The sequence below is a fragment of the Vibrio sp. RC586 genome, assembly GCF_000176715.1.
GTDB lineage: Bacteria > Pseudomonadota > Gammaproteobacteria > Enterobacterales > Vibrionaceae > Vibrio.
This window is the reverse complement of record NZ_ADBD01000013.1, coordinates 806,325-863,995: the sequence shown is the minus strand read 5'-3', so window position 1 is coordinate 863,995 and position 57,671 is coordinate 806,325. Positions and strand designations below refer to the sequence as shown.

The following is a 57,671-nucleotide window of genomic DNA, read 5'->3' as shown; positions in this document are numbered from 1 at the left end:
GATCGGCTTTTCGCTGAGCTGATAGAAGAATCGGATAGGTTGATTGCCTGCATATTGCTCGTGCAATGCTTGTAAACGTTGTCGAAAGTCGTTAGCCGCTTTTTGACCAATCTCTGGATTAGTCGAATACTGACTGAGTGCTTCGATATTATTGGCAATTTCATCCAACGTTTTGGTTTGCGAATCGTAAATCGTGAAGCCGAGTTGGCGCAGTTTGGCCAATTCACGTGGTGGATTGCCTGCAGGCCAAGCGATGATCAAATCGGGTTTGAGCGTTAGGATTTTCTCGATGTTGATGGTTTGGTGATTGGCGACGTGCTCCAGTTTTAGCGCTTGTGGCGGATAGTCACTGTACTCGCTCACCGCAACTAACTTATCGCCCAAACCGGCGGCATAAGCAATTTCTGTCGCGTGAGGGGCAAGGCTGATGATGCGCTCGGCGGGAAAAGGCGCAGCCAATAAGCTTGGGGTAATGAACAAAAAAGTGCATGCGATGAGCCGGATAACAAGCATTTATACTCCGCGATAAATCAGTAGTAACAGTAAACTTTCTAGCGCTATCCAAACGAAGATACGCCATGCGATGAGTTTTTGGACTTGCGCAATATGAATCGCCGCAGGGGCGATGCGCCCGCCAATTTTGGCACGTACGCTTTTTTGCTCACCATAAATCGCAGGGCCGCCCAATGAGAGTTGTAATTTATTGCCAACGGCACACAGTAGCCAAGCGGGGCCTGGTAGTGGCCAACTACGACTTTGTTCTAGTACGGCTTTAAAAACGTTACCCGCTTGTTTGCCAGTGATGATGATTAAGCTAAATAAGCGTAGGGGGAGCCAATCGAGCACTGCGAGAACACGCACGGCAGGCAAACCGAAAGGTTGGTATGTCGCCCGAGATGGTGACCAAGCACGAGCCAATTCAGCGATTAAGAGATACATCAAAGCACCGCCGCCCCCGAACAAGCCATACCAAAACAGCACCCCAACCACATTGCGGCCAAATCCCATAACGAGAGTTTCAACGCCTGCTTTTCCAAGCCCAAGCGCTGAAAGCGTTGTGGTTTGACGGTTTACAAAAGGCTGCAGCAGAGAGCGTGCTTGCGGTTTGTCCTCTTTTGCTAGCGCTTGGGTGAGCTGAGTACCTAGCGTTTCTTGGCGTCGCCAATCCAAGGCGAGCAGCAGCAGTGCTAAATCAAACAGCTGTGGCTGCCAGACTAAGGGTTTGAGCGCCCAAAGCACCGCGATAGTTGGCAAAACCATTAATCCCCACGCGAGAGAGCCCGAAATGAGGTTTTGGGTGTCACTGGCTGGTGTATTGACCTTACTGGCTAGCAGTTCGGCAAACTTGTGCCACAAAGTGACAGGGTGTACTGCATGAGGAATCGGCAGCAGCAAATGAAATAAGAGGGCGCCCCACATCACGAGGAGCGCGCCATTGGCATAAAAGTGGGAAAACCCAGTTTCCATTAATCAGCTCGCTTACTTGAGCAGTTCAACCATTTTCAACACCATAGCAGAAGAGCTTTGTGCTGCCAGCGGCAGGAACTCTTCAAACGACAGTGGCGATTCTTTATCGGCAACGTCAGAAATCGCGCGAACCACCACAAATGGAACCTTGAATTGATGACAAGTTTGCGCAATCGCGGAGGCTTCCATTTCTACCGCAACAACGGTTGGGAAATATTGACGGATAAAGCTTTGACGCTCAGCCGTACACACAAACGCATCACCGGTACAGATAAGGCCACGAACGGCGTGAGTATCCGGCAATTGAGCCAATGCTTGTTCTGCCACCGTCATTAATTTTTCGTCTGCTTTGAAGGCGGCTGGTTGGCCAGCCATTTGGCCAATTTCATAACCGAACGCAGTCACATCCGCATCGTGATGGCGAACTTCAGTTGAGATCACCACATCACCGACATTAAGGCTGGCATCAAAACCGCCGGCAGAGCCTGTGTTGATCACTACATCTGGTGCGTACTGGCTGATCAGCAAAGTTGTACCCAGTGCAGCAGCCACTTTACCGATCCCAGATTGCAGTAAAACCACGTCGACACCTTGGATTCGACCGCTGTAAAAAGTACAACCGGCTTGGCTAACTTCTTGCACGTCTTCGATGAGATCTTTCAGGATGGCGACTTCTTGTTGCATTGCGCCGATGATGCCGATTTTCATAGGGGCTCTCTTTCATCTATCAATAGGAAAACAGGCCGCAGTGTAGCACGAGCACCCTTGGAGGATCGAGGTTAGGGTTGCTCAAGTAAACCTGACAGCGTGAGCTTTTCGCGCAACTCTTCGGCACGGCGGCGATTAACCCCAAAGTCACTATAGCCAATACGTGATTCTGAGCGCACCCATAAGTGATCCTGTTGAATGCTTAGTTCCAGATCATCAACAAAACGGAACACACTCGAAGTGCATTCGATACGCAAATATTGCCCATTTTTTTCCGCAGTGCTTGCTCCAGAGAGGGAGAGGGCTACGCGTTCTACTTGGTCAATAGTGACGCCTGGGCGCAAAATAAATGGCGCAAGATTGAATTTATCGCGTTCATCTTGAGTTGAAACACAGTTGGGTTTATTGGTACAAGGGATTGCGGTGCGATCTTGCATAGGAGCGACTCCCTGACTGCAGGCGGTAAGCGAAAAAGCAGCTATAACAGCATAAAATGACGGATGCATGGTGATTAGTTCACTCTCATCTTAGTTATGCACTTCTTATCAGCAGTGCTCAATTGGAAGGATGTTTATCAATATATTTTGTGCTTATTATAGGTAGCAAATATAAAAAAGGATCCATAACACTATGAATCCTTTGTTGTTTGCGTCAATGTTCTCGTAAAAATGTGAGCTAGAGTCCAAGATAGTCGAGAATTCCCTCGGCTGCTTTGCGTCCTTCATCTATCGCAGTCACCACGAGATCGGAGCCGCGTACCGCATCACCACCGGCGAAAATTTTCGGGTTGGTGGTTTGATATTGATAAGTTTGCTGTGCAGGTGCTTTGATTCGCCCCCACTGATCAAGTTCAACATCAAATGGTTCTAACCAAACCATTTTGTGTGGCTGGAAGCCAAACGCCATGATCACCGCATCGGCTGGCAATACGTGCTCGCTGCCTGTTACGGGTTCTGGTTTACGACGACCTGCTGCATCGGGTTCACCCAAGGCGGTTTTGACCACTTTGACTCCGGTTACTTGCCCATGCGCATTGACTTCAATCGCAAGGGGTTGCAGGTTGAACATGAACTCTACACCTTCTTCTTTGGCGTTTTTTACTTCACGGCGTGAACCGGGCATGTTCTCTTCATCGCGGCGATACGCACAAATCACTCGCGATGCGCCTTGGCGAATCGAAGTACGTACGCAGTCCATCGCCGTATCACCACCGCCGAGTACCACCACGTTTTTTCCTGCCATATCAATGAACGGCGTATCGCTTGTAAGCTCCATGACTTTATAGGTATTGGAGATCAAAAACGGCAGAGCATCGTAAACGCCGGAAGCGTCTTCGTTGGCTAATCCTGCACGCATAGATTGGTAGGTGCCGACACCAAGAAATACCGAATCATACTCATCCAGCAGTTGTTGCAGTGTGATGTCTTGGCCAACCTCGACATTAAGACGAAATTCGATGCCCATTTCACTGAAAATGCGGCGACGATTTTCCATCACACCTTTTTCCAGCTTAAACGAGGGAATACCAAAAGTGAGTAATCCGCCGATTTCAGGGTAACGATCAAACACCACAGGTTTTACCCCATTGCGCACCAGAATATCCGCTGCGGCAAGCCCTGCAGGGCCGGCGCCGATGATCGCCACTTTTTTATCCGTCCACACCACGTTGGACATGTCAGGTTTCCAACCCATTTCGAATGCGGTATCGGTAATGTATTTTTCGATGTTACCGATCGTTACTGCGCCGAAATCGGCATTCAGAGTACATGATCCTTCGCACAGACGATCTTGTGGGCACACGCGGCCACACACTTCGGGTAGGCTGTTAGTTTGATGCGACAACTCGGCCGCTTCAATAATGCGTCCTTCATTGGCCAGTTTCAGCCACTGCGGAATGTAGTTGTGTACTGGACACTTCCATTCACAGTAAGGGTTACCGCAATCGAGGCAGCGATCGGCCTGCGCGGTGGCTTGTTGCTTAGTAAAAGGCTCATAAATTTCGACAAATTCAATCTTGCGGATTTGCAGTGGTTTTTTCGCCGGATCCACACGACTGACATCGATAAATTGGTAAACGTTTTGGCTCATCAATCAGGCTCCTTCCAATTATTGTGCTTGCACGCGCAGTTCAGCTGCGCTGCGGCTCTGATGGCCGAGCAGGGTACGTAGGTCCGCTGCTTGTGGTTTTATCAGATAGAACTTCGGAATCCATTCATCAAAGTTCGCCAAAATCTGCTCAGCGTGCGCTGAACCAGTTTCTTCAAGATGCTCTGCAATCAGTCCACGTAGATGTTCTTGGTGGATATACAGATCGGTCAAGGCCACCGCTTCAACCGATTCATCGTTAACACGGCCTTGGAAATCGCTATTTTCATCGAGTACGTAAGCAAAACCGCCGGTCATTCCCGCGCCAAAGTTCACGCCCGTTGCGCCCAAAATGGCGACGATACCGCCCGTCATGTATTCGCACGCGTTATCACCCGCACCTTCAATCACGGCAATCGTACCTGAGTTACGCACGGCAAAACGTTCACCTGCTTTGCCTGCTGCAAACAGTTTGCCACCGGTTGCGCCATACAAGCAGGTGTTACCGATAATGGTCGCTTCGTTACACACAAAAGCGGTGCCTTGGTGAGGGCGAATAACAATTTTGCCTCCCGCCATGCCTTTGCCGACATAGTCGTTGGCATCACCTGTTAGATACAGCTCAAGGCCGCCAGCATTCCATACACCGAAAGATTGACCAGCCGTGCCGTTGAGTACGAGCTTGATCGGAGAGGTGGCCACACCCACGTTACCGTAGCGTTTGGCAATTTCTCCAGACAGGCGCGCGCCAATTGAACGATCGGTGTTGATCACGTTGTAATAGAGTTCCTGCGATTGCTGTTTTTCCACCGCAGCCAAAGCATCTTCCACGATCTTCAGGTTAAGCGCCCCTTTATCAAACGGCGTGTTCGGTTCGGTGCAGTACAGTGGCAGATTTTGCGGCGACACTGGCGCTTCGAGCAGGTCGGAGAGATCCAATTTGCTCTGTTTCGCGGTCATGCCTCCTACCACTTCCAGTAGATCGGTACGGCCGATGAGATCAGTGAGTTTCTCGACGCCTAATTCTGCCAGATAACCGCGAACTTCTTCTGCTAAGCCTTTGAAATAGTTCATCACCATTTCTGGTAGACCTTTGAAGTAGTCTTTACGCAGCGTTTCATCCTGCGTTGCCACACCGGTTGCACAGTTGTTGAGGTGGCAAATACGCAGGAATTTACACCCCATCGCGACCATTGGCGCAGTACCAAAACCAAAGCTTTCCGCCCCTAAAATCGCCCCTTTGATCACGTCGAGTCCGGTTTTCAAACCACCATCGACTTGCAGACGGATCTTGTGGCGCAGGCCGTTGGCGACCAGTGCTTGCTGAGTTTCCGCCAAGCCAAGTTCCCACGGACTTCCCGCATATTTTACGGAAGTCAGCGGGCTAGCTGCGGTGCCGCCGTCATAGCCTGAGATGGTGATAAGGTCGGCATAAGCTTTCGCAACACCGGTCGCAATTGTGCCAACTCCCGGCTCAGAAACTAGCTTGACCGAGACTAAGGCTTTGGGGTTGATCTGTTTGAGATCGAAAATCAGCTGCGCCAAATCTTCAATCGAGTAAATATCGTGATGCGGCGGCGGTGAAATCAAGGTCACTCCGGGAACGGAATAACGCAGTTTCGCGATCTCAGCGGTGACTTTGTGCCCCGGAAGCTGGCCACCTTCACCGGGTTTTGCCCCTTGAGCGACTTTAATTTGCAGCACATCGGCATTGGTTAAATAGTGCGGTGTGACCCCAAAGCGGCCAGAAGCGACTTGCTTGATACGCGAGTTACGTTCGGTGCCAAAGCGGCGTGGGTCTTCACCTCCTTCACCTGAGTTGGAATAGCCGCCCAAGCGGTTCATCGCGGTGGCCAACGCTTCGTGTGCTTCTGGGCTTAACGCGCCAATCGACATCGCAGCGGAGTCAAAGCGTTTGTAGAGATCGCTGGCGGGCTCAATATGCTCCAGTGGCAGCGGTTTCTCCGAGGTTTTCAAACGCAGCAAATCACGCAGCATAGCCACAGGGCGCTGGTTGACTTGTTTAGCAAAGTCGCGGTAATCCACCGTTTCGCCAGATTTCACCGCTTTTTGTAGTGTGCCAACCACATCTGGGTTGTAGGCGTGGTATTCGCCACCGTGGACGTATTTGAGTAAACCGCCGTGTTCGAGAGGCTTACGTTTTGCCCATGCTTTACGCGACAGATTAAACAGATCTTGCTCAAAATCGTCGAAGTTTGCGCCTTGAATGCGGGTGGTAACCCCTTTAAAGCAGAGCTCAACCACATCGCGGTGCAGACCTACGGCTTCAAACAGTTGTGAGCAGCGATAAGAGGCAACGGTCGAAATGCCCATTTTGGACATGATTTTATACAGACCTTTGTTGATGCCGTATTGGTAATTCTGCATCACTTCACGATAGCTCTTTTGTAGTGCGCCATCGTCAATCATTTTGCCCAGCGTTTCGTAGGCTAGGTAAGGATAAACGGCAGTGGCACCAAAGCCGATCAGCACCGCAAAGTGGTGTGGGTCGCGCGCGGCACCCGTTTCAATAATGATGTTGGCATCGCAGCGCAAATTGGCTTCAACCAAACGGGCTTGCACCGCACCTACTGCCATCGCGGCTGGGATCGGCAAGCGATCCGCCGTTAACGCGCGGTCGGAAAGTACGATCAATACCGTACCTTCGCGCACCACTTGTTCAGCTTTATCACACAAATCGAGCACGGCTTGCTTCAGATCTTTCTCTTGCGGATCGAAGTTGATGTCGAGAATCGTGTTGCGATAGTGCTGATCACTCAAAGTCAGCAGTTGCTGCATGTCTGAATAGAGCAATACGGGCGAACCAAATGTCACACGATGCGCATGGCCATCAGTTTCACAAAACACGTTCATCTCTTGGCCAATACTGGTGGCCAGCGACATCACATGTTTTTCACGCAATGGGTCGATCGGTGGGTTGGTCACCTGAGCAAACTTTTGGCGGAAGTAATCGCTGATCAGGCGCTCTTTTGAGGAAAGCACCGCCATCGGCGTGTCATCGCCCATTGAGCCGACCGCTTCTTGCGCCATATCGCCAAGCACACGCAGCACTTGATCGATCTCTTCGTTGCTCATCGCAAACTGCTTTTGGTAAGTTTTGAGCAGATCTTGGTCGAAGCTGCGCTCACCAACTTGATCGTCAGGCAATTCTGAGAATGGTGTCAGTTTGTGAACGTTGTTTTCCATCCATTCACGATACGGATGGCGACTTTTCAGATCGTTATCGATCTCGCTCGATTGCCAAATTTTGCCTTTGCGAGTATCGATCACCAGCAGTTCACCGGGGCCAACACGGCCTTTTTCGGAAACCTCATCCGGAGCGTAATCCCAAATTCCGACTTCGGAAGCAAGAGTGATGAGCTTATCTTTGGTGATCACATAACGCGCAGGGCGCAGGCCGTTACGGTCAAGGTTACACGCGGCGTAGCGACCATCGGAAAGTACGATCCCAGCCGGACCATCCCATGGCTCCATGTGTTTGGAGTTGAAATCGTAGAATGCACGCAGATCCGGATCCATATCCGGATGGTTTTGCCATGCGGGCGGAACCAGCATGCGCATCGCGCGGAAGATGTCCATCCCGCCGGCTAAAAACAGATCCAGCATGTTATCTAAGCTTGAGGAGTCAGAACCGGTTTCATTCACAAAAGGCGCGGCGGTTTGCAGATCCGGCAACAGCGGTGAAGCAAATTTATAAGCCCGTGCGCGTGCCCACTGGCGGTTACCATCAATGGTGTTGATTTCCCCATTGTGTGCCAGATAGCGGAACGGCTGAGCCAGTGGCCAGCGTGGCTGAGTATTGGTAGAAAAACGTTGGTGGAACAAGCAAATTGCCGATTCCATACGTAGGTCTGCTAAGTCCAGATAAAAGCGCGGTAAATCCGCTGGCATGCATAGGCCTTTGTAGACCAACACTTGCGTGGAGAGTGAACAGATGTAGAAATCACGATCATCAGTGATCTGCTTTTCAATCCGGCGGCGCGCGATATAAAGGCGGCGCTCAACATCGCGTTCACGCCAACCTGCAGGCGCGGAGATAAAGACTTGTTGAATATCTGGCAAAGAATCGAGGGCTATCGGGCCAAGCACTTTAGGGTTGGTCGGCACTTTGCGCCAGCCCGCAACACTTAAGGTCTCTTTGGCGAGTTCTTGATTAACAATCTGCTGCGCCTGTTGTGCTTTTTGCGGATCTCGGCTGAGAAACAGCATCCCGATCGCGTACTGTTTGCTGAGCTTCCAATGTTGCTCTTCTGCGATCAGGCGCAAATAAGAGTCTGGTTTTTGCAGCAGCAGACCACAACCATCACCGGTTTTACCATCGGCGGCGATACCGCCACGGTGAGTCATGCGATCAAGTGCTGAAATCGCGGTACGAACGAGTTTGTGGCTGGCTTGCCCTTCCATGTGCGCGATCAAGCCGAATCCACAGTTGTCTTTTTCAAGACTTGGATCGTATAGAGCCATTGCAATTCTCCCTTTGCTTCTCTGTCATCCTGACAGTAAATGACTATCTCCCTTCCACTTGAAGTAACAACTCCAAGTGATTGGGTATAAGTATTCGTCTAAATTGTTATTATTTGAATATTTATTTAATTTTTCGGATTAAAAAATTAACAAATTTACAGGTTTTTATTTTCAATGAGTTCACAACCTATAGCTTATTGTGAAAAAGGTCAAGTTATTGGTTGAAAATAGGGTTTGAGGGGGATTTACCGAGGATTACTTCAGGTAATTTCTTTTTATTCAATAGGATAGCTTTTTATCAGTTGCAGATAACTTAGGTTTCTATCTCGATAAATGAGAATAGGTATAAAAAAGGCCAGCAGGGAATGCTGGCCGAAGTAAAACAATATGGAAGGAAACGGTTCACATTAAGGCGCGAGTCAGGATGTTTGTCTCACGCCTTGGGACTCATCTAAGCAGAAAGCATTAGTGAGTCCGCTTTGGCTTCAAGGTGAGAGTTGCCCATTAAGAAGGTGTCAACGGCTCGTGCACATTCACGTCCTTCGTTGATGCAACGTACGACCAGTGATTGGCCTGTGCGCATATCGCCAGCGGCGAATACGCCTTTTTGGTTAGTAGCAAAGTCTTGAGTCGCCACATTGCCGCGTTCATCCAGCTTAATGCCGAGCTGAGCAAGCACACCGTGTGGTTCTGGATGCAAGAAGCCCATCGCCAGAAACGCCATATCACAAGGAATGACGCGCTCACTGCCTGCGATCTCGTCAAAGCTTGGACGCTCACCGGGCGCCGCATCTTTCCAAACGATGTCAGCAATGCGTAGACCGGTTACTTCGCCTTGTTCATTGCCAATGAACTCCTTGGTGAGGATATTCCAGTGACGCTCACAGCCTTCTTCGTGAGAAGTAGAAGTGCGCAGAATCATCGGATATTGCGGCCAAGGCATGTTAACTGGGCGCATTTTGGTTGGGATCGGCATGATCTCAACTTGAGTAATGCTCGCTGCGCCGTGGCGGTTAGAAGTACCCACACAGTCAGAGCCAGTATCGCCACCACCAATCACCACCACGTGTTTGCCTTTGGCGTGGATCTCTTCGCCTTTCAGATCCATGTCATTGGCACGGCGGTTGTTTTGCGCGAGGAACTGCATCGCGAAGTAAACGCCTTTCAGATCACGTCCCGGAATCCCCAGATCGCGTGGTACGGTTGATCCGCCCGTCAGCAACACGGCATCAAACTCCTGACGCAGTTGCTGAGCGTTGATGTCTACACCGATATGCGCATTGACCACGAACTTAACGCCCGCTTGCTCCATCACATTGATTTTGCGATCAATCACATCCATGCCGAGTTTGAAATCCGGAATACCAAAGCGCAGCAAACCGCCGACTTTTTCATCACGTTCAAACACAGTCACGCTATGACCTGCCGCATTCAGCTGCTCAGCCGCGGCAAGCCCCGCAGGTCCGGAGCCAATGATCGCGACCGTTTTGCCTGTGCGTGAACGTGGCGTTTTCGGCTTGGCATAACCTTCTTGGTAAGCGCGTTCAACAATGGTTTTTTCAATGTTGCAGATGGTGATCGGATCTTGGTTGATACCTAACACACACGCGCTTTCACAAGGAGCTGGGCAGACACGACCCGTAAACTCAGGGAAGTTATTGGTCGAGCTCAGAATATTCCAAGCCTCTTCCCAGCTGTCGCGATACACCGCATCGTTAAACTCGGGAATGATGTTGCCAATCGGGCAGCCGTTATGACAAAACGGCACGCCACAATCCATACAACGTGAAGCCTGCTGATTGATCTTCTTACCAAACTCTTGGTTAAGAACGAACTCTTTGTTGTTTTTGATCCGCTCTGCCGGGTCGATTTTTTTCGGCAGTTCACGACCAAATTCTAAAAATCCGGTTGCTTTACCCATTTATACCGCCTCCGCTGCTAATGTGGCTTGTTGCTCCTGCTCTTTGCGCTTTTGCAGTACAGCTTTGTAATCACGCGGCATCACCTTGGCCATCGTGGCTAGGCTTGCGTCAAAGTTGGCAAGGAAAGCTTTGGCCACTTCACTTCCTGTGAATTGAACATGCTTGGTTAACATTTCTTTGAGTAGGGCTTTGTCTTCCGTTTCGATTGGATCTAAATCGACTAACTCAGCATTAAGCTTAGATTTGAAGTCGCCAGATTTATCCCAAACGTAAGCCACACCGCCACTCATTCCCGCGGCGAAGTTACGACCGGTTGAGCCGAGGATCACCGCGACACCGCCCGTCATGTATTCACAGCCGTGATCGCCGATACCTTCAACCACCACTTTGGCACCTGAGTTACGTACACAGAAACGTTCACCGGCTAGGCCGCGAATGTAAGATTCGCCAGAGGTTGCGCCGTAGAAACAGACGTTACCGACCACAATGTTCTCTTCCGGAACGATGGTGGCGTTACGGTTCGGGTAGAGCACCAGCGTGCCACCAGAAAGACCTTTACCCCAGTAGTCGTTGGCATCGCCTTCCACTTCAAAGTAAACGCCTTTAGTGAGGAAAGCTCCGAAAGATTGTCCCGCACTGCCGTTGAATTTCACCTGCATTGGCTGTGGTAAGCCTTGGTCTTTGTAAACCTTACAGATTTCGTTCGATAGCATAGTACCGGTACTGCGATCGGTGTTGATGATCGGCAGTTCGGCTTTGACGGCTTCACCACGCTCAAGGGCTGGTGTTGCTAATTGGATCAAGGTGCGATCCAGTACGCTTTCAAGCTGATGGTTCTGCTGAGTCTGGCAGTAAATACCATCGACACTGCGCGGCTGCTCAATAAAGAGGATGGGCGACAGATCGAGATTCTTATATTTCCAGTGACCCACATCATCACGCACTTTGAGTTTGTGCGCTTGGCCAACCATGTCATTGATGGTCCGGAAACCCAGTTCAGCCATGATTTCACGCAGTCCTTGTGCCATGTATTGGAAGAAGGTCACAACGTCATCCACACGGCCAGCAAAACGCTCACGCAGGGTTTTGTTTTGTGTGGCGATACCGACAGGGCAAGTGTTTTTATGACACTTACGCATCATGATACAGCCTTCAACCACCAGTGCTGCGGTTGCGACGCCCCATTCTTCTGCACCCAGCAGTACCGCAATGGCGATATCGCGTGGGGTTTTCATCTGTCCATCAGCTTGCACCACGATGCGGTTACGCAGACCGTTTTTGAGCAGAGTTTGGTGAGTTTCAGCCAGACCCAATTCCCAAGGCAAACCTGTATGGCGGATAGAAGAGATCGGCGATGCACCGGTACCACCATCGTGACCTGCAATCAGAACTACGTCAGCTTTGGCTTTGGCTACACCAGAAGCGATGGTACCGACACCGGCTTCAGAAACCAGTTTGACGTTGACGCGGCCTTTACGGTTGGCATTTTTCAGATCGAAAATCAGCTGGGCTAAGTCTTCGATTGAGTAAATGTCGTGGTGCGGTGGTGGTGAAATCAGGCCAACTCCTGGTGTGGAGTGACGAGTTGCCCCGATCCATTCATCGACTTTATCGCCAGGTAGCTGACCGCCTTCGCCCGGTTTCGCCCCTTGCGCCATCTTGATTTGGATTTCATCCGCGTTGGTCAGATAGTAAGAGGTCACGCCGAAACGGCCAGAAGCCACTTGCTTGATCGCTGAGCGTTCTGAATCGCCATTCGCATTCAGTTCAAAACGCATTGGGTCTTCACCACCTTCACCTGAGTTGGATTTCGCGCCTAAGCGGTTCATCGCAATCGCCAGTGTGGAGTGCGCTTCATATGAGATAGAACCGAACGACATCGCACCCGTTGCAAAGCGCTTCACAATGCTTTCGATCGGTTCCACTTCCTCAATCGGAATCGAACCCGCAGGATTTTTCACAAAATCGAGCTGGCTGCGCAGAGTCACCGCTTTATCGCCTTGGCTATCAACCGCTGCCGCATATTTCTTAAATTGCGGGTAGTTTTTATGGCGAGTGGACTCCTGCAGCAGGTGAATGGTTTCTGGGTTAAACAGATGTTGTTCACCGCGCTGTTTCCATTGATACACGCCGCCGACATCCAACACTTGCAGTGGGATTTCGCGCGCTGGGTAGCCAATGCGATGACGAACCAGAACTTCTTTGGCGATATCGTCGAGGGTTAAACCTTGAATACGAGTGATGGTGCCGGTGAAGTATTTATCGACCACCGCTTTGCTGATCCCGAGCGCTTCAAAAATCTGTGCACCATGATAAGACTGCAGCGTCGAAATCCCCATTTTTGAGAAGATCTTCAGCAAGCCGCCATTAACGCCTTTACGGTAATTCTCGAAGTATTTCTCAACCGAAATATCAGCATCGAGTTTCTTCTGACGTTTGAGGTCAACGATGGTTTCCACCACAAGATACGGGTTAACAGCGTTCGCGCCGTAGCCGAGTAGGGTAGCAAAGTGGTGTGTTTCACGCGCATCACCGGTTTCGACCACAATGCCGCATTTAGAACGCAGACCTTTGCGGATCAGGTGATGGTGTACTGCACCCACGGCCAGCATCGCTGGGATGGCGGCATGGTTGGAGTTCACCGCACGGTCGGTCAGCAAAATGATCGAGTAGCCATCAATCACCGCATCTTCCGCGTATTGGCAAATACGTTTCAGAGCACGCTCTAGCTTGCCTGGTTCGTCGCTGGCACGAAATACGATGTCCAACGTTTTGGCTTGTAGGTGCTCGTTATCAATCGCGCGAAGTTTTTCCAACTCAGCGTTAGAAATCACTGGTGATTCTAGCTCGACCTTACGGCAGTGAGCCGGTGTTTCCGCCAGCAAGTTTTGATCGCGGCCGATATAGGTGTTGAGCGACATCACCATGCGTTCACGGATCGGGTCGATTGGTGGGTTAGTCACCTGAGCAAACAACTGCTTAAAGTAGTTTGAAAGATGCTGAGATTGGTGTGACAGCACGGCTACAGGCCAGTCTGCACCCATCGAACCGAGCGGCTCATAACCCGTTTGTGCTAGGGTCAGAATGATGTCATTGACCTCTTCGCTACTCACCCCAAACGCTTGTTGGCGATGAAGTAGACGCTCTGGCGAAGGTTGGCTGTGTACGTTGTCGGCATCCGGCAGCTTTTTCAAGCTGAGTAGGTTTTCTTCTACCCATTTTTCATAAGGCTGCGCTGAAGCGATGCCGTCTTTGACTTCTTCATCAGAGATAATACGGCCTTGCTCTAGGTCAGCAACAAAGATACGTCCCGGTTGCAGACGACCACGGTATTCCACATTAGCAGGATCAATTTCCACTACGCCAGATTCGGAAGCCATGATCAGAAAATCGTCTTTGGTCACGGTATAACGAGACGGACGCAGACCGTTACGATCCAGCGTTGCACCGACTTGTACACCATCGGTAAAGCACACGGATGCAGGGCCGTCCCAAGGTTCCATGACGTTGGCATGGTACTGGTAGAAGGCGCGGCGTTTGGGATCCATCGCTTTATTTTCTTGCCATGCCTCCGGGATCATAATCATCAGAGCGTGAGGCAAGCTGCGACCAGAAAGCACCAGCAGTTCGAGTACCATGTCAAAGTTAGCGGAATCGGATGCGCCTTCTTGGCAGATAGGCAGCAGCATGTCGATTTCAGCTTGAGTAAACAGTTTGGATTGTAAAATCGCTTCGCGCGCTTTCATCCAGTTCAAGTTACCGCGAACGGTGTTGATTTCACCGTTGTGCGCGATGTAGCGGAAAGGCTGAGCCAGTCGCCATTTCGGGAAGGTGTTGGTAGAAAAACGCGAGTGCACCAACGCCAGTGCGGTGACCATGGTTGGATTTTGCAAATCGAGGAAGTATTGCGGTACTTGCTCTGTGGTCAGCTGACCTTTATAGACCAAGGTTTTGTACGACATCGAGTTGATATAAAAATCATCGCTGATGTTTGACACGCTCTCAAGGCAGACGCGAACGGTGTAGTTACGTAGCACGTACAGCTTACGTTCCAGCTCTTCCGGCTGCATACCTGGACCGCCAGAAATGAACACGTGTTCAAATTGTGGCTCAGTGCTGAGTGGATCGGCACCTAACATGCTGTTGTCGGTTGGCAAAACACGATAGCCAATCACATCCAGATCAAGGCGTTTCGCATTACGTTCTAGAATATCGCGGCATTGGGCACGTTTGTGTTCATCTTTCGGGAACAACACTACACCCACACCATATTTTTCGAATGAAGGCAGTTTAATGCCAAGCTTAACGGCTTCTTCGAGTAAAAATTCGTGAGGTTTTTGCAGCAAAATACCTGCGCCGTCACCGCTGCAAGGGTCACAACCCTGACCGCCGCGGTGTTCCATGCGTGCAAGCATATCCAAAGCTTGAGTAACCACCTGATGGGATTTGCGATTTTTCAGGTGGGCGACAAAGCCGATGCCACAAGCATCGTGCTCTAGCTCCGGCGTATAAAGACCTCGTGAACGCTGCGCTTTATCTACCATAGATACATCCTTCCAGTTTTGAGGACGCAACAGCACTGAGCTTGCACTCAGTTATTCCCACTACGCTTCATGCAGCATCCGCTGAATTAAGCGCTCGGGTGATACGTCCTGTCCTTTTTTGTTTTGAGTGAAATCTGCTTAGGGAGCAGATCCGCGTCCTTTCCGTCTCTCACAGGAAATATATTGTGAGAAAGACAATCCTTAGTGACATTCCTGTTGTTGAGCCACTTTACTAGTGGATTCTTTTGGTAGGTATGGAATGTCACCGATAGTCTGCCGAGTTTTTTGTAATTAATTGAGCAAAAAAGCACGGAAAACTGAAAGTATCCTACAATTTTGCTGGCGCAAATTCCAACGAAAAGTCTGCGGATTGGTTTATTTTTTTACAGCAAGGTGAATGTTTTGTTTAACAATGCAGCAACAATATTCAAATAGTGTTTGCTTTATGCCTATTTATTGATTTGGCTTCGTTTGAAATCAAACGCGAGGGATTAAAATTTGTGACGAATTTGATTGGAAATGTAATTAAATTACACGGATGGTAGTGAGAGATATTTGTATTTAGATTGGGCTAACACATGCATCTACATCAACTGGTGAACACCATAGGTCAAGATTTACAACGTCGCTATGGAGAGAAAGTTCATAAACTGACGCTCCATGGGGGGTTTAGTTGTCCAAATCGAGACGGTACGATTGGCCGTGGTGGCTGCACTTTCTGTAATGTGGCCTCGTTTGCCAATGAAGAGAGCCAGCAGCAGAGTATTCAAGAGCAGTTGAAAGATCGGGCGGGGGAGATCAAACGCGCCAAAAAATACCTCGCTTATTTTCAGGCTTACACCAGCACGTATGCGGAAGTGCAAGTGCTGAAATCGATGTACGAACAGGCTCTAGAAGAAGCGGATATTGTGGGGTTGTGTGTGGGCACTCGGCCTGATTGTGTGCCGGATGCAGTGCTTGAGCTGCTCGCCGATTATGTGCAGCAAGGTTACGAGATTTGGTTGGAGCTTGGGCTGCAAACCGCGCACGATCACACCTTAAAACGCATTAACCGCGGGCACGATTTTGCCTGTTACGCAGAGATCACAGCCAAGGCGAGAGCGTTAGGCATCAAAGTGTGTACTCACTTGATTGTTGGGTTGCCCGGTGAAGGACGCTGTGACAATCTCGCCACATTACAACAGGTGCTTAGTGTGGGAACGGATGGTATCAAGTTGCATGGTTTGCACATTGTGGAAGGCAGTACCATGGCCAAAGCGTGGCGAGCGGGGCGTTTAACTGTGCTTGAACAGGATGAGTATGTATCGATTGCCTGTGAAATGATTCGCTCAACGCCACCGCAGATTATTTATCATCGTGTGTCTTCGGCGGCCCGTAGACCAACGCTACTTGCCCCGTTGTGGTGTGAAAATCGTTGGTGGGCGATGACTGCAATCGGCAAAACTCTTGAGATTGAGGGGCCACAAGGCTCGCTGATCGGTGAGCCATTCAAGTATGTAGCTCTTAGTCTAAAGTAATAATCCACAGCAAAAATATGTAATCTTTTGTACTATTTACACTGTCTATTAATAAAAAAGCTATTACATGTCCGGATCGATCTCTGAGTTTTACATGATTTTGCTTACTATCGGGGGGATGCTCGGTGGCGGTTTGCTGCTTTGGTTAGGGTGGTACAGCCATATTCAGCCTCAAAGATTAGTTCGATTATTCCACAACTCTCCTTCAGGTATTTTGCTGGTGGGGGAGCAATGTGTGCTGCAGGCCAATTTGGCTGCGTATTTATTGTTGGGCATTCGCCTTGTGGGTCGCCATTATCTGTTTTCTTCAGAGTTGGGTAAGGATGATGAGCAAGCTTTCTATCGAGCAATTGAAAGCAGTGGGCAGCAAAAACGCTCAGTTTCTTTGCTTTGGCCAGTGCCTGATAACAATACCAACACATTAGAGGTCTCGGCCACTTTACTTCATCGCTGGCCCCAAAAAGTATGGTTAGTGAATGTGATTAGTTTGGATTGTCCAAACAACGATATCGCACAAGAGCGACATTCATTTGCTATGGCGCGTACCGCGCTCGATTCTCTGTCTGAGCTGATTTTTATCAAAGATACAAACGATCAATTAACAGCCACTAACCGAGCGTTTGATCAATTTTGGCAAGGTAGAGAAGAAGAGGGGAGCTCTACTTTTAAAGGCATTATGAAAGGTCGCACGAGCCAGCGTTGCTGGACTGTGACACCGGATGGACGTAGCTGTCTTTTAGAAACCTATCAACGGGTATTGATGTCCCCTGATGGCGAAAATATTGGGTTACTGGGGATTAGTCATGATGTGACCGATTGGTACAACATGCAGTGTCAGTTAAGAGAAGAGATGGAAAAACGCCGTGATACTGAGGTGGCATTGGCACAGCGTGATACCATTTTGCAAAATATCCTCGAATCGAGTCCTGATTCGATAGGTATTTTTAATGAAAATATGGTGTACCAAGCTTGTAACCAACCATTTGTGGAGGCACTTGGTATCGCTGAAATCTCTGATTTAGTTGGAAAACGCTTACAAGATGTGATCCCTGAACATCTCTATTCACGGCTATCCGATACAGATAGCCAAGTGCTACATGAAGGAAGATCACTGCGCTATATCGATAGAATCGAACGACCAAATGGTCAGTCGGTGTGGTTTGATGTGGTGAAATCGCCATTTCGAGATCCCGCTTCTGGCACGAATGGAGTGCTGATCATGGCGCGTGACGTCTCCGAACGTTTTCTTGCCGCTGAGCAATTAGAGGTCGCGAACCAAGAGTTAGAACGCCTGAGCTTTTTGGATAGTTTGACCCAAGTTGCGAATCGACGTCGTTTTGATGAGCAGTTGCATACACTCTGGCATCTACATGTTCGAGAAAATCACCCGTTGAGCATTATTCTTTGCGATGTGGATTTCTTTAAAGATTACAATGATGCTTATGGGCATTTGATGGGGGATGAGACACTTAAACAGGTGGCGATTGCCTTTACTCAAGTGGCTAATCGCCATTCCGATTGTGTGGCGCGTTATGGGGGGGAAGAGTTCGGTATTCTACTGCCCAATACTCCACAATCAGGCGCGGTAATGTTGGCTGAGCGAATTCATCAAAAAATTCGTTCATTAGCAATCCCTCATTCCCATTCCAAAGTCGCTGATATTATCACGGTAAGTCTAGGGATAGTGACGCACATACCGCAACCCAATGATCTTCCCGAACAGATGGTAGCGTTAGCTGATCGCGCGTTGTACCAAGCCAAAACCAATGGACGCAATCAAACCTCTATTTATACAGAAAGTGATCAACACACCCTATTTCTCAATCACTTGTGAGACTCATTGAACTCTGAAAATTGAGTGCTTAGCACGGAATATCGAATGGTTTGGGAGTAAGAGTTGCTAACGTTTGCTCTGGAAAAAGGCTAGACTAATGGCTCTTTATCTGACGGAGCAGTAAATGAAACCGATGAAAAATCTTGCCCAGTACTATGTGGATTTATTGGTCAAGCTAGGGATTTTGCGTTTCTCCATTCTGTTGGCTCTCGCTTTAGTTGCGTTGGCGGTGGTGGTGCAAGTTGGCATCACCTTGATCCTTAATGGCTTTGTTGATGATATCGACATTATCCGCTCCGTATTCTTTGGGTTACTCATCACGCCTTGGGCGGTATATTTCCTCTCTGTGGTCGTGGATCAACTTGAGGAGTCTCGTCAACGTCTCTCGAAATTGGTTTCCAAGCTCAAAGATATGCGTTCGCGCGATCAAGAACTTAATCAAAAGCTTCAACAAAACATCGTGAAATTGAATCAAGAAATTGAAGAGCGAATTAAGGCGGAAGAAGCACGCGAAGAAGCCATGCTCGATCTTGAAAATGAAGTGTATCAGCGCGAGAAAACCCAAGTGGAACTCGCCGAACGAACCGCATTGCTGCGTTCTTTCATCGATGCCTCCCCCGATTTGATCTATTACCGTAACGCTAAAGGTGAATTTTCAGGCTGTAACCGAGCTATGGAAGAATTAACCGGCAAACGTGAAAGCGAATTGGTGGGATTAACTCCATGGGATGTTTACCGCAAAGAAATCGCCCAGTCGATCGTAGAAACCGATCAGCAAGTGTTTAATAACAATAGTTCTATAACTTATGAACAGTGGCTGGAATACCCTGATGGCCGTAAAAGTTTCTTTGAGCTGCGTAAGGTCCCTTTTTACAGTAAAGATGGTCGTCATCTTGGTTTGGTAGGCTTTGGGCGTGATATCACCGAACGTAAACGCCATGAAGAATCACTCGAAAAAGCCAGCCGTGATAAAACTACTTTCATCTCTACAATAAGCCATGAGCTGCGTACGCCGCTCAATGGCATTGTCGGCCTCAGTCGAATGTTGCTTGATACGCCATTAAGTGGTGAACAACGCAAACATCTGCAAACCATTAATGTCAGTGCGGTGACCTTAGGCAATATTTTCAATGACATTATTGATATGGATAAGTTTGACCGCCGCAAGCTAGAGCTTTTCCCTGCCGCACTCAACTTCGAAGAGTTTGTAGCTGAGCTCGAAGTGCTCGCCGCTTTGATGGCTGAGCAAAAAGGGCTGCGTTTTGATTTAGAACGTTTGACTGACTTACCTTCATTAGTGGAGGTTGATGCCACTCGCTTGCGTCAAGTGCTATGGAATCTGCTCAGTAATGCAATGAAATTCACTAAAGAAGGTGGCGTTGTAATGACGGTCAGCGCGGAATGTGATGAACAATATGCTGATATCACCATTGAAGTTGAAGATACAGGGATTGGTATCCCTGAAACTGAATTGGAAAAAATCTTTGCTATGTATTATCAGGTCAAATCAGGCAAAGATAATTTACATGCGGTAGGAACAGGAATTGGCTTAGCCGTATCACGTCAGTTGATTAAGTTGATGGGGGGGGATATCAGCGTCAACAGTGAAGAAGGATTTGGCAGTACCTTTACCGTAACCATTCGCGTGCCGCTTTTGGTTGAAGTGTCCACCACGGTTGAACCCCAAGAGCCGCAAACTCAACTGAATATCTTCATGGTGGAAGATATTGAACTGAATATTACCGTTGCTCGCTCATTACTCGAGAGCCTGGGGCACACAGTTACAGTCGCAATGACCGGTGAAGACGCCATCCAGCGCTTTAACCCGACTGAATATGATTTGGTGTTCCTCGATATTCAATTGCCGGATATGACCGGATTCGATATTGCTCAATATTATCGAGCTCACTACTCCTCATTACCCCCACTCGTGGCCTTAACGGCCAATGTTTTGAAAGATAAAGAAGAGTATCGTAAAAAAGGGATGGACTCTGCGATCAGCAAACCTTTATCTGTTGCCGCTGTTCGCGAAGTGATAGCCAAAGTTAGCAATAGTCTTGAATGTGATGTTCCTTCTATCGAAGTTACTTCGACGCCAAAAGAACTGCCCCAGGATATATATCAGCAATTACTAGATCTCGAGATGCTGCAATCCTATATCGAAATTGTTGGGTGCAACCCCGTCATTGATAGCGTGACCTTATTTGAGCAGTCTATGCCTGCTTATCTTGCGGTGTTGGATTCCAATATGGTCGCCAAAGATAAAGATGGGATTGTCAGTGAAGCGCATAAAATCAAAGGTGCAGCGGGCTCGGTAGGGCTAAAGCGGATCCAAAAAATCGCGCAAAAGGCGCAGTCACCAGAAGCTCCGGCATGGTGGGAAAACATCAGTGATTGGGTTGAAGAGATCAAAAATGAATATCAATCGGATATTGCGCTATTAAGGCAGTGGCTTACTCAGCAAACGAACTCAAATCAGTGATAAAAAAAGCCCCTAGCCATCGGCTAGGGGCTTATCTAATTAGGTATAGAGAAGAGATTAATCTTCTAAGTCACCACAGAAACGGTAGCCTTCACCGTGAATGGTTGCAATAATTTCAGGTGTACCTGAAACTGATTCGAAATGCTTACGAATACGGCGGATTGTCACGTCCACAGTGCGGTCGTGTGGTTTTAGTTCACGGCCAGTCATCTTCTTCAGTAGATCCGCACGAGTTTGGATTTTGCCCGGATTTTCACAGAAGTGCAGTAGAGCGCGGAACTCAGAACGTGGCAGTTTGTAGCTATCGCCATCAGGGCTCACCAGTGAGCGGCTATTGATATCCAGTTCCCAACCATTAAACACGTATTTTTCAACGCTGCGTTTTTCTTCTTGCGTGGTGCCTGCGTGCATAGAGCGGCTTAGCAAGTTACGCGCACGAATGGTTAATTCACGTGGGTTGAATGGTTTGGTGATGTAATCATCTGCACCGATTTCTAGGCCCAGAATCTTATCCACTTCATTGTCGCGACCAGTCAGGAACATGAGCGCTACATCCGCTTGCTCGCGTAATTCGCGTGCTAACAGTAGGCCATTCTTACCTGGCAGGTTGATGTCCATAATCACCAAGTTGATTGGATAATCGGACAGCACTTGGTGCATCTCTTCACCATTGCTGGCCTCAAAAACAGCGTATCCCTCTGCTTCAAAAATACTCTTAAGAGTGTTACGAGTTACTTGCTCGTCTTCGACGATAAGGATCTGCGGGGTTTGCATTAGCGTTACCTAAACTTGTGAAAAAATCGTGCTAGTAGAACTCATTCTAGGCAAAAAGATTACATACCGATGGTTAATGTTAAAAATAAGATAAAAAACTAATTAACATCACTACTTTTTGTCCGCCATCCTTGGTGTAACTAGTTTGTGAGCACTCCAGTTCTCAAGAGGTTCTACTAGTCTATGGGGCGGATTCTATAATGTTAACAGCATGCTAACAACGCCAGAATGTTAATTCCAATCACTTTGTTGATTTACATCAAGAGTTAGAATGTAACAGATATTAAGAACAATAACGAGTTGTAAACTTACCAAATGATCAAGATAGACGCTAGCCTTTGGCTGAACTACCAATCGGTGAAGTTTTCCTTTGAAAAGCCAGTGAACTGGTCGTTTTATTGCATAATTACCGCATGGAACCCTAGGAGTATTCGCTTGTCAGATGATGAGAATTGCGTAAATAATCAACGTTTACAGCAATGCTTGATCGATTATGATTGGGTGAAAGTGAGGGTAGGAGACGCTCAATTTCAGTGGTTTGAAGACAGTTTTGCGGTAGTCATGCCGCTTTCAGAAGCCCGATCGCTGGCGCAGAGATTTGCTCAAAACGCGATTTATTTTGTACAAGATGGGGAGCTTTATCTCTGTTCTTGTCTTAACGATTGCGAGCTAGATCTCGGGCCAATCCGAAATCAACAAATCTGAAAACTAAAATCATGGAGGAATGATGAGAGATATAACCCCAGATCTGTGCGATAAGTACGAATCGCAAGTAACTTTACTTAACCTACCACTGCAAAATTTTGGTCAACGCAGCGCATTTTGGGGAGAGATTGTGACTGTTCGTTGCTATCACGATAACTCAAAAGTCCGTGATGTTCTGAGCCAGAATGGTAAAGGTAAAGTATTGGTCGTTGATGGTCATGGTTCATGCCATAAGGCATTAATGGGAGATCAACTAGCCATTTTGGCCATAAAAAATGATTGGGAAGGTGTGATCATTTATGGCGCGGTGCGCGATGTGGTCGCGATGTCTGAGATGGATTTGGGAATCAAAGCGTTAGGCGCTTGCCCATTCAAAACAGAAAAACGTGGTGCTGGGCAGATCAATGTAACATTAACCATGCAAAATCAGATCGTAGAACCGGGTGATTATTTGTACGCGGATTGGAATGGCATTCTGATGTCAGATACACAGCTTGAAGTGATTTAGAAGCGAAAACCGATACCGAACTCGACACCTTGCTGCCATTCTTGGTAATCCAGTGTGGCATGCAAGTCGAGATTTTCTTTCAGCATTAATCGACTGGAGAGTTCTGCTGATAGCGCGTTTTCCTGAGAGTTTTTACCGCTGTTGTCCGATTTCGATAAGGATAGTGTTCGTAATGTGCTTTTAAATGAAAGCCGATCGGTAAACTGATAACGAATTCCACTGAGCCAACCGTTCTCAGTACGGTTAGGGCTGCTGTTGATGCGAGCTCCTACATACCAATCAATATCGTCAAAGAGGTTGTAAGAATAACCACTATCAATCGTCCAGCTATCAAAACCTTGGCTACTATTATCGCTTGAAATAAATAATTTGTGTGGCGAAGCGCTGTTTTCTGTGGGGAGGGCTGGCAGTGTTTCCGCCCAAGAGAGAGGAGTGATGAAGACTATCAGGAGTAACCCCAGAGTTTTCATTTCTATCCCTCATGTTGCGTATTGAAATTGATTGTTAAGCTCAATTTAAGCATAAAAATAGAGAAGGAACAGGTCACCTTTTATAGCAATTTGTTATTTCGATATAAGCAGATTGTTGGTAGCACACGATCCGATTACGTGAATTGGAAAATGCATTACATAATCGTGAATTCTTCAAAGAGTAGATAAAAAAATCAGATTTTCGTTGACGAATTGAACAAAAATAAGTTAAACGTATTTGCAAGCAAACACACAGATAGACAGAAATCCGTTATGTTGAATCACAGCCTAATCGTAATGACCACCATTATTACCATTACCGACACATCGCATGTTGGGGCAGGCTGCTGAGCGAAAAATTTCACAAAAAAGGCCTGTATCCCAACCGATACAGGCCTTTTTTTATACCCGCTTTTAGAGCATTTGGAGGAAGGGATGCGAGTATTAAAGTTTGGAGGTTCATCGCTGGCGGATCCGGAGCGTTTTCTACGCGCCGCTGACATCATCGCCAATAATGCCCAACAGGAAGAGGTGGCTGTTGTCCTCTCAGCTCCGGGCAAAACCACCAATAAACTGGTGGCGGTGATTGAAAGTGCGTTAGCCCGAGGTGACGCGGAACCGCAAATTGTGGAGCTGGAAAGTTCTTTTTATGCCTTGCTTGATGGTATTAAAGCCCAGTTACCGAATTTGAATGAAAGTGCTTATAAGCAGCAAGTCGACTCTTCTATGAGTCAACTGCGCCAGTTTGTACACGGCATTACCTTACTAGGGATGTGTCCAGATAATGTCAATGCTCGAATTATCAGCAAAGGTGAGCGAGTCTCCATCCAACTGATGAAAGCGGTGATGGAAGCCAAAGGTTTACCCGCCAATCTGGTTGATCCCGTTAAATACCTACTCGCTAAAGGAGATCACTTGGAAGCTATGGTCGATGTGGAAATCTCGACTCAGCGTTTCAGACAATCTCCATTGCCACAACAGCATGTCAATATCATGCCTGGTTTTACTGCGGGTAATGCGCAAGGTGAATTGGTCTGTTTGGGGCGTAACGGTTCGGATTATTCAGCCGCTGTACTGGCTGCCTGTTTACGTGCGGATTGTTGTGAAATCTGGACGGATGTGGACGGTGTGTATAACTGTGATCCACGTTTGGTCGATGATGCGCGTCTTCTGAAATCGCTTAGTTATCAAGAGGCAATGGAGCTTTCTTACTTCGGTGCATCTGTATTGCATCCTAAAACCATTGCACCGATTGCTCAATTTCAAATCCCTTGTCTGATCAAAAACAGTTTCAACCCACAAGGTGCAGGAACCTTGATCGGCCAAGACACTGGCGAAGATAAACTCGCGATCAAAGGCATTACCACTCTGAGCAATCTCACTATGGTCAACGTTTCTGGTCCAGGAATGAAAGGCATGGTGGGGATGGCGAGCCGTGTATTTGGCGCGATGTCAGCGGCCGATGTGTCGATTGTGCTTATCACTCAATCCTCTTCGGAATACAGCATCAGCTTCTGTATTGAAGCGCAACATAAAGCTTTGGCACAGCAAGCTCTGGCGGAAACCTTTGAATTGGAACTTAAAGATGGTTTGCTTGAGCCGGTTGAATTTGTCGATGATGTCGCCATCATCACGCTAGTCGGTGATGGTATGCGCACGTCACGCGGCGTGGCCTCGCAATTCTTTGCTTCACTTACTGAAGTGCACGTCAACGTAATTGCGATTGCCCAAGGCTCTTCTGAACGTGCTATTTCTGCGGTGATCCCAGATGATAAGATTTCAGAAGCGATCAAAGCCTGTCACGAAAACCTCTTCAACTCTAAACATTTCTTGGATGTGTTTGTGGTCGGTGTTGGCGGTGTGGGCGGTGAGTTGGTGGATCAAATTCAGCGTCAACAAGCTAAGCTTGCGGAAAAAGGCATCATGATGCGCGTTTGTGGCCTCGCTAACAGTAAAGGCATGTTGCTTGATAGCCAAGGCTTACTGTTGGAGCAGTGGCGCGATCGTATGGTCAATGCAGATCAAGCGTTCAGTTTAGATAACCTAGTGGCCTTGGTGCAGCGTAATCACATCATTAACCCTGTGTTGGTGGATTGTACTTCCAGTGGTGAGATTGCCAACCAGTATGCGGATTTCCTCGCAGCGGGTTTCCATGTCGTTACCCCGAATAAGAAAGCCAATACCGCTAGTATGAGTTATTACCATCAGTTGCGTAATGTGGCTCGTCACTCGCGTCGCAAACTGATGTACGAAACCACGGTTGGCGCGGGGTTGCCAGTTATCGAAAACTTACAAAACTTGATTGCTGCTGGGGATGAGCTGGAAAAATTCAGCGGCATTCTTTCCGGCTCGCTATCTTTTATCTTCGGCAAATTGGATGAAGGCATGACCTTGAGCCAAGCAACGCAGCTTGCTAAAGAGAAAGGCTTTACAGAGCCAGATCCGCGCGATGATCTCTCTGGTATGGATGTGGCGCGCAAGTTACTGATTTTGGCGCGTGAAGCAGGGTACGAATTGGAGCTGAGCGATGTGGATGTTGAACAAGCACTGCCCGCTGGCTTTGATGCTTCAGGCAGTGTTGAGGAGTTCATGGCTCGTTTAGCGCAGGCCGATGCCGCGTTTGCCGAGCGAGTGGCGCAAGCCAAAGCCGAAGGCAAAGTGCTGCGCTATGTGGCGCAAATCGTCGATGGCCAGTGCCAAGTGCGGATTGTCGCGGTTGATGAAAACGATCCTATGTTCAAAGTCAAAGAAGGTGAAAACGCGCTGGCTTTCTACAGCCGTTACTATCAGCCAATCCCATTGGTATTACGTGGTTACGGCGCGGGTTCTGAAGTGACTGCTGCAGGCGTGTTTTCAGATGTGATGCGTACACTCGGTTGGAAATTAGGGGTTTAATAGAAATGAGTTCAGGTGACATGAGTGTTGTGGTGTACGCACCCGCTTCCATTGGTAATGTCAGTGTTGGTTTTGATGTATTGGGGGCCGCCGTGTCCCCGATTGATGGCACGTTACTCGGCGATCGAGTGAAAGTGGAAGCTGGCGCAGAGGCTTTCACACTGAAAACGGCGGGGCGATTTGTCGATAAGCTTCCCGCTAATCCGAAAGAAAACATTGTGTATGACTGCTGGCAAGTATTCGCGCGTGAGCTAGAGAAAAAGTCGGTGGTACTGAAGCCGCTGACCATGACGCTAGAAAAAAATATGCCGATTGGTTCAGGATTGGGCTCCAGTGCTTGCTCGATTGTCGCGGCTCTGGATGCGTTGAATCAGTTTCACGCCAGTCCGCTTGATGAAACCGAGCTTCTGGCTCTGATGGGGGAGATGGAAGGCAAGATCTCTGGCAGTATTCACTATGACAACGTTGCTCCCTGCTATTTAGGCGGTGTGCAGCTCATGCTTGAAGAGCTTGGCATCATCAGTCAATCCGTACCGAGTTTTGATGACTGGTATTGGGTGATGGCCTATCCGGGGATCAAGGTGTCTACGGCGGAAGCGCGTGCCATTTTGCCTGCGCAGTATCGCCGCCAAGATATCGTGGCGCATGGCCGCTATCTGGCAGGATTTATTCACGCTTGCCATACTCAGCAGCCTGAATTAGCGGCAAAAATGATCAAAGACGTGATTGCCGAACCCTATCGTGAGAAACTGCTGCCGGGTTTTGCCAAAGCACGCAGCTACGCCGCGTCGGCAGGCGCACTGGCAACGGGCATCTCGGGCAGTGGTCCGACTTTGTTTAGCGTGTGCAAAGAACAAGCGGTGGCTGAACGTGTGGCACGTTGGCTTGAGCAAAACTATGTGCAAAATGAAGAAGGATTCGTCCACATTTGTCGCCTAGACAAGCAAGGTTCGAAAGTAACAGGAAGTGAGCTATGAAGCTGTACAACATAAAAGAAAATGATGAACAAGTCTCCTTTGGTCAAGCCGTTCGCCAAGGGTTAGGTCGCAATCAAGGCCTATTTTTCCCAGCACAATTACCGAAGTTTGACGATATTGATGCTCTATTGGCTGAGGATTTCGTCTCTCGTAGCAGCAAGATTTTATCGGCATTGATTGGCGATGAACTCCCTGCGGATAAAATTCGCGCTATGGTGGATTCCGCTTTTCAATTCGCCGCACCGATTGCCAAAGTGAAAGAGGGGGTTTACGCGCTCGAATTGTTCCACGGGCCAACGCTGGCGTTTAAAGATTTTGGTGGCCGCTTTATGGCCCAGTCTCTGGCGGCGGTCTCGAACGGCGGAAAAATCACGATTTTGACCGCAACTTCAGGGGATACCGGCGCTGCTGTTGCGCATGCTTTTTATGGCATGCCAGACATCAATGTGGTGATCCTCTACCCGAAAGGCAAAATCAGCCCATTGCAAGAAAAGCTGTTCTGCACATTAGGTAAAAACATTCACACCGTGGCGATCAATGGTGATTTTGATGCTTGCCAAGCGCTAGTGAAACAAGCTTTTGATGACGCAGAGCTGCGCCAACAGATAGGTTTGAACTCCGCCAACTCGATCAACATCAGCCGTTTGATGGCACAAATCTGCTACTACTTTGAAGCTGCTGCGCAGTTGAGCAAAGCTGAGCGTGAAAATCTGGTGATTTCAGTACCAAGCGGTAACTTTGGTAACTTAACCGCGGGGCTGTTAGCCAAAGCACTGGGTTTACCGGTGAAGCGCTTTATCGCGGCAACCAATGCCAATGATACGGTGCCACGTTACTTGGAAACAGGACGTTGGGAACCCAAACCCACGGTAGCGACAACGTCAAATGCGATGGATGTTAGCCAACCGAACAACTGGCCGCGTATCGAAGAGCTCTGCCAACGTATGGGATGGGGCTTAGAAACGTTAGGCAAAGGCGCCGTTTCTGACGAGGAAAGTGCACAAGCAGTACAAGAACTTTATGATCTAGGCTACTTGTGTGAGCCACATGGTTCGATTGCTTACCGTGTATTGGAAGAGCAGCGCCAGCCGCAAGAAACGGGGCTGTTCTTATGTACCGCGCATCCCGCCAAATTCAAAGAAGTGGTGGATGACATTCTAAGTACAGACATTGAACTGCCAGCACCGCTTGCTAAACATGCAGCGATGGAGTTGCTCTCACAAGAACTGAATGCCGATTTTGTAGCGCTGCGTGCGTTACTGCTGAATGTGAAATAATCAGCGGATCTGAGAAAGCGAAGATAATAAAAAAACGGTGCTCATTGAGCACCGTTTTAGTATGGATTCTTTACTGACGATTATAGAGATTCAGTGAAAGTACGCGCGATAACGTCGCGTTGCTGCTCTGCAGTCAGAGAGTTAAAACGCACTGCGTAGCCAGAAACGCGGATAGTCAGCTGTGGGTATTTTTCTGGATGAGCAACGGCATCTTCCAGAGTTTCACGCTTTAGTACGTTTACGTTCAAGTGTTGACCACCTTCGATGCGTGGTGCCGCTTCGATCGCGACTTCACGGCTTTCGAATTGACCAAGATCGTTGATGCTAACCACTTGATCAGCTTCAAAGCCTTTCAGCGCAGCAACACAGCGTGCTTCATTCTTTTCACTATCGAGCAACCAGATTGAGTTCAGTAGGTCATCGTTAGCAGCTTTAGTGATTTGGATACCTTGGATCATCGCTTTCTCCTAGTCCACATCAAGTGGCGTTATTGGTGTTAATTTTCAGATCTTGTTGAGCTGGCTATTATATAGCAAATATCCACATGCTTAATATTGATTTGTGTCAATTTACAACAAAAAACCATTTTTAAATTAAGGTTTGATTTTTGATTTGTATCAATAAATGCTTTAAAAACAGTGATTGGAAATTTTATTTTAATTAATCAAAAATAGTTAAATGAAATTTTGTTGTAAATTTACTACATTATTGTAATCAAACTTGACCAGAACTCGATAAAATCAGAAAGTTATTCGTATGAACTGAAAGTCCGAAGTCATTTAGCAACAATAAGAAGTCGTGTTATGTATGAGAAGTTAATTGGGGCGCATGTTTCGGCCTCAGGTGGTGTTGAACTCGCGCCAGTTAGAGCGCGCGAAATCGGGGCGAATGCGTTTGCCCTGTTTACTAAAAACCAGCGTCAATGGGCAGCTAAGCCTCTTGAAGCAAGTAGCATTCGTGCTTTCAAAGCAAACTGCAAAAAATGGGGGTTCACCAGTGAGGCGATTTTACCGCACGACTCTTATCTGATTAATTTAGGGGCTCCGGAGCCCGAAAAGCTCGACAAATCACGAGCCGCTTTTGTTGATGAAATGATACGTTGTGATCAGTTAGGGCTAACTTTGCTTAACTTTCACCCAGGTAGCCACTTGCAGCAGGTTTCAGAAGAGGCGTGTTTAGCGACGATTGCTGAATCGATCAACTTGGCTCACAAAGCTGTGCCGAATGTGATTGCAGTGATAGAAAATACCGCTGGGCAGGGGAGTAACTTAGGTTGGCGTTTTGAGCATTTGGCGGCAATTATTGACCAAGTTGAGGATAAAGAACGGGTTGGAGTTTGCCTCGATACTTGCCACGCCTTTGCTGCAGGTTATGACTTACGTACTAAAGCAGCGTGTAATGAGACTTTCGCTGAATTTGAACGGGTGGTCGGGATGCACTATTTACGCGCAATGCACATTAATGATTCAAAAGGTAAGCTCGCTAGCCGTGTTGACCGTCACCATTCATTAGGAATGGGGGAAGTCGGTTGGGAGTGTTTTGAATATATCGCGCAAGATGCTCGATTTAACGGTATACCCCTAATTTTAGAAACGATTGATCCAGAAATATGGGCGACCGAGATCGCAACACTGCGCAAATTTTCTGAGCAAAAGTAAAAATAATCAGCGAGTTTCACAGATTTGGCATCTTTTTTTCATCATGCTCAGGGTCAGCGTTGTAAGAAGGATGCCGCTATGAACACATTTGCTAGCTCAGCTTCGCCTAGTTCCAAACCTGCCGCTCGTCGTCCAGTCCCTAATCGACATGTTAACGGGCAAGGTCACCATCGTTCACCTCAACCACAGAAGCCGAATTAAGGCTTATTTCATTCGCAAACCCAAGTGAACATTTCTCACATTTTGCCCCACCTTTTGAGCAAACTGAAAGGTGGGCTAACAATCTATTTCTTGGTGTTTTTGTCCCTCATTTGCGATTGGTTATGGAGGACTTACCTGCATCTTGATAGGGTTTGGGTATACAATACTGCCGTTGATCATAATTTGTAGGTATTGATATGTCTGAATCACTCACTTGGCATGATGTCATTGGTAAGGAAAAGCAGCAGGATTACTTTCAGCAAACCATGCAATTTGTTGAAAGTCAGCGTCAGGCCGGAAAGGTCATCTACCCACCGGCAAAAGATGTGTTCAATGCGTTTCGGTTTACTGAATTTGGCGATGTCAATGTCGTGATTTTAGGGCAGGATCCTTACCACGGTCCAAATCAGGCTCATGGTCTGTGTTTCTCTGTATTGCCAGGTGTCAAAACGCCGCCGTCTTTAGTCAATATCTACAAAGAGCTGGCACAAGACATTCCAGGATTTCAAATTCCTCAACATGGTTACTTGCAAAGTTGGGCGCAGCAGGGCGTATTGTTATTAAATACCGTATTGACCGTTGAGCAAGGGATGGCGCATTCGCACGCCAATACGGGATGGGAAACATTTACCGATCGCGTGATTGATGCACTAAATCAACATCGTAGCGGTTTGGTTTTTTTACTGTGGGGCTCTCATGCACAGAAGAAAGGACGCATGATTGATCGCCAGCGTCACCATGTATTAATGGCGCCTCATCCATCTCCGCTTTCTGCACATCGAGGTTTTTTAGGGTGTCAGCACTTTTCTCAAACCAATCAATTACTTTCAAATCAATGCCTTAAGCCAATAGATTGGCAGCCACAACTCGAAGTTTAATTTGATCGGTGTTTTTTCGACCAGTTTCAAAGCTGAGATATCAATCCTTATGTACACTTTAGATTAGTAAAGTATGGAGATTGATATGATGATGATGGAACGAATTCGCCGTGAACACAGTTATATGGTGCGGTTACTGTCGATTTTACGCCATAAGCTAGATTTGGTGAAAAGCGAACAACCCATTAATTACAGTTTATTGAAAGAGATCATTGATTATTTAGCGAGCCATTCAGAAAAAGTACATCACCCGAAAGAGGACATTCTTTATCGACACTATATGGTGAAGTATGGTGACGAACAGCAAGTGGCTAATCTGGAGCAAGAGCATCAGGCTCTATCGCAAATCACCCACCAATTTTTAAATGTTATGGAGATGATCCTCAATGATGCTGTGGTGCCGCAAGATGTATTTATTGAACAACTTGAGGCCTTTATTCAAGGGCAAAAACGGCATCTTGAGCTTGAAGAGCAGTCAATCTTACCTTTGATTAATCAAACGTTTGGATTGGATGATTGGCAAGTGGTCGAAGCGCAATGGCTAGAAACGGATGATGACCCAGTGTTTGGTGAAACCATCGCTGAGCGTTATGCTCATCTAGCGCGGCGAGTTCGTAAAAGTGAAAGTGAATGTACTTAAGGAAAAGGGATTTCGCCGAGAGCTTAAAAACAAAGGCACGTGTGTCACGTGCCTTTATCGTTCAATTCTCTAGATTTTGATGTCATCAGCATCGAGGCAGACATCCATCTCTAACAGCTCTTTCTCAAGCCGTTTGCGATCTCGAATCGCTTCAATTTCGCGCCACATCCGTTTCACCGGTTTTGAACGGCTAGTACGAATTTTAGAGATTTCCATTTCCAGCAGCTGATCAAAGTGCAGTTCGTCCATAAGTCGCCTCATTATTGTTGTCATCATTCCCTGAGTGCTCTCTAAATAGCACATCTTGCCGAAGCGTAACTTTGATTTGTTTCTCATTTGTTTCGTTTCTATGAAGCTTTGATGAGCTTTTGAACAGAGTTTCACATTTTTAGCGGGGCGTTATCGATGAAGAACTAAACAACTAACAAAGGCAAACGATTAGCTTTGTGCTTTTTTCATGTTGAACAAATGTTATTTTTTCCGTTTTTCTGACCTGTCTCGATTTTTTTTTAGTCACTTAAGCAAGTTGCATGACCGCAAGCTGACATAAAGATCATGATTCAACTATGGTGACACGATTCCCAAAGGGTGAGATTCCATTGCTGGAATGTACAATGCGCGTTCAATAAATGAACGGTGTTGTGATTTTTTTATGTTTATTTTGTTTTGTATTTGTAGCTTAATTTCTTTTTTAGATGTTAATGAAACGTGTTTTTAAGGTGAAAAATAACATTTTAATGAAACATGGCTCATATTGATTTTTGCTTGGTGAGGTTGCATTATCCGCCCGTCAAAAAAATAGGCTGGGTGCTTTTCGAGGCCTCTTCTGCTCGATAGTGCCAAGACATACACGGCAAAAAGATAAACTCAATACTATATCCGTGTAACAGAAACTCTTATTCATCGGGGTAAGAGCAGCCCATCACTCAATACGAGGTTCCTGTGACAGACTTAATTAACTTAATGAACGACCTACTATGGGGTTCCATCTTGGTTTACCTATTGGTTGGGGTTGGTATTTACTTCACTCTACGATTGGGTTTCATCCAATTTCGCCATTTCACTCATACTTTCACTGTTCTGAAAAATAGCCGCAAGGCGGATAATGCGGGTATCTCTTCTTTCCAAGCTTTATGTACCAGCCTTGCCGCTCGTGTTGGTACGGGGAATATGGCGGGGGTTGCTGTTGCTTTAACTGCCGGTGGCCCTGGCGCCATCTTCTGGATGTGGTTGATTGCCATGTTAGGTATGGCGACTTCTTTCGCGGAAAGTACATTGGCGCAGCTGTACAAAACCCGTGATAAAGATGGTAACTACCGTGGTGGTCCTGCGTACTATATGGAGAAAGGCCTTGGTATGCGTTGGATGGGGGTGCTGTTCTCCATCTTCCTGATCATTGCCTTTGGTCTGGTGTTTAATGCCGTTCAAGCCAACTCCATTACTAACGCAATGAAAACCGCTTTTGGCTTTGAGCCTATGGTGATCGGTGTCGGCATCGTATTGCTGACCGCATTCGTTATTTTTGGTGGTATTCGTAAAATTGCACGTACGGCTGAGCTAATTGTTCCTTTTATGGCGTTTGCTTACCTTGCGATTGCCCTGTTTGTTGTGCTGATGAACTATGAGAAAGTACCTGATGCGATCAGTCTAATTTTCAAAAGTGCCTTCGGTTTACAAGAAGCGGCTGCGGGTGGTTTAGGCTATGCGATTGCGCAAGCCATGATCAACGGTGTGAAGCGTGGCTTGTTCTCAAACGAAGCGGGTATGGGTTCTGCACCTAATGCAGCAGCCTCTGCAACACCTTACCCACCACACCCTGCGTCACAGGGTTACGTGCAGATGTTGGGGGTATTTATCGATACCATCGTTATCTGTACTGCGACTGTGGCGATTATTCTGATGTCGGGCGAATACGTGCCTCATGGTGAGCTGACAGGGATTGAATTAACTCAGCGTGCCTTAAGTTCACAAGTGGGTGAGTGGGGAAGTATCTTCATCGCGTTTGCGATCTTCTTCTTCGCGTTCACTTCAATTATTGCGAACTATTCATACGCAGAAACTAACCTGATTTTCCTTGAGCACAACAATAAGAAAGGCTTAGTGCTGTTTCGTCTCGTGTTCTTAGGTATGGTTATGTTTGGCTCGTTGGCGACATTGCCAACGGTATGGGCGATGGCGGATGTCTCGATGGGCTTGATGGCGATTGTGAACTTGGTGGCTATCCTCTTGCTCTCTGGCATCGTGATTAAACTGGCGAAAGATTACAACCGCCAATTGGATGCTGGTAAAGTGCCAACGTTTGATGCTAATGATTATCCTGAACTGAAATCTCAACTTGAAGATGGCATTTGGGATAATAACAAGGCGTCATAGAAACGACCGATATTAGAAATTGAAAAAGCCATGCAGACACTGCATGGCTTTTTTTGTACCCTAGTTTGCGTCATCTTATAAATACCCTAATCACTTGGAATTACAGTAAGTACTGTTGTTTCACATCGATTGGGGAACAAGCTCAACAGAAGATAGGAATTACTATGCTGATTGTCGTTTCACCTGCGAAAACGCTGGATTATGAATCGCCCGTTTCCACCTCAAACTTTACGCAGCCTGAATTGACGGAGCATTCGGCAGAGTTGATCCAAGTGTGTCGTACGTTATCTCCGAGTGACATCTCTGCATTGATGAGTGTCAGTGATAAAATTGCCGGACTCAACATCGCCCGTTTTGAACAGTGGAGCGAAACCTTTACTTTAGACAATGCTCGTCAGGCCATTTTTGCTTTTAAAGGCGATGTTTACACAGGGCTGGAAGCGGAAACGTTGTCTGAAACCGAACTTGAGTTTGCTCAGCAACATTTGCGCATGCTCTCAGGTCTGTATGGTGTGTTGCGCCCACTCGATCTGATGCAGCCTTATCGTCTGGAAATGGGAACCAAGCTCGCGAATGAACGCGGTGCTAACTTGTACCAATTCTGGGGTAACATCATTACCGAAAAACTCAATGAAGCGATCCAAGCGCAAGGCGATAATGTGCTGGTGAATTTGGCTTCTAACGAGTATTTCAAAGCCGTCAATCCGAAGCGATTGGATGCCAAAATTGTGACGCCAATCTTCAAAGATGCCAAAAATGGCCAATATAAAATCATCAGCTTCTACGCTAAAAAAGCGCGTGGCATGATGGCGCGCTACATCATTGAAAATCGAATAGCTTCAGTTAAAGCTTTGGAAAGCTTTAATACGGCTGGCTACTATTTTGTTGCCGAAGAATCGACACCAACGGAGCTAGTGTTTAAACGCGAAGAGTAATAGTAAGTAGAAGCTAAGAGAGGGAAAACGCAATGTGGCAGTGGTTAAAAGGCTTGATAGCGAAATACGATGCTTGGTGCCAAAGCATGGGGCTTGCCCCGGGGCAGAAGCGAAGTTGTGTTCCTTATCGTAAAGACCCTGCAAATGAGCGAGATGACTCAAAGTCTGCTTGAAGTGTCGTTGTTCGACACTCATTGTCACTTTGATTTTGCCCCTTTTGCTGCCGAACCAGAGCTTGAGTTACAACGAGCGGCAGAACAAGGGGTAAAGCGTTTACTTATTCCCTCGGTAGGACCACAAGACTGGCAAGCAGTGGCTGCGCTTGCTCAGCGTTTTCCATCCACGATTTACTATGCGTTAGGCTTCCATCCTCTCTATTTAGATTCCTCTTCTCCTACCCATTTACCTCTGCTAGAAACGGCACTGATGAAAGCTGAACACGCTTGTGTGGCTGTTGGGGAGTGTGGTTTGGATGGCATGATTGAGGTAGATACTCAATTGCAAGAGCGAATGCTTACCGCACAATTAGCCTTGGCGACTCAGACTAAATTGCCGGTCATCTTACACAGTCGCCGTACGCACAATCGCTTGTTGCAGTTATTGAAACAGCAACGTTTTCAGCAAGGTGGCGTATTGCATGCTTTTTCTGGCAGTTTGCAAGAGGCGCAGCAGTTTGTCGATTTAGGTTTTAAGATTGGGGTCGGCGGGATGATTACTTATCCAAGAGCGAATAAAACCCGCCAAACGATTGCGGCATTGGCGCCCGAGCATTTAGTGCTGGAGACAGATGCCCCTGATATGCCGCTGAATGGTTTTCAAGGTCAAGCTAACCATCCTGCTCAACTACCTAAAGTTTTAGAAACACTCGCTGAGCTAAAAGGTGTTTCGGCACGCCAACTCGCGCCAATCTTATGGAAAAGCAGCCAAACTCTGTTTGGCTTGTGTGAACAAAACCGAAACAAGATGTAGCGTTAATGACGCATCTGTCACTAAAACTTGAGTGACATCACATATATTGGTGAACGCGTGATGAATCTTATCCGAAAGTGTGAATTCTGCATTACTTTCTCCCTCTGCCCGTGAGTATAATTGCCCCCGCTTAATCGCTCCATTTTGTAACACGCCAACACTAAACTAATAAGGAAGTCATAAACTATGAGCCTGTTTATGAGCCTCATCGGCATGGCAGTTCTGCTAGGAATCGCAGTTCTACTGTCAAGTAACCGTAAAGCTATCAAAATAAGAACCGTGGGTGGCGCTTTTGCTATCCAATTTTTACTGGGTGCATTTATTCTGTATGTACCTTGGGGCCAAGAGCTACTTCGTGGATTTTCGGACGCAGTCTCTAACGTAATTAACTACGGTAACGATGGTACTTCATTCCTCTTCGGTGGACTGGTATCTGGCAAGATGTTCGAAGTGTTTGGCGGCGGCGGTTTCATTTTCGCATTCCGTGTACTACCAACGCTGATCTTCTTCTCTGCGCTGATTTCTGTACTGTACTACTTGGGTGTTATGCAATGGGTTATCCGCATTCTAGGTGGTGGCCTGCAAAAAGCTCTGGGTACTTCACGTGCGGAATCTATGTCTGCAGCAGCAAACATTTTCGTTGGTCAAACTGAAGCGCCATTAGTCGTTCGTCCATTCGTTCCAAAAATGACTCAATCTGAGCTGTTTGCGGTAATGTGTGGTGGCTTGGCTTCTATCGCTGGTGGTGTGTTAGCGGGCTACGCTTCTATGGGCGTTAAGATCGAATACCTCGTTGCTGCGTCATTTATGGCGGCACCAGGTGGTCTGCTGTTTGCAAAGCTGATCATGCCAGAAACTGAAAAACCACAAGAAGGCGAAGAAATCGCTATTGACGGTGGTGATGACAAACCAGCTAACGTGATCGATGCTGCTGCGGGCGGTGCTTCTGCTGGTCTGCAATTAGCTCTAAACGTGGGTGCAATGCTGATTGCATTTATCGGCCTGATCGCTCTGATCAACGGTATGTTAGGTGGCATTGGCGGTTGGTTCGGTATGCCTGAACTGAAACTGGAAATGCTGCTAGGTTGGGCGTTTGCGCCTCTTGCTTTCCTGATCGGTGTTCCTTGGAATGAAGCAACCGTTGCAGGTGAGTTCATCGGTCTGAAAACCGTTGCCAACGAATTCGTTGCTTACTCTCAGTTTGCTCCTTACCTGACTGAAGCTGCACCAGTGGTTCTGTCTGAGAAGACGAAAGCGATCATCTCTTTCGCACTGTGTGGTTTTGCGAACCTTTCTTCTATCGCAATCCTGCTGGGTGGTCTGGGTAGCTTGGCACCTAAGCGTCGTGGCGACATCGCTCGCATGGGTATCAAAGCGGTTATCGCCGGTACTCTATCTAACCTGATGGCAGCAACGATTGCTGGCTTCTTTCTTAGCCTTGCTGCACTCTAGTTAGAATCGGATCTAGAAGTATAGACGCCGTTTAAATTCACCCCGTAGCAAGTGATTGCTGCGGGGTGTTTTGCTTTCAGGAACCCCAATTGGAATGGGAGTTCCTGAGTGAGACTTTGTAATGGATTGCATGGCTGAAGCCTTGTGTGGTAAGGATTCTCTTTTAAATTTCAGCCGTTTTTTTTTGAGATACAAACCGTTTGCGTTTAGCGCAGCACTACCGTTTTGTGACAAATGTCGATACTGTAGCTGTGGATAAAGAACGAGATGATCAAACAGAAATAATGATCAACCGCGTTGACCGCCGAGCTGAAGTTCAGGTGGCAAACTTGTCCTGTGGAATATGGATGAGTTTTCGCTGGTTCTCAACATGACAAGGAGTATGATGAGGACCGGAGGCAATCGCATTGCCTGTATACAGTAAGATACCGCAAACGCAAATTGTTGTGCCATTGACCAAACTGGTACTGTGCGGTGACAAGGATAGCAATTGGTGTATGAGCACCGAGTCTTCAAGGAACCAAGTCCGTTCATTTGTGGCTGCTTAGTAGATAAGATAATCGGCTGAGCAGTGGACTATATGACTATATTGATCGGAGATAGAAATGAGCGAATTAAAAGCAGCAGCTCTACGTGCACTAAAATTGATGGATCTGACTACGCTGAATGACAACGATACGGATGCGAAAGTGATCCAACTTTGCCATGACGCAAAAAGTCCAGTAGGCAACACCGCTGCCATCTGTATTTACCCTCGCTTTATTCCTATTGCTAAGAAGACACTTCGCGAGCAAGGAACACCTGAAATCCGTATTGCTACGGTAACCAATTTCCCTCACGGTAATGACGATATTGAGATCGCTGTTGCTGAAACGAAAGCCGCAGTTGCTTACGGTGCCGATGAAGTGGATGTGGTATTCCCATATCGCGCGCTTATCGCAGGCAACGAGCAAGTCGGTTTTGAGCTGGTGAAACAGTGTAAAGCCGCTTGTGGCGACAATGTGCTACTGAAAGTGATCATCGAAACCGGTGAGCTGAAAGAAGAAGTGCTGATCAAAGAAGCCTCTCAAATCTGTATTGAAGCTGGCGCAGATTTTATCAAAACCTCAACCGGTAAAGTGCCTGTGAATGCGACACCAGAATATGCACGCATGATGCTGGAAGTGATCCGCGATATGGGCGTAGCCAAAACAGTTGGTTTCAAACCAGCCGGTGGTGTCCGTACGGCTGAAGATGCACAACAATATTTGGCAATGGCCGATGAGATCCTAGGTGGTGATTGGGCGGACAGCCGTCATTACCGCTTTGGTGCATCAAGCCTACTGACCAACCTTCTGAATACATTAGAAGTGACAGACCAAAAGGCAGATCCTGCCGCTTACTAATATCAATTGTGTCTGATGGCAGCGCGAGTCTTCGCGCTGCTTAACCTCTTTACACTACGCAGTTCTTTTGGGAACTGGGAGGCATCTATGTATTTACCTCAAGAAATTATCCGCAGAAAACGTGATGGTGAAGTTCTCACCAACGATGAAATCAACTTCTTCATTCAAGGTGTAGCGAATAACACCGTCTCTGAAGGGCAAATTGCCGCGTTTGCGATGGCGATTTTTTTCCGTGAAATGACCATGCCTGAGCGTATTGCGCTAACTTGTGCAATGCGCGATTCCGGCATGGTGATTGATTGGAGCCATATGAATTTTGATGGCCCGATTGTCGATAAACACTCCACGGGCGGCGTGGGCGATGTGACCTCACTGATGCTTGGCCCTATGGTGGCAGCCTGTGGTGGTTATGTACCGATGATTTCTGGCCGCGGCCTTGGTCACACCGGTGGTACGCTCGACAAACTTGAAGCAATCCCTGGCTACAACATTACCCCAACCAATGACGTGTTTGGCAAAGTGACCAAACAAGCCGGTGTGGCGATCATCGGTCAAACTGGCGATTTGGCACCCGCGGACAAGCGTGTGTACGCAACGCGTGATATTACCGCGACCGTGGATAACATCTCGCTGATCACCGCTTCAATTCTTTCCAAGAAACTGGCGGCCGGCCTTGAATCGCTCGTGATGGATGTGAAAGTCGGCTCTGGTGCTTTCATGCCAACTTACGAAGCGTCTGAAGAACTCGCCAAATCGATCGTGGCAGTGGCGAACGGTGCAGGCACCAATACCACGGCGATTTTAACCGATATGAACCAAGTGCTGGCGTCCTCTGCAGGTAATGCGGTGGAAGTGCGCGAAGCCGTACGCTTCCTCACTGGTGAATACCGTAACCCGCGTCTGCTTGAAGTCACTATGGCGTCGTGTGCCGAAATGCTGGTGCTTGGCAAGTTAGCGAAAGATACCGCTCAAGCACGTGAGAAACTGCAAGCAGTATTGGATAACGGCCAAGCGGCAGAGCGCTTCGGTAAAATGGTGGCAGGCCTTGGCGGCCCAACGGATTTTGTTGAAAACAACGACAAGTATCTGGCGAAAGCTGAGATTGTTCGCCCAGTTTACGCTCAGCAATCTGGCGTTATTTCTGCGATGGATACCCGTGCCATTGGTATGGCTGTAGTGGGAATGGGCGGTGGTCGCCGTGTGGCGACTGATCGCATTGATTACGCTGTGGGCTTTGATCATTTCATCCGTCTGGGTGAAATCGCCGACAGCAACAAACCTTTAGCAATGATTCATGCCCGCAATGAAGAGCAGTGGCAACAAGCTGCCAATGCACTACAAAGTGCGATTAAAGTGGGCGGTGACTATGTACCAACACCGGATGTTTACCGTCAAATTCGAGCTCAAGATGTGTAATACCGGGGGGAGTGAGCAATGAAAAGAGCATTTATCTTAGTTTTAGACTCGTTTGGGATTGGCGCGACAGCGGATGCAGAAGCCTTTGGTGATGTAGGTTCTGATACCCTAGGCCACATTGCGGATCAATGTGCGCAAGGTTTGGCGGATAACGCAGAGCGTAAAGGCGCATTGCAACTGCCTAACCTTTCCAAATTGGGTTTGGCGATGGCACATAAAGAGTCGACTGGACGTTTTGCTCCGGGGTTGGATGAGCGTGCCGACATCATTGGCGCTTATGCCCATGCAGCAGAGCTGTCATCTGGTAAAGATACTCCGTCAGGTCACTGGGAAATTGCTGGTGTGCCAGTGCTGTTTGAATGGGGCTACTTTAGCGATAAGCAAAATAGCTTCCCGAAAGAGTTAACCGATCGCATTTTAGCGCGTGCGGGTCTGGACGGATTCTTAGGCAACTGCCACGCCTCGGGCACTCAAGTGCTGGATGACTTGGGCGAAGAGCATATGCGTACTGGCAAGCCGATTTTCTACACATCGGCAGATTCCGTATTCCAAATTGCCTGCCATGAAGAGACATTTGGCTTAGATCGTCTGCTGGAGTTGTGCCAGATTGCTCGTGAAGAGTTGGCGGATTACAACATCGGTCGCGTCATTGCGCGTCCATTCGTTGGCCCAGGTAAAGGCCAATTTGCTCGTACCGGTAATCGCCGTGACTTGTCAGTTGAGCCACCTTCAGCGACTGTGCTGCAAAAGCTGGTGGAAGAGAAGCAAGGCCGAGTGGTGTCTATCGGTAAAATTGCCGATATCTACGCGTACTGCGGCATTACCGACAAAGTTAAAGCCACTGGTATTCCAGATCTGTTTGAAGCGACTTTAGAACAGATTAAACAAGCCGGTGATAACACCATCGTGTTCACTAACTTCGTGGATTTTGACTCTGCCTATGGTCACCGCCGTGACGTAGCAGGTTATGCGGCTGCGCTAGAGTATTTCGATAACCGTTTACCTGAAGTGTTGGAACTGATGCAGGAAGATGACATTCTGATCCTAACTGCTGATCATGGTTGCGACCCAACATGGCCGGGCACTGACCATACTCGTGAGCATATCCCTGTACTGGTTTACGGTAAAAAAGTCGCACCAGGTTCATTAGGCTGCCGTGACACCTTTGCCGATATCGGGCAAACTCTGGCAAGCTACTTTGGCACATCGCCAATGGATTACGGTAAGAACTTTTTATAATACACATGCCCTACGGCTAGCTTCAGCCTTAGGGTTTTGTTGAATGATGGCGATTGAGCCACCAAACCAAAGGAACGAAAAACATGGCAACTCCACATATCAATGCACAACTGGGTGATTTCGCTGACGTTGTACTGATGCCGGGAGATCCTCTACGCGCGAAATACATTGCAGAAAACTTCCTTGATAACGCCGTTCAAGTGTGTGATGTGCGTAATATGTTCGGTTACACAGGTACTTACAAAGGTCGTAAGATCTCAGTAATGGGTCATGGTATGGGTATTCCATCTTGCTCGATCTATGTTACGGAACTGATCAAAGATTATGGCGTGAAGAAGATCATTCGCGTTGGTAGTTGTGGCGCAGTGAATGAAGGCATCAAAGTACGTGATGTAGTGATCGGTATGGGCGCTTGTACCGACTCTAAAGTGAACCGTATTCGCTTTAAAGATCACGACTTTGCTGCAATTGCGGACTACAAAATGGTGAAAGCTGCAGAAGAAGCGGCTAAAGCACGTGGCATTGACGTGAAAGTCGGCAACCTATTCTCAGCAGAATTGTTCTATACGCCAGATCCTTCCATGTTCGATGTGATGGACAAATACGGCATCGTTGGCGTTGAAATGGAAGCTGCGGGTATTTACGGTGTTGCTGCAGAATACGGCGCGAAAGCACTAGCGATTTGTACAGTTTCTGACCACATCAAAACGGGCGAGCAAACCACCTCAGAAGAGCGTCAAAACACCTTCAACGAGATGATTGAAATCGCGCTCGATTCGGTATTGATTGGGGATCAAGCTGGTTATTAATCGCGGTATAACGTAACCACTGAAAAGCAAAAACCTCAGCTTGGGCTGAGGTTTTTTTATCACTCAATAAGTTGTTCTACTTACTCATTCATAGACTGTTCGGCTTGTTTGAGTAACAAATTCTCACCACTGGCCTTTTTCGGTCTGCGACGTAACAGAAGCGTCAAGAGCACCCCACTAACAAAACTCATCAGCAGCATCCAATACATGTTGCGATCGCTTTTACGATAGTGATGGTCGGAAATCGCTGTCACTTTACCTGTTTCAAAGGTGATGCGAACAAATCCGATTAAGCTGCCATCGTTGATCACTGGTTCAACGAGCTGTTGGCGGCCAATGCTCGCAGTATGCAATGGAGTGTCTAAGCCCAAAACTTCACGCACACTCAGCGCGGTTTCACTTGCGGCAAGGAGCACGCCTTCTGAATCATAAATTGAAGCATCGAATACGAGTCGATCGGTCGCAAGCTGGTTAGTAAGCGCTAACAGACGTTCTTGATCTTGATCGGCAATCATACTACTAGCAGACATAGCGGCTTGAGTAATTAGCACTTTGGTTAAGGTTTCGAGTTGGTTGGCTTGAATGCGTTCATTGCCTTTACTGATCACAACGCTGTCTTGAATGGTGATAAAAAACATCAAGGCGACTGCTAGCACAGTCGCAACACGTACTACGACTCGGAATGAAAAAAGTGAACCATCCATGATGAGATAAACCTACAAAAAACCAACTGCGCTCATATTGAGACTTGCGTTTTTAAATTGCAATAGGGTAACGTCAGGCTACACCGAATAAGGAAAGTGGACATGGATGCTTTAACAACTTTATCGATCAAAAAACACACCGCCCTGCTCAATCGTTTCCCAGAGACGCGTTTCGTGCCTCAGTTAGCGAAAAATCGTGCAAGCTGGATAGTGTTTGCACATTACCTGACACCTACACAATTTGAAGATATGGATTTCTTCACTGACCGCTTTAACGCCATTTTAGATGTATGGAAAGTGGGTGAATATGAGGTGGCGTTAATGGATGGGGATCTGACTTCTCAACATGAAATTATCCTAAAAGCGTTAGAGCTTGATTACGCAAGAATTCAAGATGTTCCCGATCTCACTAAGCCTGGTCTGATTGTACTTGATATGGACTCGACCGCGATTCAAATTGAATGCATTGATGAGATCGCGAAATTAGCTGGAGTGGGTGAGGAAGTGGCAGAGGTGACAGAGCGTGCCATGCAAGGTGAACTCGACTTTGAACAGAGCTTACGTTTGCGAGTCAGTAAACTCCAAAATGCTCCTGAGCAGATTTTAAGCCAAGTGCGCAAGCATTTACCGCTGATGCCAGAACTTCCAGAATTGGTGGCAACACTGCATGCCTTTGGTTGGAAAGTGGCGATTGCGTCAGGTGGTTTTACCTATTTTTCTGATCATCTCAAAAACATGTTATCTCTGGATTATGCTCAGTCCAATACGCTGGAAATTGTGGGTGGCAAACTCACAGGACAAGTACTGGGTGACGTGGTTTCAGCCCAAACCAAAGCTGATATTCTGAGATCGCTTGCGCAGCAATACGATATCGAGATCCACAACACGGTCGCCGTAGGGGATGGCGCGAATGATTTGGTGATGATGGCTGCTGCAGGGTTAGGGGTGGCTTATCACGCCAAACCGAAAGTGGAAGCCAAAGCACAAACCGCTGTGCGTTTTGCCGGATTGGGGGGGGTGGTGTGTATTCTTTCTGCCGCGTTGATCCGTCAGCAGAAGCTCAGTTGGCAAGCGAAACCTTAGGTCAGCCTTGTTCGAAGAATAAAAAAGCCACGCTTGTCGTGGCTTCTTGTTATCGAGCACCAAGGTTGATGATGGTGATCATCGAGTAATAGGCGGTTATCGAGTCAACTCAAGACGAATCAAGACTTCCTCGGTTATATCGACCAGTTCCCCATAGCCAATCTGAGCCAGCATCTCTTTTTCTAGACTTTTGGCGTGATGAGGGCTGATGGCGGCCAGTTCTTTCAAATCGCTGCGCAGCAGATTCGTAATCGGGGAAAACACTGGCACTCCACTGACACGTAAGGCGTAGAATTCCCCCATCTCTTGCCCTTGGCGGATAAATCGGATCCGATCTCGAGTATCGGTGAAGTCACTCAAGAGTCTAGATTCAACGGACTGAACGCGAGCACCATATTTCACCACACTGATATACACCTCATTATATTGTGGTACTGCGCCTTCAATGCGCTTCATTGGCGTAGCCAACAGCGAATTGGTATGGCCTTTGAAAATAGGCTGAAGGGCGATGCGATTCTCACTGCCGAGCTTGGCAAGCAGTGCGAGATGAGGAGGGAGCGGGTAATTAACCCCAATCACTTTGGGCTTCAGGTTACTACCGACTTTTTCAACAAAAATGGGGGTGCTGACCATTTTGTCTAACAGGATGTTATGCAAACTCTCCAGTAATTCGTTGCTCGGGAGTATTTCTTCTTTTTTCAATAGCTTATCTTGATTGTGCTCAATAATACTGTTGAAAAATGCAATGGTTTTGAGGGTTTGGGTTGAATCCTCAATCATCAACTGTAACTGGCGTCCTTCAGGCCCAATCCTTACGACTTGGTAGGGTGCATTGTCCAAAGGAATGGTTTTGTCATACAACTTAAGTTCAAGATAATCGACCCAAACTTGATCATTGGCTTTGACATCGAGCGGTGCATCTAAAATTAAACTCAAGCCACGCTTTGATAAATCAACCGTTGCACCAGTGACTCGCTGTTCATCTTTACTTACTTGCACCGGTGTTTTAAAGCGATAGCGAGGTTCTTTGCGTCGGGAGCGAGCGTCAAAATAAATTCCCATCGGGTTACCCACGACTTGGCGTGGGTGACGAAAATCATTCAGAGCGCTACTTGGAAGATTGGGTTTTTCGACCAACAGATAATCGAGAGCAGTTTCTGTATCACCAATCTCTTGCAACACACCACAATGGGTGAGAGACGTGGATTGCTCATCAAGTTCAGCAGAGTGTTGAGCAAGGGCTTGTCGTTCTTCTTCAGATAATTCAAAGACAAAAAGTCGAAATGCTTTCCAACTGTCACGCTTAGCACCAATGTGCCAAAACAGCTTACGTTGCTCTTGAGTGGCTTCCGGCATCAACATCGAGAAAAACAAGGTTTTCTGTTGATGTTCATGCTTAAAGGCGTACAGAACATTATTGCTACCACGAAGCCCAGGAGCTGTGAGTTGTGCCATGCGTTCAGGCTTGAATAACGTCCCTAGTGCTTGTTGGTTGCGCTCATCATGCCAATATTGCCAAATCGGACGGTTGTTTTCGGTCAGTAACGCGAGCTTGAGTTCATTGCCACTAAAAAACAGCGGTAAGTTACAAGTGTGCTTGAGGTACATGTGCTCATAGCCACGAGTTCGCGCACGAATAATTTTGTCCTGATTGTCATGGCGTGCTTTCTGAGTATTGGTCTGAATCGCTTCCTCAATGACTTTTTCAATCACGTCAGTGTCACTGAGTTTAAGAACGCGCAGAAATTTAATCGCATCGCTGTCATAAGACTCATCGACGCCCAGAATGCGGTATTCAATGTTTTTATGTAACCCAACGACATTCGAGGTTTTATTGAGCTCAGCGAAATACACGTGGATCACTTCCCCCAACTTATAATCAAAAGCTGCGGGCACTTTCAATTTGGCGCCTGAAGGTGAAAGGTCAATGCTTAAACCATGGATTAACTGTTCATTCTTTCGATGGATTTCAATTTGTGTGGAGATCTTTAGGCGGTTCTCTTGGCGTTTGAGGTCATAACCTAGCTTGATTGGCTCGACTTCAAAACTGGTGTCTTTGGACTGATCACCTTTTGGGTCGAGTTTGCCCTGTTGTTTCATGACTCGGAAATTATTGCGCGTGTTATTGACCGCTTCCCAAACGCCTTCGGTGTAACCCCCAAATTTCTTGATACTTTTGTGGTAAGAGTTGAACGCGACATCATCGAGCCAGTGCTGACGACCTTCAAATTCATATTCCCGACACTCTCCTTGCACTTTGCCACGCAAATCAATGCTTTTGCTGCAAGGTGCCATTAAGCGGTTCAGTTCCATTTTGACCAATAATTTGGCTGAGGGCGGTTGCCCTTCGGTCATTTGTGACAAAAGGTAATCTAGATCACCAGAGCGATAAGCTGGTATAAGCCGTTCAACCAGAGAGAGAATTTCGGTTTGCTGCATACTTTTCTGTTAAAGTGTCTTCTATTTTGATGCATCGGCATCAACATCCTAATCTTTAGCGATATGTTGCAGCCGTTCCACTTTTTCTTAAAGTATTACGCCTTATAAGTGAGAGCAAGTTCGAGGATTGATCGTGAAAGCAAAGCGCGCCTATGTATGTAACGAATGCGGAGCGGATTTTCCGCGTTGGCAAGGGCAATGTAATGCCTGTGGTTCGTGGAATACGATTTCAGAAGTTCGTCTCGCCGCTTCCCCACAAGTTGCGCGCAATGAACGGCTGGTGGGATACGCTGGAGCCGTAGAAGCGAAAGTACAAACCCTAGCCGATATCGATTTACAAGAAGTGCCTCGATTCACCAGTGGCTTTAAAGAGTTAGATCGCGTTCTCGGTGGCGGTATTGTACCGGGCGCGGCAATTTTGATCGGTGGTAACCCAGGCGCAGGTAAATCCACCTTGTTACTGCAAACCATGTGCTTGCTTTCCGCGCAAATGCCGACCCTGTACGTCACAGGGGAAGAGTCATTGCAACAGGTCGCGATGAGAGCTTCGCGCCTTGGTTTGCCGAAAGAGCATCTAAAAATGCTCTCTGAAACCAATGTGGATCGGATTTGCCAAATTGCTGAGCAAGAGAAACCGCGCATCATGGTCATTGACTCGATACAGGTGATGCATGTTGCGGATGTGCAATCGTCCCCTGGTAGTGTTGCGCAAGTGCGTGAATCCGCGACTGCGCTCACGCGTTATGCTAAACAAAATAATGTGGCGGTGTTTATTGTTGGTCATGTGACCAAAGACGGCACTTTGGCAGGACCGAAAGTGCTAGAGCATATTATTGACTGTTCAATTTTGCTTGATGGTGATACGGATAGTCGCTTCCGTACACTGCGTAGCCATAAAAACCGGTTTGGTGCGGTGAATGAACTGGGCGTGTTTGCTATGACAGGACAAGGGATGCGTGAAGTGAGCAACCCTTCGGCGATTTTCCTTTCTCGTGGAGAAGAAGCCACGTCTGGTAGCTCAGTGATGGTGGTGTGGGAAGGAACGCGTCCACTGTTGGTGGAAATCCAAGCCTTAGTGGATTATTCACAACTCGCTAACCCACGACGTGTCGCTGTTGGCTTAGAACAAAACCGCCTCTCTTTATTATTGGCGGTGCTGCATAAACACGGTGGCTTGCAAATGGCCGATCAAGATGTATTTGTCAACGTAGTGGGTGGTGTCAAAGTCACGGAAACCAGTGCAGATTTAGCTTTGCTAATGGCTCTATTGTCGAGTTTTCGTGATCGTCCACTCCCTAAAGATGTGGTGATTTTTGGCGAAGTGGGATTAGCGGGTGAAATTCGTCCCGTACCGAGTGGTCAAGAACGCCTTAACGAAGCCTTCAAGCATGGATTTAAAAAAGCCATAGTGCCGATTGCCAACATGCCGAAAGGTGGCATCGCCGGAATGCAAATACATGGCGTTAAGAAATTGTCGGATGCGATTGCGGCGTTTGATGAGTTGTAACGCGCTGTAGATTTTTAAAGGCAATAACACGGAAAGGCGAAACTTAAAAATATCCTTTTGACGTCTCGCGAGCCGTTTGATAATCGCCTATAGTTTTTCAGCGATAGGCACAGGGTGAATGCCCCTTGCTACTAGAAGCCGCTGCGGTATCGACTGCAACGCTAAGTAGTTTGGGTATATTTTTTTTCAGCAAGTGCATGCAGGGGTATCAGTATTGACAGATTGTGATATACTCTGCGCGCACTTTATACCTTATTAACAGAGTAAGACAATGGCAGATTTATCATTATACAGAAACATTGGTATCTTCGCGCACGTTGACGCGGGTAAAACCACTACCACTGAGCGTATCCTGAAGCTGACTGGTAAAATCCACCGTCTGGGCGAAGTACATGACGGCGCTTCAACGATGGACTTCATGGAACAAGAAGCTGAGCGTGGTATCACTATCCAGTCTGCTGCGACTACCTGTTTCTGGAAAGGTCACCGTTTTAACGTAATCGACACCCCGGGACACGTTGACTTCACCGTTGAAGTTTACCGTTCTCTGAAAGTTCTTGACGGTGGTATCGGTGTATTCTGTGGTTCTGGCGGTGTTGAACCTCAGTCAGAAACTAACTGGCGTTACGCGAACGATTCAGAAGTATCTCGTCTGATCTTCGTAAACAAACTAGACCGTATGGGTGCTGACTTCTTCCGTGTTGTTGAACAAGTGAAGAAAGTTCTTGGCGCAAACCCACTGGTTATGACTCTACCTATCGGCCGCGAAGATGAATTCGTTGGTGTGGTTGATGTTCTAACTCGTCAAGCGTTCGTATGGGATGACTCAGGTCTTCCAGAAAACTTCGAAATCAAAGAAGTTCCAGCAGACATGGTTGATCAGGTAGAAGAATACCGTGAAATGATGATCGAAACTGCTGTTGAGCAAGATGATGAGCTGATGATGGCTTACATGGAAGGCGAAGAGCCAACTGTTGAGCAAATCAAAGCATGTATCCGTAAAGGTACACGTGATCTCGCATTCTTCCCAACTTTCTGTGGTTCTGCATTCAAAAACAAAGGTATGCAGCTTGTACTTGACGCAGTAGTTGATTACCTACCTTCTCCAACAGAAGTAGAACCTCAACCACTGACTGATCCAGCAACGGGTGAGCCAACTGGCGAAGTAGCAACAGTATCTGTTGATGCGCCTCTAAAAGCGCTAGCGTTCAAGATCATGGATGACCGTTTCGGTGCCCTGACCTTCGTTCGTATCTACTCAGGCAAAATTAAGAAGGGTGATACCATTCTTAACAGCGCAACGGGTAAAACTGAGCGTGTTGGCCGTATGGTTGAGATGCACGCAAACGACCGTAACGAGCTGGAATCTGCGCAAGCAGGTGACATCATCGCGATCGTTGGTATGAAGAACGTTCAAACTGGTCACACTCTATGTGATCCTAAGCACGAATGTACTCTTGAGCCTATGATTTTCCCAACACCAGTTATCTCTATCGCTGTTAAGCCTAAAGATAAGAACGGTTCTGAGAAAATGGGTATCGCGATCGGTAAAATGGTAGCAGAAGATCCATCATTCCAAGTTGAGACTGACGAAGATTCAGGCGAAACCATTCTGAAAGGTATGGGCGAACTTCACCTAGACATCAAAGTAGACATCCTTAAGCGTACTTACGGTGTTGAACTTGAAGTGGGTGCTCCTCAAGTTGCTTACCGTGAAACTATCACTAAAGCAGTTGAAGATAGCTACACGCATAAGAAACAGTCTGGTGGTTCAGGCCAGTTCGGTAAGATCGATTACCGTATCAAGCCAGGAGAGCAAAACTCTGGTTTCACCTTCAAGTCAACGGTAGTTGGTGGTAACGTTCCTAAGGAATTCTGGCCAGCAGTTGAGAAAGGCTTCAAGTCTATGATGGACACCGGTACTCTTGCTGGCTTCCCTGTACTTGACGTTGAAGTTGAACTGTTCGATGGTGGCTTCCACGCAGTTGACTCATCTGCAATCGCATTTGAAATCGCAGCGAAAGGCGCATTCCGTCAGTCAATTCCAAAAGCGGCTCCCCAGCTTCTTGAACCAATCATGAAAGTGGACGTGTTCACTCCTGAAGATCACGTTGGTGACGTTATCGGTGACTTGAACCGTCGTCGTGGCATGATCAAAGACCAAGAAATGGGTCTGACAGGCGTACGCGTTAAAGCTGACGTTCCACTATCTGAGATGTTCGGTTACATCGGTTCTCTACGTACAATGACTTCTGGTCGTGGTCAGTTCTCTATGGAGTTCTCTCACTACTCAGCATGTCCAAACAACGTAGCTGATCAAGTAATTGCTGAAGTTAAAGAGCGTAACGCGAAGAAGTAATTCTTTGTCTTAAAGCTTAAAAAAGCCCTGTAAGTAAATGCTTACAGGGCTTTTGTTTTGGAGACGTAAGGTATAAATCCTTAGATGACTAAACGCTTTCCTTGAATGGGGCTAATACTTACTCTTCCCACACCACCAATTGCCCTTTAGGCCAATTTTGGCCGACATCATGGTATTTTTTCTCTAATACATGGCGTTTGATTTTGAGTGTTGGCGTCAAAATGCCATTATCAATACTCCACGGCTCCTTAATCATCAAGACCCCTTTGATCTGCTCGTGAGATTCCAATTCTGTGTTCATCCGAGTAATGACTTTTTGAACGGTACGCTCATAACGTACACGATCAAAATCTGGGAAATGGTGCGGGATCACTAATAAGATTGGAGTTGGTAGCCCAGAGCCAATCAAACACATCATCTCTACACGGCTGTATTCAAACAGCTTTTTCTCGATAGGTACGGGAGCTACAAATTTGCCTTTCGCCGTCTTGAAGGTGTCTTTTTTACGACCTTGGATGGTTAAATAGCCATCACTATCGATAGCGCCTATATCGCCGGTGTGTAGCCATCCATCATTGTCAAAGCTTTCGGCTGTTGCGGTGTCATTTTTATAATAACCCGCAAATAAGCCTTTGCTGCGTACCATGATCTCTTCATCGGCTGCGATTTTCAGTTCAATACCAGGTCCAGCATTACCCACCGTGCCAATTTTGTCAGCGCGGAAAGGGTAGTTGATGGTGCTATAAGCAAAGGATTCCGTCATGCCCCACGCTTCGGTTATGTTTAGTCCAATACTGCGATACCATTCGAGTAATGCAGGGGAGACTGGCGCTGAGCCACAACCGAGCACGCGAGCTTGGTCTAGCCCTAAACCTTCGGCCAACTTGCGTTTGATGAGTGAGTGGATGAAGGGGATTTTGAGCAAAATATTGAGTTTTTTCTGTGGCAGTTTATCTTGGATGCGTTGTTGGAATAGCGTCCATAAACGAGGGACCGAAATAAACAGGGTCGGGCGGTGCATTTTGACATCTTCGATAAAGGTATCGAGAGATTCTGGGAATGCGGTCAGTACGCCACCAATAATCGATGAACCAAAAATATAGACTCGTTCAGTAATATGGGCGAGTGGTAAATAAGAGAAGAGACGATCACCTTCTTGAATACCAATATGGTTAATCAGTTGCTGCGCTGACCAAGTAAACGCACCGTAGGTGAGCATGGCTCCTTTAGGCTGCCCAGATGTGCCAGAGGTATAGACAATGGACATGAGTTTATCATCAAAGTGGGTTGGTCGTTCTTCACTAGGCTGATGCTGTTTGATCAGTGTTTGAAACTTATATTGGCATTGGGCTGATGAAGAATAAGGAAGTGAGATACTGATGATATTTGGGCGTTCGGCCAAGACATGGGTAGTGGCTTTATTGTCATCGAGTTTGCCGACAATCAGGATTTTGCTTTCACTGTGTTCAAGGCAGTAGTCAATAGTGTCACTACCTGCAGTTGGGAAAATGGGCACACTGATATAATCACCGAGCATCATGGCCAGATCGCAAATAAACCATTCAGCACAATTTTTAGAAATAAGCGCAATTCTATCTCCTGGAACAGCCCCTAAAGCACGTAGAGCAGAGACAAGGCGTAGCGCGTGATCGGCTACTTCAGCGTAAGTAAACTCGACAAACTGACGGTTAATGATTTGCTTTAAGTACACCTCATTCGGGCGCTCTTGAGCCCAACGGAGTAACATTTCATTGGGAGGAGGGAGAGCGCAAGGAGGGTGATTGAATTGATTCGTCTGGATCATTCTCAAACTCCTGACATGTTGCCTTTGTGTTAATTTATTGTAAACGTTAGCATGAGCAGCTTGGAGCATCGAACCTTTTTTACCGAAAGAGGGGGAAATCTTGTAAATCTGTTGTCGAGATCAAACGGATTGATTGAATACTCAGTGTGTTACGCCGCTGTCTTTTGGATCCAATTCAGGGAAGCGTTCAATGATGATTTTTAACTCTTCTTGACTTTCACGCAGTGCATTAACGCAGTAACGATCTAGCTTTCCTTCACTCACCATTTTCTCTAACTCTAATAAGGCATGAGGAATGGATTGGGCTTGCTTGTATGGCCGGTGGGTAGTTAAAGCATCAAAAATATTGGCGACAGTAATAATACGGGCTGGGATAGGTATCTGCTCACTGGTGAGGCCAAAAGGGTAACCGCTGCCATCCAAAAACTCATGATGGTAGGCCACAATTTCTCTTAAAACCGCTAAGCAAGGGTGGTGAGGGGTACCGAATTTTTCGATTAACTCATTGAGTAAACCTATGCCTGACTCAATGTGCTGATGCAGTTGTTGCCGCTCATTACTCGCTAACGCTGTACTTTTTTGTAACAGACTGGTGGGTAATGCCAGTTTTCCGAGGTCATGGCATGTAGCAAATTGTCTGATGTTTTCAATCAATTCATCATCAAGACCATACAAATCCGCGATCTCAGTGGCGATGATATGAGCATAGCGGCTGATCCGTTGATTGTGTTGTTTGATGTGCAACCAGTGATCTGGAGATTGCTCCTCCATTTGGTGTATATCATCGACCAAATGATGAATTAGCGAGTATTCACCACCGATGGATTGCTGGATCAATGTGAAATAAGTGTTCAGTTGTTCAATAACAGGTTCAGAAAAATAATGACTAACAGAAGAGTTGAAAAAAAGGAAACCAATGAAAGTTTGATCATCAAAAACAGGTTTTACTAGTGAGGAGCAATACTGCTGCTCAAGTAACCAACGGTTATGATGAGTATGACTTTTTAATTGATTGGGGAAGTCATGAATAACGCGCAGAGAAGCGGATTGTTTGCTCTGCAGCAGAGAGGGAAGTTCGTTCAGTGGCACTTCATAATGTACAAAGTCATGGCTAGCTGGAGAGCTGTCTGCACAGGTTTTGATCGAGTCTTTTTTCTCATCGTACAGAGCAAAAGAAATTCTTTGCACATCAGGAAGCTCTACTCGGATTTTCTCGAGCATGCTGATCAAATAAGTATTGAGCGACCCCACCGATGGGTAATAGCGAAACCGACCAACTTTGGCTTGCATCTGCATATCACCGTCCTTCCTTGCGAGCTACATATTTAGTTTAGACAAGGATTCAGACATTGACGAATGGGAGTCGCGTTTTTCTCGGCTTTAGGCGGATCCGCTGATGAAACCAAACAGCAAGGCGCTTGCGACCATACCTACAAGTGGCATGCGAATGATTTTAAACAGGAAAAATCCCACTAAAAGTGCTGCCCAATCGAGTGGGGCATGTACCGTGCTACTCCACACGGGTTGGTACAACGCCGCCAGCAATAACCCCACCACACAAGCATTCACGCCTTGCATTGCCCCCGCAATTTTGGGGCGCTGAGCTAATGCAGCCCAGTTTTTTAATACGCCTAGTAGCAATAAAAATCCAGGTAGAAATACAGCAAAAGTCGCGATTAAAGCGCCAACCACAGGCATCTCTGGTGTCAGCACATAGCCAAGGTAAGTGGCCAAGGTAAACATTGGGCCCTGCACCGCTTGGGCTGCCGCGTAGCCTGTCAGAAATTGATCAGTAGATAGGCTGTCACCCAAGGCATTTTGCAGCAAAGGAAGAACCACATGACCGCCACCAAACACTAAGCTACCCGCTTGGAAGAAGTGACCAAACAATTCAACCAGCGGCGAGCTCGCAGCCAATAGCGGCAGTCCGAGTAATAAACTTGCAAAGAGCAGCAGAGAAAGCCAAGAGGGGCTGAACGTGGTTGTCGAAGGTGACTGTTGTGGTGCCAAGCGAGCCTGGCCGACCAATGCGGCAAGCAGCAATACTGCGAATTGGGTTAGTAGACCGGGTGCCAGCGTGATGGCAACCGCAGTCAGAACACATAACCCTGCAGTAAGGCGCTGCTGACAAAAATTGCGATACATGGTTAAACAGGCATCTGCCACCACTATGATGGCGAGTAGCTTCAAGCCATGAATGACTTGTTCAAACAGCGGGGTTTGTAACAGATGGCTACTTAGCCCTGCCAGCAGCAACATGATAAGGACTGAAGGGAGAGTAAAACCGAGAAACGCCGCCCAACCGCCAGCCAGACCACCACGATGATAACCAATGGCAAAACCAACTTGGCTTGAGCCCGGACCCGGCAAAAACTGACTCAGAGCTACAAACTGTGCGTATTCTTGCTCGCTAAGCCAACCCAGCTTTTCCACAAAAGTATGACGAAAATAGCCAATATGTGCCGCTGGGCCACCGAAGCTCACCCAACCTAAAGCAAAAAAAGTTTTGAAAATCGTCAGCATAGCGATCCGAGATAATTACGATAGTTCTGTTGGGCCATAAATTAGGGGGAGTCAAAGCTGAGAACAACCCAGAATGTGTAAGAAATTACACAATTATGATGACAGTCGTATGACGCAATTCTTGAGTAGAAAAATTGAGTCAAAATAGACACGGATGAACCCATGGAAACGTTTACACATTTGGCGGGTTGTTCACAGAATCTGAGCTTGAAAGTTTGCTAGACTTTTTCATATCAGCAGCATTTCATCATTCCTATTCCACGCTGCGAAATCTTATTGAATGACTCTTTAACGCAAACGGCTTGATGGATATACGCCGTATAGAAAAGGCGTTATTGGCTTGTTGCTTCGCGTGTTCAAGAGGGTTTTATGCGCAACTTCTCCGATATTCTTCTTAGCCAAGATTGGCAAAATCCCCACATCGTTAAATGGTACTGCCGAACCGCGCATGTAGCTTTGCACAGTTATCGCAATGAGCCGGAGGCTCGTTTAGCAACAGGGGGAACCCGTTGCTCGCTAAACGGTAAATGGCGATTTGCTTTGTTTGAGCGGCCAGAAGCGGTTGAACCTGCGGTGATAGATACGGATTTCGATGATAGCGCTTGGGCGCACATTCCTGTACCGAGTAACTGGCAGATGCAAGGCTTTGATAAGCCGATTTACACCAACATCCAATATCCATTTGCGGATCGGCCGCCTTACGTGCCGCAAGATAACCCCACCGGCTGTTATCGCCACCGTTTTACACTGGAAAAACAGGCGCTAACCGAGTCCACTCGTATCGTGTTTGATGGCGTGAATTCGGCATTTCATCTGTGGTGCAATGGTCATTGGGTCGGTTATTCACAGGATAGTCGTTTGCCTGCTGAGTTTGAGTTAACGCCTTATCTACAAGAGGGTGAAAACCTGTTGGTGGCTATGGTGCTGCGTTGGTCTGATGGCTCTTATTTGGAAGACCAAGATATGTGGTGGTTGAGCGGCATCTTTCGCGATGTGTATCTCTACCATAAGCCGATACTCGCGATTGAAGATTTTTTTATCCGCACTGAATTAGATGCGCTTTATCAACATGCTGAATTGCGAGTAGAAACTCGCTTAAGCCAAGTGACTCGTCATCATCAAGTGCAAGTGGCTTTATTCGATGTACAAGGTGAATGCGTAGCGCGCTCCCAAGCCTTGCATACAGGTCAGCGTGTAGTCGATGAAAAAGGGGCATGGCACGATAAAACCGAACACAGTTTAGCGATTTGCTCTCCGACACTGTGGAGTGATGAAGCACCTTACCTTTACCGATGTGTGATCAGTTTGCTGGATGAGCAGGGCGTACCGATCGAGTTTGAAAGTGCGGCAGTGGGTTTTCGCAAAGTAGAAATCGCTCAGGGACTACTGAAGCTCAATGGTCAGCCCTTGTTGATCCGCGGGGTGAATCGTCATGAACATCATCCCGAATTGGGGCATGTGATGGATGAGGCAAGCATGCGCCGCGACATTGAATTGATGAAACAGAACAATTTCAATGCGGTGCGCACCGCCCATTACCCCAATCATCCGCGTTGGTACGAACTGTGTGATGAGTACGGTTTGTATGTGGTGGATGAGGCCAATCTCGAAACCCACGGCCAGTTCCCGATGAGCCGACTTTCCAATGATCCACAATGGGTGAATGCCTATTTGCAGAGAATGATTGGCATGGTGGAGCGCGATAAAAACCACCCTTGTGTGATCATTTGGTCACTCGGCAATGAATCGGGGATTGGTACCAATCATCACGCCATGTATCAGTGGACGAAACAGCGCGACCCATCGCGTCCTGTGCAATACGAAGGGGGCGGCGCTAATACGGCGGCGACCGATATTGTTTGCCCGATGTACGCGCGGGTCGATCAGCATCAGCCACATCCTGCCGTTCCCAAGTATGCGCTGAAAAATTGGATCAGTTTACCGCAGGAAACCCGCCCGCTGATTTTATGTGAATATGCCCATGCGATGGGCAACAGCTTGGGCGCGTTTTATAAATACTGGCAGGCGTTTCGTGAGTTTCCTCGTCTGCAAGGTGGCTTTATTTGGGATTGGGTCGATCAGGGCATTTCCAAATGGGATAGCGAGGGGCGCCACTATTGGGGCTATGGCGGTGATTTTGGCGATACGATTAACGATCGCCAATTCTGCATAAACGGTTTGCTGTTTCCAGATCGCACGCCGCATCCTGCTTTGCATGAAGTCAAAAAAGTCCAGCAGCCGTACCAGTTCACGCTGAACTATCCCAAGCTCACCATTCACAATGAGCGCTTGTTTGCAGCGCTGCCGCTGGAGTTGGTAGTCAGTGTGCTGTGCGATGGGCAAGAGATTAAGCAAGAGCGTCAGCCGCTTGATATTGCGCCGCGCGCTACAATCACGCTGGATTTAGCGTTGATGCCAATGTTGCCAGAGCATGAATACCACCTCAATGCAGTCTTATTGTGTCGTGAGGATCAGCCTTGGTCTCAGGCTGGGCACTGTATTGCTAGTGAGCAGTGGTGTTTGCAGCCACGAAGAAGCATGTTACCTAAAATCACACACGCTCCGCTGCCTCAATGGCAGCAAGATGGGGATAAGTTGCGCATCGAGGCGGCCAAGCAGCAATGGCAGTTTAACCGCCAAACTGGGC

General features: G+C 47.4%; 43 protein-coding genes, 1 pseudogene and 1 other annotated feature (2 of these 45 cut by a window edge). Of the genes and pseudogenes, 26 read left to right on the top strand and 18 right to left on the bottom strand.

Translation table 11 applies throughout. From position 1 onward, the window contains the following. From btuF to gltB (VOA_RS01705), 8 genes are all read right to left on the bottom strand, one after another. A protein-coding gene (gene btuF, locus VOA_RS01670; protein WP_000960251.1) for a vitamin B12 ABC transporter substrate-binding protein BtuF crosses the window boundary here: on the bottom strand, positions 1-513 show its 5' portion. Its footprint begins 318 nt before the window's first position; only the first 513 of its 831 coding nucleotides appear in the window; it begins with the start codon at positions 511-513; the stop codon falls past the left edge of the window. Continuing rightward, positions 514-1,467, bottom strand: coding sequence for a cobalamin biosynthesis family protein (locus VOA_RS01675; RefSeq protein WP_000447415.1), 954 nt, complete (start codon positions 1,465-1,467; stop codon positions 514-516). It lies immediately after the preceding gene. A gap of 12 nt (positions 1,468-1,479) precedes the next feature. Beyond that, positions 1,480-2,175, bottom strand: coding sequence for a 5'-methylthioadenosine/S-adenosylhomocysteine nucleosidase (gene mtnN / locus VOA_RS01680; protein WP_000689873.1), 696 nt, complete (start codon positions 2,173-2,175; stop codon positions 1,480-1,482). 71 nt (positions 2,176-2,246) lie between these two features. Further along, positions 2,247-2,681 carry a DUF1499 domain-containing protein gene (locus VOA_RS01685; RefSeq protein ID WP_083806660.1) on the bottom strand — a complete coding sequence of 145 codons (435 nt, stop codon included), beginning with the start codon at positions 2,679-2,681 and terminating at the stop codon, positions 2,247-2,249. 169 nt (positions 2,682-2,850) lie between these two features. Further along, a complete protein-coding gene (locus VOA_RS01690) occupies positions 2,851-4,263 on the bottom strand; it encodes an FAD-dependent oxidoreductase (protein ID WP_000081721.1) in 1,413 nt (470 codons plus the stop codon). Between the two features lie 18 nt (positions 4,264-4,281). Next, complete coding sequence (gltB, locus tag VOA_RS01695; protein WP_001240203.1) at positions 4,282-8,745, bottom strand: glutamate synthase large subunit; 4,464 nt, start codon at positions 8,743-8,745, stop codon at positions 4,282-4,284. 451 nt (positions 8,746-9,196) lie between these two features. After that, positions 9,197-10,666, bottom strand: coding sequence for a glutamate synthase subunit beta (locus VOA_RS01700; protein ID WP_000513706.1), 1,470 nt, complete (start codon positions 10,664-10,666; stop codon positions 9,197-9,199). Continuing rightward, complete coding sequence (gene gltB / locus VOA_RS01705) at positions 10,667-15,211, bottom strand: glutamate synthase large subunit (RefSeq protein ID WP_000227755.1); 4,545 nt, start codon at positions 15,209-15,211, stop codon at positions 10,667-10,669. 578 nt (positions 15,212-15,789) lie between these two features. Between gltB (VOA_RS01705) and VOA_RS01710 the strand changes: the two genes are divergently transcribed. From VOA_RS01710 to arcB, 3 genes are all read left to right on the top strand, one after another. Next, the gene (locus VOA_RS01710) at positions 15,790-16,728 is read left to right on the top strand and encodes a TIGR01212 family radical SAM protein (protein WP_000550136.1); all 939 of its coding nucleotides are present in this window, start codon (positions 15,790-15,792) and stop codon (positions 16,726-16,728) included. Positions 16,729-16,795: 67 nt separating this feature from the next. Continuing rightward, positions 16,796-18,562, top strand: coding sequence for a diguanylate cyclase domain-containing protein (locus tag VOA_RS01715; RefSeq protein ID WP_032468386.1), 1,767 nt, complete (start codon positions 16,796-16,798; stop codon positions 18,560-18,562). A 124-nt stretch (positions 18,563-18,686) separates the two neighbouring features. Next, the gene (gene arcB / locus VOA_RS01720; RefSeq protein WP_000803857.1) at positions 18,687-21,044 is read left to right on the top strand and encodes an aerobic respiration two-component sensor histidine kinase ArcB; all 2,358 of its coding nucleotides are present in this window, start codon (positions 18,687-18,689) and stop codon (positions 21,042-21,044) included. A 57-nt stretch (positions 21,045-21,101) separates the two neighbouring features. On the opposite strand, the gene arcA is transcribed toward arcB, so the two are convergent. Beyond that, positions 21,102-21,818 (bottom strand): two-component system response regulator ArcA, encoded by a 717-nt coding sequence (gene arcA / locus VOA_RS01725; RefSeq protein ID WP_001194426.1) that lies wholly within the window; start codon positions 21,816-21,818, stop codon positions 21,102-21,104. A gap of 315 nt (positions 21,819-22,133) precedes the next feature. Between arcA and VOA_RS0118720 the strand changes: the two genes are divergently transcribed. Further along, positions 22,134-22,523, top strand: coding sequence for a DUF3293 domain-containing protein (locus VOA_RS0118720; protein ID WP_000590003.1), 390 nt, complete (start codon positions 22,134-22,136; stop codon positions 22,521-22,523). A 22-nt stretch (positions 22,524-22,545) separates the two neighbouring features. Beyond that, positions 22,546-23,031 (top strand): putative 4-hydroxy-4-methyl-2-oxoglutarate aldolase, encoded by a 486-nt coding sequence (locus VOA_RS01730; RefSeq protein ID WP_001204900.1) that lies wholly within the window; start codon positions 22,546-22,548, stop codon positions 23,029-23,031. Here VOA_RS01730 and VOA_RS01735 read toward each other — a convergent pair. Continuing rightward, entirely contained in the window at positions 23,028-23,501 is a 474-nt protein-coding gene (locus VOA_RS01735; RefSeq protein ID WP_000853772.1) for a hypothetical protein, read from the bottom strand. The two genes, VOA_RS01730 and VOA_RS01735, sit on opposite strands and share 4 nt — an antisense overlap. Before the next feature lie 238 nt (positions 23,502-23,739). Between VOA_RS01735 and thrL the strand changes: the two are divergent. From thrL to thrC, 4 genes and pseudogenes are all read left to right on the top strand, one after another. Then, positions 23,740-23,852 (top strand): annotated as a pseudogene (gene thrL, locus VOA_RS20450) (thr operon leader peptide). Continuing rightward, positions 23,788-23,906, top strand: a sequence feature (Thr leader region). It overlaps the preceding pseudogene by 65 nt. 30 nt (positions 23,907-23,936) lie before the next feature. Then, positions 23,937-26,396, top strand: a complete 2,460-nt coding sequence (gene thrA / locus VOA_RS01740) for a bifunctional aspartate kinase/homoserine dehydrogenase I (protein ID WP_001264637.1) — start codon at positions 23,937-23,939, stop codon at positions 26,394-26,396. Positions 26,397-26,416: 20 nt separating this feature from the next. Continuing rightward, positions 26,417-27,373 carry a homoserine kinase gene (gene thrB / locus VOA_RS01745; RefSeq protein ID WP_000118012.1) on the top strand — a complete coding sequence of 319 codons (957 nt, stop codon included), beginning with the start codon at positions 26,417-26,419 and terminating at the stop codon, positions 27,371-27,373. Beyond that, a complete protein-coding gene (gene thrC, locus VOA_RS01750; protein WP_000780990.1) occupies positions 27,370-28,650 on the top strand; it encodes a threonine synthase in 1,281 nt (426 codons plus the stop codon). Before thrB ends, thrC begins: the two co-directional genes overlap by 4 nt. Positions 28,651-28,730: 80 nt before the next feature. On the opposite strand, the gene grcA is transcribed toward thrC, so the two are convergent. Further along, a complete protein-coding gene (gene grcA, locus VOA_RS01755) occupies positions 28,731-29,108 on the bottom strand; it encodes an autonomous glycyl radical cofactor GrcA (RefSeq protein ID WP_000614136.1) in 378 nt (125 codons plus the stop codon). 345 nt (positions 29,109-29,453) lie between these two features. Here grcA and nfo point away from each other — a divergent pair, with 345 nt between their 5' ends. The 4 genes from nfo (at position 29,454) to VOA_RS01770 (ending at position 32,027) form a co-directional block, all read left to right on the top strand. Then, complete coding sequence (gene nfo / locus VOA_RS01760; RefSeq protein WP_000273049.1) at positions 29,454-30,308, top strand: deoxyribonuclease IV; 855 nt, start codon at positions 29,454-29,456, stop codon at positions 30,306-30,308. Between the two features lie 78 nt (positions 30,309-30,386). Beyond that, on the top strand, positions 30,387-30,509 hold the full coding sequence (locus VOA_RS20355) for a hypothetical protein (protein WP_269667656.1): 123 nt from the start codon (positions 30,387-30,389) through the stop codon (positions 30,507-30,509). 197 nt (positions 30,510-30,706) lie between these two features. Further along, on the top strand, positions 30,707-31,387 hold the full coding sequence (gene ung / locus VOA_RS01765; protein WP_000004492.1) for a uracil-DNA glycosylase: 681 nt from the start codon (positions 30,707-30,709) through the stop codon (positions 31,385-31,387). A gap of 88 nt (positions 31,388-31,475) precedes the next feature. Continuing rightward, positions 31,476-32,027, top strand: a complete 552-nt coding sequence (locus tag VOA_RS01770) for a hemerythrin domain-containing protein (protein WP_032468423.1) — start codon at positions 31,476-31,478, stop codon at positions 32,025-32,027. Positions 32,028-32,096: 69 nt separating this feature from the next. On the opposite strand, the gene VOA_RS01775 is transcribed toward VOA_RS01770, so the two are convergent. Further along, positions 32,097-32,276 (bottom strand): DUF3545 family protein, encoded by a 180-nt coding sequence (locus tag VOA_RS01775; RefSeq protein WP_000343857.1) that lies wholly within the window; start codon positions 32,274-32,276, stop codon positions 32,097-32,099. 693 nt (positions 32,277-32,969) lie between these two features. Here VOA_RS01775 and VOA_RS01780 point away from each other — a divergent pair. From VOA_RS01780 to VOA_RS01795, 5 genes are all read left to right on the top strand, one after another. Beyond that, complete coding sequence (locus VOA_RS01780; RefSeq protein WP_032468385.1) at positions 32,970-34,400, top strand: alanine/glycine:cation symporter family protein; 1,431 nt, start codon at positions 32,970-32,972, stop codon at positions 34,398-34,400. Between the two features lie 164 nt (positions 34,401-34,564). After that, positions 34,565-35,335 carry a peroxide stress protein YaaA gene (gene yaaA / locus VOA_RS01785; RefSeq protein WP_000909776.1) on the top strand — a complete coding sequence of 257 codons (771 nt, stop codon included), beginning with the start codon at positions 34,565-34,567 and terminating at the stop codon, positions 35,333-35,335. A gap of 32 nt (positions 35,336-35,367) precedes the next feature. Further along, positions 35,368-35,508 (top strand): DUF5363 family protein, encoded by a 141-nt coding sequence (locus VOA_RS20075; protein ID WP_009356167.1) that lies wholly within the window; start codon positions 35,368-35,370, stop codon positions 35,506-35,508. Further along, the gene (locus VOA_RS01790; RefSeq protein ID WP_000194483.1) at positions 35,489-36,304 is read left to right on the top strand and encodes a TatD family hydrolase; all 816 of its coding nucleotides are present in this window, start codon (positions 35,489-35,491) and stop codon (positions 36,302-36,304) included. The genes VOA_RS20075 and VOA_RS01790 overlap by 20 nt, the downstream gene beginning before the upstream one ends. Positions 36,305-36,490: 186 nt before the next feature. Further along, a complete protein-coding gene (locus VOA_RS01795; protein WP_000051825.1) occupies positions 36,491-37,756 on the top strand; it encodes a NupC/NupG family nucleoside CNT transporter in 1,266 nt (421 codons plus the stop codon). Positions 37,757-38,072: 316 nt separating this feature from the next. Here the strand turns inward: VOA_RS01795 and VOA_RS0118715 are convergent, their stop codons facing one another. Next, entirely contained in the window at positions 38,073-38,255 is a 183-nt protein-coding gene (locus tag VOA_RS0118715; protein WP_032468421.1) for a hypothetical protein, read from the bottom strand. A gap of 106 nt (positions 38,256-38,361) precedes the next feature. Between VOA_RS0118715 and deoC the strand changes: the two genes are divergently transcribed. The 4 genes from deoC to deoD all read left to right on the top strand — a co-directional run bounded on the left by deoC (position 38,362) and on the right by deoD (position 42,605). Then, complete coding sequence (gene deoC / locus VOA_RS01800) at positions 38,362-39,141, top strand: deoxyribose-phosphate aldolase (protein ID WP_001292366.1); 780 nt, start codon at positions 38,362-38,364, stop codon at positions 39,139-39,141. 87 nt (positions 39,142-39,228) lie between these two features. After that, positions 39,229-40,557 carry a thymidine phosphorylase gene (gene deoA / locus VOA_RS19955; RefSeq protein ID WP_000281234.1) on the top strand — a complete coding sequence of 443 codons (1,329 nt, stop codon included), beginning with the start codon at positions 39,229-39,231 and terminating at the stop codon, positions 40,555-40,557. A gap of 18 nt (positions 40,558-40,575) precedes the next feature. Continuing rightward, positions 40,576-41,796 carry a phosphopentomutase gene (locus VOA_RS19950; RefSeq protein WP_000816435.1) on the top strand — a complete coding sequence of 407 codons (1,221 nt, stop codon included), beginning with the start codon at positions 40,576-40,578 and terminating at the stop codon, positions 41,794-41,796. Positions 41,797-41,879: 83 nt separating this feature from the next. Continuing rightward, complete coding sequence (deoD, locus tag VOA_RS01815; protein ID WP_000224884.1) at positions 41,880-42,605, top strand: purine-nucleoside phosphorylase; 726 nt, start codon at positions 41,880-41,882, stop codon at positions 42,603-42,605. A gap of 80 nt (positions 42,606-42,685) precedes the next feature. Here deoD and VOA_RS01820 read toward each other — a convergent pair whose 3' ends face one another. Next, positions 42,686-43,309: a YtjB family periplasmic protein gene (locus VOA_RS01820; protein ID WP_000349087.1), complete on the bottom strand. Its 624-nt coding sequence runs from the start codon at positions 43,307-43,309 to the stop codon at positions 42,686-42,688. Between the two features lie 102 nt (positions 43,310-43,411). Between VOA_RS01820 and serB the strand changes: the two genes are divergently transcribed. Further along, positions 43,412-44,392 (top strand): phosphoserine phosphatase, encoded by a 981-nt coding sequence (gene serB, locus VOA_RS01825; protein ID WP_000339698.1) that lies wholly within the window; start codon positions 43,412-43,414, stop codon positions 44,390-44,392. Positions 44,393-44,488: 96 nt separating this feature from the next. Here the strand turns inward: serB and VOA_RS01830 are convergent, their stop codons facing one another. Continuing rightward, positions 44,489-46,831, bottom strand: a complete 2,343-nt coding sequence (locus VOA_RS01830; protein ID WP_001187846.1) for a PilZ domain-containing protein — start codon at positions 46,829-46,831, stop codon at positions 44,489-44,491. Between the two features lie 130 nt (positions 46,832-46,961). Between VOA_RS01830 and radA the strand changes: the two genes are divergently transcribed. Continuing rightward, the gene (gene radA, locus VOA_RS01835) at positions 46,962-48,338 is read left to right on the top strand and encodes a DNA repair protein RadA (protein ID WP_032468420.1); all 1,377 of its coding nucleotides are present in this window, start codon (positions 46,962-46,964) and stop codon (positions 48,336-48,338) included. Between the two features lie 271 nt (positions 48,339-48,609). Beyond that, a complete protein-coding gene (gene fusA, locus VOA_RS01840; RefSeq protein ID WP_000774528.1) occupies positions 48,610-50,697 on the top strand; it encodes an elongation factor G in 2,088 nt (695 codons plus the stop codon). Positions 50,698-50,815: 118 nt separating this feature from the next. Here fusA and VOA_RS01845 read toward each other — a convergent pair whose 3' ends face one another. The 3 genes from VOA_RS01845 to chrA form a co-directional block, all read right to left on the bottom strand. Next, entirely contained in the window at positions 50,816-52,501 is a 1,686-nt protein-coding gene (locus VOA_RS01845) for an AMP-binding protein (protein ID WP_000616798.1), read from the bottom strand. A 141-nt stretch (positions 52,502-52,642) separates the two neighbouring features. Beyond that, positions 52,643-53,797 carry an HD-GYP domain-containing protein gene (locus VOA_RS01850; RefSeq protein ID WP_001178344.1) on the bottom strand — a complete coding sequence of 385 codons (1,155 nt, stop codon included), beginning with the start codon at positions 53,795-53,797 and terminating at the stop codon, positions 52,643-52,645. An 84-nt stretch (positions 53,798-53,881) separates the two neighbouring features. Continuing rightward, a complete protein-coding gene (chrA, locus tag VOA_RS01855) occupies positions 53,882-55,024 on the bottom strand; it encodes a chromate efflux transporter (protein WP_000955530.1) in 1,143 nt (380 codons plus the stop codon). 369 nt (positions 55,025-55,393) lie between these two features. Here chrA and VOA_RS01860 point away from each other — a divergent pair, with 369 nt between their 5' ends. Then, positions 55,394-57,671: the 5' portion of a beta-galactosidase gene (locus VOA_RS01860; RefSeq protein WP_001243586.1), read on the top strand. Its footprint extends 797 nt past the window's final position; only the first 2,278 of its 3,075 coding nucleotides appear in the window; it begins with the start codon at positions 55,394-55,396; its stop codon lies off the right edge, out of view.

What these genes read in the sequence shown, in the direction of transcription:
- serB (WP_000339698.1), top strand. Translation starts at nt 43,412, where the DNA reads ATGGATGCTTTAACAACTTTATCGATCAAAAAACACACCGCCCTGCTC.
- VOA_RS01770 (WP_032468423.1), top strand. Translation starts at nt 31,476, where the DNA reads ATGATGATGGAACGAATTCGCCGTGAACACAGTTATATGGTGCGGTTA.
- VOA_RS01690 (WP_000081721.1), bottom strand. Translation starts at nt 4,263, where the DNA reads ATGAGCCAAAACGTTTACCAATTTATCGATGTCAGTCGTGTGGATCCG.
- fusA (WP_000774528.1), top strand. Translation starts at nt 48,610, where the DNA reads ATGGCAGATTTATCATTATACAGAAACATTGGTATCTTCGCGCACGTT.
- arcB (WP_000803857.1), top strand. Translation starts at nt 18,687, where the DNA reads ATGAAACCGATGAAAAATCTTGCCCAGTACTATGTGGATTTATTGGTC.
- VOA_RS19950 (WP_000816435.1), top strand. Translation starts at nt 40,576, where the DNA reads ATGAAAAGAGCATTTATCTTAGTTTTAGACTCGTTTGGGATTGGCGCG.
- VOA_RS01850 (WP_001178344.1), bottom strand. Translation starts at nt 53,797, where the DNA reads ATGCAGATGCAAGCCAAAGTTGGTCGGTTTCGCTATTACCCATCGGTG.
- VOA_RS01715 (WP_032468386.1), top strand. Translation starts at nt 16,796, where the DNA reads ATGTCCGGATCGATCTCTGAGTTTTACATGATTTTGCTTACTATCGGG.
- VOA_RS01775 (WP_000343857.1), bottom strand. Translation starts at nt 32,276, where the DNA reads ATGGACGAACTGCACTTTGATCAGCTGCTGGAAATGGAAATCTCTAAA.
- gltB (WP_001240203.1), bottom strand. Translation starts at nt 8,745, where the DNA reads ATGGCTCTATACGATCCAAGTCTTGAAAAAGACAACTGTGGATTCGGC.
- thrA (WP_001264637.1), top strand. Translation starts at nt 23,937, where the DNA reads ATGCGAGTATTAAAGTTTGGAGGTTCATCGCTGGCGGATCCGGAGCGT.
- VOA_RS01700 (WP_000513706.1), bottom strand. Translation starts at nt 10,666, where the DNA reads ATGGGTAAAGCAACCGGATTTTTAGAATTTGGTCGTGAACTGCCGAAA.
- VOA_RS01730 (WP_001204900.1), top strand. Translation starts at nt 22,546, where the DNA reads ATGAGAGATATAACCCCAGATCTGTGCGATAAGTACGAATCGCAAGTA.
- arcA (WP_001194426.1), bottom strand. Translation starts at nt 21,818, where the DNA reads ATGCAAACCCCGCAGATCCTTATCGTCGAAGACGAGCAAGTAACTCGT.
- deoD (WP_000224884.1), top strand. Translation starts at nt 41,880, where the DNA reads ATGGCAACTCCACATATCAATGCACAACTGGGTGATTTCGCTGACGTT.
- yaaA (WP_000909776.1), top strand. Translation starts at nt 34,565, where the DNA reads ATGCTGATTGTCGTTTCACCTGCGAAAACGCTGGATTATGAATCGCCC.
- VOA_RS01845 (WP_000616798.1), bottom strand. Translation starts at nt 52,501, where the DNA reads ATGATCCAGACGAATCAATTCAATCACCCTCCTTGCGCTCTCCCTCCT.
- gltB (WP_000227755.1), bottom strand. Translation starts at nt 15,211, where the DNA reads ATGGTAGATAAAGCGCAGCGTTCACGAGGTCTTTATACGCCGGAGCTA.
- ung (WP_000004492.1), top strand. Translation starts at nt 30,707, where the DNA reads ATGTCTGAATCACTCACTTGGCATGATGTCATTGGTAAGGAAAAGCAG.
- VOA_RS01830 (WP_001187846.1), bottom strand. Translation starts at nt 46,831, where the DNA reads ATGCAGCAAACCGAAATTCTCTCTCTGGTTGAACGGCTTATACCAGCT.
- VOA_RS01685 (WP_083806660.1), bottom strand. Translation starts at nt 2,681, where the DNA reads ATGCATCCGTCATTTTATGCTGTTATAGCTGCTTTTTCGCTTACCGCC.
- nfo (WP_000273049.1), top strand. Translation starts at nt 29,454, where the DNA reads ATGTATGAGAAGTTAATTGGGGCGCATGTTTCGGCCTCAGGTGGTGTT.
- VOA_RS20075 (WP_009356167.1), top strand. Translation starts at nt 35,368, where the DNA reads ATGTGGCAGTGGTTAAAAGGCTTGATAGCGAAATACGATGCTTGGTGC.
- VOA_RS01795 (WP_000051825.1), top strand. Translation starts at nt 36,491, where the DNA reads ATGAGCCTGTTTATGAGCCTCATCGGCATGGCAGTTCTGCTAGGAATC.
- grcA (WP_000614136.1), bottom strand. Translation starts at nt 29,108, where the DNA reads ATGATCCAAGGTATCCAAATCACTAAAGCTGCTAACGATGACCTACTG.
- mtnN (WP_000689873.1), bottom strand. Translation starts at nt 2,175, where the DNA reads ATGAAAATCGGCATCATCGGCGCAATGCAACAAGAAGTCGCCATCCTG.
- VOA_RS0118720 (WP_000590003.1), top strand. Translation starts at nt 22,134, where the DNA reads ATGATCAAGATAGACGCTAGCCTTTGGCTGAACTACCAATCGGTGAAG.
- thrC (WP_000780990.1), top strand. Translation starts at nt 27,370, where the DNA reads ATGAAGCTGTACAACATAAAAGAAAATGATGAACAAGTCTCCTTTGGT.
- VOA_RS01735 (WP_000853772.1), bottom strand. Translation starts at nt 23,501, where the DNA reads ATGAAAACTCTGGGGTTACTCCTGATAGTCTTCATCACTCCTCTCTCT.
- VOA_RS01675 (WP_000447415.1), bottom strand. Translation starts at nt 1,467, where the DNA reads ATGGAAACTGGGTTTTCCCACTTTTATGCCAATGGCGCGCTCCTCGTG.
- deoA (WP_000281234.1), top strand. Translation starts at nt 39,229, where the DNA reads ATGTATTTACCTCAAGAAATTATCCGCAGAAAACGTGATGGTGAAGTT.
- deoC (WP_001292366.1), top strand. Translation starts at nt 38,362, where the DNA reads ATGAGCGAATTAAAAGCAGCAGCTCTACGTGCACTAAAATTGATGGAT.
- VOA_RS01710 (WP_000550136.1), top strand. Translation starts at nt 15,790, where the DNA reads ATGCATCTACATCAACTGGTGAACACCATAGGTCAAGATTTACAACGT.
- VOA_RS01820 (WP_000349087.1), bottom strand. Translation starts at nt 43,309, where the DNA reads ATGGATGGTTCACTTTTTTCATTCCGAGTCGTAGTACGTGTTGCGACT.
- VOA_RS20355 (WP_269667656.1), top strand. Translation starts at nt 30,387, where the DNA reads ATGAACACATTTGCTAGCTCAGCTTCGCCTAGTTCCAAACCTGCCGCT.
- chrA (WP_000955530.1), bottom strand. Translation starts at nt 55,024, where the DNA reads ATGCTGACGATTTTCAAAACTTTTTTTGCTTTAGGTTGGGTGAGCTTC.
- thrB (WP_000118012.1), top strand. Translation starts at nt 26,417, where the DNA reads ATGAGTGTTGTGGTGTACGCACCCGCTTCCATTGGTAATGTCAGTGTT.
- VOA_RS01790 (WP_000194483.1), top strand. Translation starts at nt 35,489, where the DNA reads ATGACTCAAAGTCTGCTTGAAGTGTCGTTGTTCGACACTCATTGTCAC.